The organism is Desulfovibrio biadhensis (genome assembly GCF_055388615.1).
The window spans coordinates 970887-1028557 of record NZ_AP042477.1 but is presented as its reverse complement, the minus strand read 5'-3'; the positions used below and the strand labels follow the sequence as shown (position 1 = coordinate 1028557).

The 57671-nt window shown below is 55.5% G+C and carries 46 protein-coding genes, 5 tRNA genes and 1 pseudogene (2 of these 52 cut by a window edge); 27 read left to right on the top strand and 25 right to left on the bottom strand.

Annotated features, from left to right (window positions below; all coding sequences use genetic code 11):
• Together ACZ5EH_RS04580 and ACZ5EH_RS04575 are read left to right on the top strand one after the other, a co-directional pair.
• Positions 1–187: the 3' portion of an N-acetylneuraminate synthase family protein gene (locus tag ACZ5EH_RS04580; protein WP_464276952.1), read on the top strand. The gene continues 779 nt to the left of window position 1, outside the view; 187 of the gene's 966 nt are visible here — the last part of the coding sequence; its start codon lies beyond the left edge, outside the window; the stop codon is at positions 185–187.
• Between the two features lie 5 nt (positions 188–192).
• Complete coding sequence (locus ACZ5EH_RS04575) at positions 193–891, top strand: cytidylyltransferase domain-containing protein (RefSeq protein WP_464276951.1); 699 nt, start codon at positions 193–195, stop codon at positions 889–891.
• 16 nt (positions 892–907) lie between these two features.
• On the opposite strand, the gene ACZ5EH_RS04570 is transcribed toward ACZ5EH_RS04575, so the two are convergent.
• Together ACZ5EH_RS04570 and ACZ5EH_RS04565 are read right to left on the bottom strand one after the other, a co-directional pair.
• Positions 908–1813 carry an NAD-dependent epimerase/dehydratase family protein gene (locus ACZ5EH_RS04570; RefSeq protein WP_464276950.1) on the bottom strand — a complete coding sequence of 302 codons (906 nt, stop codon included), beginning with the start codon at positions 1811–1813 and terminating at the stop codon, positions 908–910.
• A gap of 3 nt (positions 1814–1816) precedes the next feature.
• On the bottom strand, positions 1817–2527 hold the full coding sequence (locus ACZ5EH_RS04565; protein WP_464276949.1) for a sugar phosphate nucleotidyltransferase: 711 nt from the start codon (positions 2525–2527) through the stop codon (positions 1817–1819).
• A 569-nt stretch (positions 2528–3096) separates the two neighbouring features.
• Here ACZ5EH_RS04565 and ACZ5EH_RS04560 point away from each other — a divergent pair.
• Positions 3097–4113, top strand: a complete 1017-nt coding sequence (locus ACZ5EH_RS04560; RefSeq protein ID WP_464276948.1) for an NAD-dependent epimerase/dehydratase family protein — start codon at positions 3097–3099, stop codon at positions 4111–4113.
• A 91-nt stretch (positions 4114–4204) separates the two neighbouring features.
• On the opposite strand, the gene ACZ5EH_RS04555 is transcribed toward ACZ5EH_RS04560, so the two are convergent.
• Positions 4205–6256 carry a glycosyltransferase gene (locus ACZ5EH_RS04555; RefSeq protein WP_464276947.1) on the bottom strand — a complete coding sequence of 684 codons (2052 nt, stop codon included), beginning with the start codon at positions 6254–6256 and terminating at the stop codon, positions 4205–4207.
• A 686-nt stretch (positions 6257–6942) separates the two neighbouring features.
• Between ACZ5EH_RS04555 and ACZ5EH_RS04550 the strand changes: the two genes are divergently transcribed.
• The 3 genes from ACZ5EH_RS04550 to ACZ5EH_RS04540 all read left to right on the top strand — a co-directional run bounded on the left by ACZ5EH_RS04550 (position 6943) and on the right by ACZ5EH_RS04540 (position 12070).
• Complete coding sequence (locus ACZ5EH_RS04550) at positions 6943–8085, top strand: SDR family NAD(P)-dependent oxidoreductase (protein WP_464276946.1); 1143 nt, start codon at positions 6943–6945, stop codon at positions 8083–8085.
• Positions 8086–8118: 33 nt separating this feature from the next.
• On the top strand, positions 8119–9300 hold the full coding sequence (locus tag ACZ5EH_RS04545; protein ID WP_464276945.1) for an NAD-dependent epimerase/dehydratase family protein: 1182 nt from the start codon (positions 8119–8121) through the stop codon (positions 9298–9300).
• A gap of 514 nt (positions 9301–9814) precedes the next feature.
• Positions 9815–12070 carry an N-acetylneuraminate synthase family protein gene (locus ACZ5EH_RS04540; RefSeq protein ID WP_464276944.1) on the top strand — a complete coding sequence of 752 codons (2256 nt, stop codon included), beginning with the start codon at positions 9815–9817 and terminating at the stop codon, positions 12068–12070.
• A 124-nt stretch (positions 12071–12194) separates the two neighbouring features.
• Here the strand turns inward: ACZ5EH_RS04540 and ACZ5EH_RS04535 are convergent, their stop codons facing one another.
• The 8 genes and pseudogenes from ACZ5EH_RS04535 to ACZ5EH_RS04500 form a co-directional block, all read right to left on the bottom strand.
• Complete coding sequence (locus ACZ5EH_RS04535; protein WP_464276943.1) at positions 12195–13229, bottom strand: glycosyltransferase family protein; 1035 nt, start codon at positions 13227–13229, stop codon at positions 12195–12197.
• Positions 13230–13286: 57 nt separating this feature from the next.
• Positions 13287–13958 (bottom strand): phosphocholine cytidylyltransferase family protein, encoded by a 672-nt coding sequence (locus ACZ5EH_RS04530; protein WP_464276942.1) that lies wholly within the window; start codon positions 13956–13958, stop codon positions 13287–13289.
• Entirely contained in the window at positions 13955–15190 is a 1236-nt protein-coding gene (locus ACZ5EH_RS04525; RefSeq protein ID WP_464276941.1) for a CDP-glycerol glycerophosphotransferase family protein, read from the bottom strand. Before ACZ5EH_RS04525 ends, ACZ5EH_RS04530 begins: the two co-directional genes overlap by 4 nt.
• A gap of 97 nt (positions 15191–15287) precedes the next feature.
• Positions 15288–18103, bottom strand: a pseudogene (locus tag ACZ5EH_RS04520) (FAD-binding and (Fe-S)-binding domain-containing protein).
• Between the two features lie 317 nt (positions 18104–18420).
• Positions 18421–19860 carry a carbon starvation CstA family protein gene (locus ACZ5EH_RS04515; protein WP_464276940.1) on the bottom strand — a complete coding sequence of 480 codons (1440 nt, stop codon included), beginning with the start codon at positions 19858–19860 and terminating at the stop codon, positions 18421–18423.
• Between the two features lie 108 nt (positions 19861–19968).
• On the bottom strand, positions 19969–21777 hold the full coding sequence (locus tag ACZ5EH_RS04510) for a LytS/YhcK type 5TM receptor domain-containing protein (protein ID WP_464276939.1): 1809 nt from the start codon (positions 21775–21777) through the stop codon (positions 19969–19971).
• 143 nt (positions 21778–21920) lie between these two features.
• Complete coding sequence (locus ACZ5EH_RS04505) at positions 21921–22739, bottom strand: LytR/AlgR family response regulator transcription factor (RefSeq protein WP_464276938.1); 819 nt, start codon at positions 22737–22739, stop codon at positions 21921–21923.
• 55 nt (positions 22740–22794) lie between these two features.
• Positions 22795–24330, bottom strand: coding sequence for a sigma-54 interaction domain-containing protein (locus tag ACZ5EH_RS04500; RefSeq protein WP_464276937.1), 1536 nt, complete (start codon positions 24328–24330; stop codon positions 22795–22797).
• A gap of 374 nt (positions 24331–24704) precedes the next feature.
• Here ACZ5EH_RS04500 and ACZ5EH_RS04495 point away from each other — a divergent pair.
• The 17 genes from ACZ5EH_RS04495 to ACZ5EH_RS04415 all read left to right on the top strand — a co-directional run bounded on the left by ACZ5EH_RS04495 (position 24705) and on the right by ACZ5EH_RS04415 (position 40819).
• Positions 24705–24780 (top strand) — tRNA-Thr (locus tag ACZ5EH_RS04495).
• Positions 24781–24786: 6 nt separating this feature from the next.
• A tRNA-Tyr gene (locus ACZ5EH_RS04490) sits at positions 24787–24872 on the top strand.
• Positions 24873–24929: 57 nt separating this feature from the next.
• A tRNA-Gly gene (locus ACZ5EH_RS04485) sits at positions 24930–25006 on the top strand.
• Between the two features lie 65 nt (positions 25007–25071).
• Positions 25072–25147: transfer RNA gene (locus ACZ5EH_RS04480), tRNA-Thr, on the top strand.
• A gap of 48 nt (positions 25148–25195) precedes the next feature.
• A complete protein-coding gene (gene tuf, locus ACZ5EH_RS04475; protein ID WP_464274527.1) occupies positions 25196–26389 on the top strand; it encodes an elongation factor Tu in 1194 nt (397 codons plus the stop codon).
• Positions 26390–26392: 3 nt separating this feature from the next.
• Positions 26393–26542, top strand: coding sequence for a 50S ribosomal protein L33 (gene rpmG, locus ACZ5EH_RS04470; protein ID WP_464276936.1), 150 nt, complete (start codon positions 26393–26395; stop codon positions 26540–26542).
• 24 nt (positions 26543–26566) lie between these two features.
• Positions 26567–26643, top strand: a tRNA-Trp gene (locus tag ACZ5EH_RS04465).
• 27 nt (positions 26644–26670) lie between these two features.
• Positions 26671–27060, top strand: a complete 390-nt coding sequence (gene secE, locus ACZ5EH_RS04460; protein WP_464276935.1) for a preprotein translocase subunit SecE — start codon at positions 26671–26673, stop codon at positions 27058–27060.
• A gap of 39 nt (positions 27061–27099) precedes the next feature.
• On the top strand, positions 27100–27651 hold the full coding sequence (gene nusG / locus ACZ5EH_RS04455; protein ID WP_464276934.1) for a transcription termination/antitermination protein NusG: 552 nt from the start codon (positions 27100–27102) through the stop codon (positions 27649–27651).
• A gap of 68 nt (positions 27652–27719) precedes the next feature.
• A complete protein-coding gene (gene rplK, locus ACZ5EH_RS04450; protein ID WP_464276933.1) occupies positions 27720–28145 on the top strand; it encodes a 50S ribosomal protein L11 in 426 nt (141 codons plus the stop codon).
• A gap of 15 nt (positions 28146–28160) precedes the next feature.
• The gene (gene rplA / locus ACZ5EH_RS04445; RefSeq protein ID WP_464276932.1) at positions 28161–28880 is read left to right on the top strand and encodes a 50S ribosomal protein L1; all 720 of its coding nucleotides are present in this window, start codon (positions 28161–28163) and stop codon (positions 28878–28880) included.
• Positions 28881–29059: 179 nt separating this feature from the next.
• On the top strand, positions 29060–29581 hold the full coding sequence (gene rplJ, locus ACZ5EH_RS04440) for a 50S ribosomal protein L10 (RefSeq protein ID WP_464276931.1): 522 nt from the start codon (positions 29060–29062) through the stop codon (positions 29579–29581).
• 38 nt (positions 29582–29619) lie between these two features.
• A complete protein-coding gene (gene rplL / locus ACZ5EH_RS04435; RefSeq protein WP_464276930.1) occupies positions 29620–30009 on the top strand; it encodes a 50S ribosomal protein L7/L12 in 390 nt (129 codons plus the stop codon).
• 602 nt (positions 30010–30611) lie between these two features.
• The gene (rpoB, locus tag ACZ5EH_RS04430) at positions 30612–34718 is read left to right on the top strand and encodes a DNA-directed RNA polymerase subunit beta (RefSeq protein ID WP_464276929.1); all 4107 of its coding nucleotides are present in this window, start codon (positions 30612–30614) and stop codon (positions 34716–34718) included.
• Between the two features lie 111 nt (positions 34719–34829).
• A complete protein-coding gene (rpoC, locus tag ACZ5EH_RS04425) occupies positions 34830–38984 on the top strand; it encodes a DNA-directed RNA polymerase subunit beta' (RefSeq protein WP_464276928.1) in 4155 nt (1384 codons plus the stop codon).
• Positions 38985–39171: 187 nt separating this feature from the next.
• Positions 39172–40407: an inorganic phosphate transporter gene (locus ACZ5EH_RS04420; protein WP_464276927.1), complete on the top strand. Its 1236-nt coding sequence runs from the start codon at positions 39172–39174 to the stop codon at positions 40405–40407.
• A gap of 145 nt (positions 40408–40552) precedes the next feature.
• Positions 40553–40819, top strand: a complete 267-nt coding sequence (locus ACZ5EH_RS04415) for a hypothetical protein (protein WP_464276926.1) — start codon at positions 40553–40555, stop codon at positions 40817–40819.
• Between the two features lie 90 nt (positions 40820–40909).
• On the opposite strand, the gene ACZ5EH_RS04410 is transcribed toward ACZ5EH_RS04415, so the two are convergent.
• On the bottom strand, positions 40910–41125 hold the full coding sequence (locus ACZ5EH_RS04410; RefSeq protein ID WP_464276925.1) for a hypothetical protein: 216 nt from the start codon (positions 41123–41125) through the stop codon (positions 40910–40912).
• Positions 41126–41244: 119 nt separating this feature from the next.
• A complete protein-coding gene (locus tag ACZ5EH_RS04405) occupies positions 41245–41757 on the bottom strand; it encodes a hypothetical protein (RefSeq protein ID WP_464276924.1) in 513 nt (170 codons plus the stop codon).
• A gap of 452 nt (positions 41758–42209) precedes the next feature.
• Between ACZ5EH_RS04405 and ACZ5EH_RS04400 the strand changes: the two genes are divergently transcribed.
• Genes ACZ5EH_RS04400 through mutY form a run of 4 tightly spaced genes read left to right on the top strand, consistent with a single transcriptional unit; the run spans position 42210 to position 46498 of the window.
• A complete protein-coding gene (locus ACZ5EH_RS04400; RefSeq protein WP_464276923.1) occupies positions 42210–43496 on the top strand; it encodes a Y-family DNA polymerase in 1287 nt (428 codons plus the stop codon).
• Positions 43497–43528: 32 nt separating this feature from the next.
• Entirely contained in the window at positions 43529–44413 is an 885-nt protein-coding gene (locus ACZ5EH_RS04395; protein ID WP_464276922.1) for a rhodanese-like domain-containing protein, read from the top strand.
• Positions 44410–45351 (top strand): DUF362 domain-containing protein, encoded by a 942-nt coding sequence (locus tag ACZ5EH_RS04390; RefSeq protein WP_464276921.1) that lies wholly within the window; start codon positions 44410–44412, stop codon positions 45349–45351. Before ACZ5EH_RS04395 ends, ACZ5EH_RS04390 begins: the two co-directional genes overlap by 4 nt.
• A gap of 7 nt (positions 45352–45358) precedes the next feature.
• Entirely contained in the window at positions 45359–46498 is a 1140-nt protein-coding gene (gene mutY, locus ACZ5EH_RS04385) for an A/G-specific adenine glycosylase (protein WP_464276920.1), read from the top strand.
• Between the two features lie 3 nt (positions 46499–46501).
• Here the strand turns inward: mutY and ACZ5EH_RS04380 are convergent, their stop codons facing one another.
• From ACZ5EH_RS04380 to ACZ5EH_RS04325, 12 genes are all read right to left on the bottom strand, one after another.
• Positions 46502–47401, bottom strand: coding sequence for a restriction endonuclease (locus ACZ5EH_RS04380; protein WP_464276919.1), 900 nt, complete (start codon positions 47399–47401; stop codon positions 46502–46504).
• 254 nt (positions 47402–47655) lie between these two features.
• The gene (locus tag ACZ5EH_RS04375) at positions 47656–47892 is read right to left on the bottom strand and encodes a thioredoxin family protein (RefSeq protein WP_464276918.1); all 237 of its coding nucleotides are present in this window, start codon (positions 47890–47892) and stop codon (positions 47656–47658) included.
• A 29-nt stretch (positions 47893–47921) separates the two neighbouring features.
• Entirely contained in the window at positions 47922–49034 is a 1113-nt protein-coding gene (locus tag ACZ5EH_RS04370) for a permease (RefSeq protein ID WP_464276917.1), read from the bottom strand.
• Positions 49035–49244: 210 nt separating this feature from the next.
• Positions 49245–49751, bottom strand: a complete 507-nt coding sequence (locus ACZ5EH_RS04365) for a hypothetical protein (RefSeq protein ID WP_464276916.1) — start codon at positions 49749–49751, stop codon at positions 49245–49247.
• Between the two features lie 26 nt (positions 49752–49777).
• The gene (gene leuB / locus ACZ5EH_RS04360) at positions 49778–50857 is read right to left on the bottom strand and encodes a 3-isopropylmalate dehydrogenase (protein WP_464276915.1); all 1080 of its coding nucleotides are present in this window, start codon (positions 50855–50857) and stop codon (positions 49778–49780) included.
• Positions 50858–50997: 140 nt separating this feature from the next.
• Positions 50998–51873: a damage-control phosphatase ARMT1 family protein gene (locus ACZ5EH_RS04355; protein ID WP_464276914.1), complete on the bottom strand. Its 876-nt coding sequence runs from the start codon at positions 51871–51873 to the stop codon at positions 50998–51000.
• 101 nt (positions 51874–51974) lie between these two features.
• Positions 51975–52709: a DUF6125 family protein gene (locus tag ACZ5EH_RS04350; protein WP_464276913.1), complete on the bottom strand. Its 735-nt coding sequence runs from the start codon at positions 52707–52709 to the stop codon at positions 51975–51977.
• Positions 52710–52796: 87 nt separating this feature from the next.
• Positions 52797–53015 (bottom strand): translation initiation factor IF-1, encoded by a 219-nt coding sequence (gene infA, locus ACZ5EH_RS04345; RefSeq protein WP_464276912.1) that lies wholly within the window; start codon positions 53013–53015, stop codon positions 52797–52799.
• A 346-nt stretch (positions 53016–53361) separates the two neighbouring features.
• Complete coding sequence (lgt, locus tag ACZ5EH_RS04340) at positions 53362–54189, bottom strand: prolipoprotein diacylglyceryl transferase (protein ID WP_464276911.1); 828 nt, start codon at positions 54187–54189, stop codon at positions 53362–53364.
• 9 nt (positions 54190–54198) lie between these two features.
• Positions 54199–54777: a glycerol-3-phosphate 1-O-acyltransferase PlsY gene (plsY, locus tag ACZ5EH_RS04335; protein WP_464276910.1), complete on the bottom strand. Its 579-nt coding sequence runs from the start codon at positions 54775–54777 to the stop codon at positions 54199–54201.
• 93 nt (positions 54778–54870) lie between these two features.
• Positions 54871–57015 (bottom strand): ribonuclease catalytic domain-containing protein, encoded by a 2145-nt coding sequence (locus ACZ5EH_RS04330; RefSeq protein WP_464276909.1) that lies wholly within the window; start codon positions 57013–57015, stop codon positions 54871–54873.
• A 102-nt stretch (positions 57016–57117) separates the two neighbouring features.
• A protein-coding gene (locus tag ACZ5EH_RS04325; RefSeq protein ID WP_464276908.1) for an IMP cyclohydrolase crosses the window boundary here: on the bottom strand, positions 57118–57671 show its 3' portion. It continues 724 nt past the right edge of the window; only the last 554 of its 1278 coding nucleotides appear in the window; its start codon lies beyond the right edge, outside the window; the stop codon is at positions 57118–57120.

Genomic DNA, 57671 nt, shown 5'->3' with positions numbered 1-57671 from the left:
CCGGCGTGGGCTTTACGCAGCCAGGGATTTGAAAGCCGGGGAAAAGCTGGGTGAGGCTGATTTTATCGCTTGCAGGCCTGTGAACGATTTCGGCCCCAGCGATATTGCCTCCCTGACTGGGCGCACCCTGAAAAAGCCTCTATCTCGTTTTGACGGGTTTACCGAAGAGGCCCTCGAACAGGAATAAGTTCTATGGAGCAGGTGCGTTATCTGGTTTCGGTACAGTGCCGTTTCGGGTCGAGCAGGCTTCCCGGCAAGGCGCTTTATCCCATAGCGGGCGTGCCGCTACTTCCGTTTTTGCTGCGTCGGCTCAAGGCCGGCTTGGCCGGTGATCCCTGCCGCATAGCCCTCTGTACGACATCATTGCCAGAGGACGACATAACCGCGGCCTGGGGAAAGAACGAAGGGGTGGCGGTGGTACGGGGGGCAAAGGACGATGTGCTTGCCAGGCATGTGCAAACACTGACCGCCTACCCTGCCTCCGTGCATGTGCGGGTAACGGCTGACAATCCTTTCACGTGCCCGGAGCTTGTAAAAGCGGTGGTCAGGCAGGTGTATGAAGAGGGGGCGGATTACGCCGAGTGCCGTGATTTCCCTTATGGCGCCGGAGCGGACGCCTTTTCTCAGACCACCATGCAGCGCCTGGATACGCTGGCTGTCACCCCCGCAGATAGAGAGCACATCAACAAGTATATTCTGGACAATTCGGAGGCATTCACGACGCAATACGTACAGGCCAAAGGGCGTCTGCAGCGCCCTGACCTTCGTGTCACAGTGGATACTCTGGAGGACTGGCGGCAAATGGACAAGCTGGCGAGCATTTTGGCCCAACACCAGGATGCTCCGCCCTGGGAAAGGAGCCTGGAGGCGGCTATTGCCGCGATGTCTTGAATGTGTGGGGGTAGCGTCAGGAAAGTTCACCGCTAGCGTACATGCTCGCCACACCGTCGCTGACGCTTTGCGTGAAGCTGTACTCAGGGGCGCTGCCTGACAAGAGAACCATTTTTTTCACAGAGCCCACGCTGCGCAGAGCACCAGGGCGGTTTGCGGGTTTTTCCACAAAGGCGGCGTCTACCCCCAATGCCTGGGCGACGGCATAAAAGGTGTCTTTCACCGTGGTTTCCCTGCCCGTGCAGATATTCACCACCTGACCGCTGCTGTCCGGATTGCGAGCTATTCGCCAGACCTGCAGCGCCACATCCCGCACGTCTATGAAATCCCGCGTCGCCTCAGGCGTCATCAGCTCCAGTATCTGCCTGCCGGTGCGGTTTTTTACAGCGTGTAGGCGTAGCACCAGATCGTGCAACAACATGCGCGGGGGCATGCCCGGGCCGATGATGTTGAAAGGCCTGACAACCACGGTGCGCACACCTTGCCTGTAATAGTCCATGGCGAGCCTGGTCTGGGCCAGTTTGCTTTTGCCGTATGTGCTTAAAGGCGAACAGGCTCGGGTTTCGACAACAGGCAATTCCGCCCCGTCCACTTCTCCATACTCTGCAGCGGATCCGAAAAGCACCACGGGGCAATTCAGCTTGTTTTCAAGCACCCCTTGCAGCAGGGAAGCCGCGTAGGAGACGTTGATGCGTTCGAGTACATCCGGAGGGCTTGAAAAGGACGCGCCGGCAAGGTGGAGTACAATGTCCGGGCGTGCAGCAGCAAGGACGGAGCCGATTTCGCTGGGGGCGTGGATGGTGTGCGTTGCGTCGGTTCGATACCCCAGAGATACCGTCTCCACTGAGGCTTGCTCCTGTGAAATAAGGGCGCGAAGGGTGCGGCCGACAAATCCACCACCGCCTGTCAGCAACACACGCATTGGTTATCCGAGAAAATCGGCTTGCTTGGACTCAAACACGTTGTTTGCAGTTTCGTAGTCCTCGATGCGCCCTATATCCAGCCAGTAGGATTGGTCACGGCGGCAACATACCTTGTGCCCTGCACTGGCCATACGCAACATAAGGTCGGGGATGTCCAGGTATTCATTCTTTTTAACCTGGCTCGCAACGGCGTCGCGGTTGAATACGTTTATACCCATGCTGACATCAAAGCCGATGGTGGGTTTTTCTTCATATTCCACCAGTTCGTTGGTGTCCGTAGCGTGAATCACGCCATAATCAATATGGATTTCACGACGATGGACGCTGATGGTAGCCGCGCATTTGTTATCCACATGGTACTTGTACAGATCGCGGTAATTGAGCGTCGTCAGGATATCGCCGTTCATGACCAGGAAATTTTCTTCGAGTCTGTCGAGGACCATGGAAATGGGACCGGCAGTGCCCAACTCCTTTTGTTCAAGGGAGTAGTGGATATTCATGCCATAGTCGTCTTGAGGGCCCAGAACGATATCGAACAAATGGTGCAGGTAGTTTACGGCCAGGATAATGTCCGTGACGCCTGCCTTCTTGAGCTGCTTGAGGATTATGCTGAGGATGGGCATGTCCCCTACCGGCATGAGCGGTTTGGGGATGACCGCCGTGTATGGTCTGAGCCGGGTGCCTTTGCCGCCTGCTAATACGAGTGCTTGCATGATTACCCCACGTGCGTTGCTGTGTAGGCTTTGCCAGGCCCGATGCTTTCCCGCAATAATTGACCATGAGCGCAATGTTAAAAGTTGTGTGTGACCTCACCATTATGATTGACGCGCAACAGCATTGCCAGAGCCACAAGCGCTGAACCCCGTTTTCGAGTTCCTGTTCCCCGATTGTTGTCCGGGATCATTAACCTATCCGGCCAGGATTCGTCCAGGGGCGGCTAAGAAAATGCAATGCGCCATGGATTTGTGTCCTGCCTTGTAGGCTGTGGGCCAGTGCTTTCAGCTCTCAGTGAAAGCCTCATCGGTAGAAAGGGCGTGAGCTTAATGGAAAGATATAAGAAATTAGCAAATTTTGATACTTAAGTAACATGTACGAAAACGTGGCAGACAGCTCCCTGCAGATTGATGCCGCCTGACTGGGTTTCATGGGGAAAATATTTGCTGGAGTGGAGCAACACAGTCGGTGAACTGTAATGGTCTGGTGTAATTATGGTAGAGGTGGTATTGATTCGTGCCATAAAATGTTGTGAGCGCGAACCGACAAGTCAAAGGATATTCGGGCTATGGAAAAGCGAAAATGGTTTATAACAGGTGGCTGCGGGTTCATCGGAACGACCCTTATAGCCTACCTGAATGAGCACTGCTTGGCGGAAGCGGTCCGTGTGTTCGACAACCTTTCCACAGGCAATCGCGAAGACCTGAACAAGGTAGCGCCGGATGTCCGTAACGTACAAGGGGAATCGGCCTGGAGGGTCTCTGCGGCGGCTGGCCCCCTTGCAGTAGATTTGGTCCCTGGTGATATCCGTGACGCAGATGCGGTAAAGCAAGCCATGCAGGGGGCCGACGTGGTGGTGCATCTGGCGGCGAACACAGGGGTGCAGCCATCAATAGCAGACCCCATGGCCGACATGGAAAGCAACGTCATGGGTACTCTTAATGTGTTGGAAGCTGCCCGGCTACACGGGGTGGAGCGTTTCTTGTTCGCCTCATCAGGCGCGCCCATCGGCAATGCCAAACCACCCTTGACCGAAGAAGCCGTCTGCCGCCCTATTTCTCCTTACGGCGCAAGCAAGTTGGCCGGAGAAGCGTACTGCTCGGCGTATCATAGCAGCTTTGGTATAAACACCATTGCGCTGCGGTTCTCCAACGTGTACGGGCCTTTGTCCGGCAAAAAGGGCAGCCTTGTCGCCAAATTTATTAACAACGCCTATGAGGGCAAACCCTGGATAGTGAATGGAGACGGTCACCAGACCCGGGATTTCATCTACTCGCAGGATCTGGTCCGCGCTATGGTCGCGACGCTGGATATAAAAGAGGGGGGCGAAGTTTTTCAAATCGCCACCGGTGTGGAAACAAGTGTCTTGGATATTGCCCGGTTGCTTGCGGAAGTGATGGAAGAGGAAATGCAGTTTTCTCCCGCAGTGGAATTCGGCCCTCCACTGTCTGGAGACGTAATGCGCAATTATGCTGACATATCCAAGGCCCGACGGATGCTTGGCTGGCAACCGGAAATGGATTTGAAAACAGGGCTGCGCGAGACGGTGCGCTGGTTCGCCAGGACGAGGGGGATGCCGGGGTAAACGGCAGGCTGCTCTAACTGCTTAAAGACGCTGCCAGAGTGTCATTTTCAGGAAAAAGCTGGAGGATGATTCTCCAGTACCTTCACATTGTTCACCCGTTTTTTTGTGCAAAGGCAGTATGTTGCTCTGCTGATCTGCGGACGCCGTACAGTTCGTCCCTTATTTTTCTGTAGTCACCTTCAGGTGTGGCATCCCATCGGCTGGGCTTTTCGGGAATGGGATAATTGCTCTTGATTGCAGCAAGTTCTTCCAAAAACAATTCCCTGTCGTGCAAGACGCCGGCGATCCGTTTAATATTGTCCATGTTTAGAAACCACTTGGGCAAACGGAACGTCTTGGATTCAATGTAGGCCATGTGCCGCATCTTTTTGGGTAAATCCATGCGATACCACCATGGATGCAATGAACAGATCTCTTCCTTACTGGGAATGTTGGAAATGTTGTTCATGCCAGGTCGACGCAGGGCGTGGCGATAAAAAAACAAAGGTTCAGCGGTCGTTTTCGATATCCACCCCTGTTCGGCCATTGCCAACCACGATTCTGCATCTTCACGGTTGGTGAGGTCTTCCCTGTAATTTCCGACTGCCTGCAGCGCCTCACGTCTTATCATTGAGCCATTTGGCGCAGGGCAGGTATGCAATGCATGGATGAAGTCGTATTCCTTACTCCACGCTATATGATTGCTGCCGCCGAAAACCACTGTCTTTGGGGTTACCCAGCCCACGCGGTCATGTTTGGCAAGCAATTCAACCCCAATGGCGAAATAATTCGGGGCCAGCAAATCATCGGAATCCAGACAGACGAGATAAGTGCCGCTGGTCTCAGCAACTCCTCGGTTGCGGGTTGCGCCTTTGCCTCGATTTTCATGGCTTACGAGTCGGATACGCGGGTCATTGATTGTCGCGAGCAGCCTTTGCGCCACTTCAAATGAATCATCACTCGAACCGTCGTTGATGATCAGCATTTCCCAATGCGGATAGCTTTGGGCCCTAACCGATGCAACGGTTTCAGTCAGATAGTGCCCCTGGTTGTAAAGTGGCGTATAAACGCTGACAACGGGTGCTTCTGCTTCGGCAGTGATTCGCGTTGCCGCTGCAACAGCATTGGAAGCGGAGCGGTCGTTCAGTAGCAACCATTTATACAGTCGCGTAATGTCTAGTTGCTCGCTGGCAAGGGTAATGATCGTTCCCAAAGTTTCTCTAGCATTGTCAAACTGCCCGAAACGCAGTGTCAGCAGCGCGTATGCAAACGTAGAATGCACTAACTCCTGGGGCGAGTAGTCATTGTTGTTTTGCAAAGAGCGTAGCTGTTCCATGGCTACTTTGGCGTGCCTGTTCATTTCCTGGGACTGTACCGCGCGTGAAAAGCCTGGGAGTTCGCCTGCAATCATACGTTCCAAGGCGGCGTCAAACACACGATTTTCTTCATCCAGGGCCTTCTGCTCCAGAATGTGGCGGGTGTTCTTGTCCGGAAAAAGTTGCAAAGACGAGAGGTTGGCCAGACTCGGATCAAAAGCGAAAAGCGGATGCTGGCAGGCGATTCTGATAAGAAAATCATTGAGCATGGTGAAGTTGAGGCTCGCCTCGAACATCCCCAGGCGTTCGTGCAGTTCAGCGTTCCACGTCACGACGGCAAAAGGTGTCGGTTTGCGCAGCAGAAGCGCAAGGAGGTCGAAAGATTGGTTTTGATCTGTGACCCTCGCGAGCAGTCCGCTGTCTTCTGGCTGGGGCACAAACATCGCTGCAGCCGGGTTTGTGTTTATCTTGTGCAATATTTTCTGCAGGGCGCCAGGTTTGAGATAAGCGCGGCAGTCTATGTAAACGATGTGTTCGCCCTGGGCCTGCTGCAAGGCAGTGTTGAGCAATGCACCCCCCTTCGCAGCAGAATCCATGGGGCCACGTTTCAGACGGGGGTTTTCTGCAAACAACTCCGTCAGGGAGTCGGCTGTTCTTTGATCAAGTCCGTCAAAATCAAATGCTCCGGCAAGAATGACTTCAATTGACGCCGTTTCTGTCCCGGCTGCGTCCAATTCCTTGAGCAGTGAAGACAGGCGTCGGAAGCTGAAGCGCCCCCCAAAGGGGGTGAATAAGATCACGCTGTAAGAGGTGATGCCATCTTTCAGGGTGGTGGACTCCTGGCTCATGAAAATCCTCATAGGATATTATAATCTTGCGCGTATTAGAACAATATTCCACTTGGGCCGTGCTGTTTGCGTATCTTTGGACCGTGTGGCGGATACGATTCAATATTTAGCAAATATCGGGCCATGGACCAGCCAGAGGGGCATTAACACTGGGAGTTGCACTGCGCTGGGCAAGATACAGTCCGAGCGCCCCACATCTCCGTCAACATGATGACAGCGTAAGAGGGTGTAAACATGTGCCAGGTGTGTTTGTTCATTGGCGAACCATCAAAACTCGCCAGCGAGTAGCTCTTGCGTGGTCGGTCCTGGGTAACACCCCGCGGTCTGATAAGATTCAGTAAAGAAGTGTGAACCAGAAGACGGTCTTCAGTTAGAAAGGTCAGTGATCCTGAATGAGTATGCTCGCCATGTAGCAAAAAATCTTCGGGCATGTCCCGGTTTTGAACGAGAAAATGCCTTTTTCGCGACTCGCTCCCCAAGTATTCTCCTCTCGCTGAGGAAAGCAGCACAGGCAGGCACTTTGGTTGCAAATATCTAGGATGCAGGTCTGGAGAAGGAATTATTTGCCGCAAGACGGCAAATTCCATGGTTGGGGCCCCTATGCTTGGATTGTCACTATTCTTGCATAAAGTACGTCAAGAGTGCTGTCACCAAGAGCACGGAACTAACGTAGAAGGAGCACAATCATGAAACAGACCTTTTTTTCAGGTAAAAGAATCCTTGTCACAGGCGCCTGCGGCACCATCGGCAGGGAGCTGGTGCGGCAATTACTTGACGACTATGACATCGCGGAACTGATAGGCATCGATAATAACGAGAGCGAACTTTTTTTCATGCAGCAAGATTTCGCGGCCTATGAACACAGCCATTTTTTGCTCACTGACATTCGCGATTGCAAGCGTCTGGCCGACCTTTTCCAGGATATCGACATTGTGTTCCATGTTGCAGCTTTCAAACACGTTCCACTTTGCGAGCATTCGCCCTTCGAGGCAGTGCAGACGAACATCATGGGTGTGCAAAACGTTATCCATGCTGCAAAGAAGGCCAACGTGGGCATCACCATCTTCACCAGCTCGGATAAAGCCGTCAATCCCACCAATGTCATGGGCACGTCCAAACTCATGGGCGAGAGGCTTATGACTGCGGCCAACAGCAACCAGTACAAAGGCGATTCCGTGTTCGCCTCCACGCGGTTCGGCAACGTCCTGGGCTCTCGCGGTTCGGTGATTCCTGTTTTCCGTGAACAGATCAAAAACGGCGGCCCCATCACCCTGACATCTTCAGACATGACCCGGTTCATCATGTCCATCCACGAGGCTGTGCTCCTGGTTATCAATTCTGCCTCCATGGCATGCGGCGGGGAAGTGTTCGTCACCAAAATGCCTGTCATTGCCATCAAGGATTTGGCGGAAGTCATGATCGAGGAGTTGGCGCCGGTGTATGGGCATGACCCGAAGGACATCCCCATTCAGCTCATTGGCAGTCGTCCGGGCGAAAAATACTATGAAGAGCTGATGACGGACGAGGAAGTGCGGCGGACTGTGGAGCTTGAAAAATACTTCGTGGTCAAGCCTGCGTTTACCTCTTACTATCGCTATATCGAGTACCGCTATGACGAAACGGTTACCAGCACTGTGGATAAAGCCTATAATTCAGCCAATGAACTGGTATTGAGCAAGGACGAACTGCGCAAGTTTCTTTATGACAATGACCTTATAGGCGCACATGTTCCGCAAGTGGAGAAGCACACGCCAGCCAAATTGCGGCCATGCAACCAGGTTTACCGTGACCCCTACATTCCGGTTCTGGGAGCCCTCAGACAGTCTTGATTTTGAAGCCAGCAAGACAGGAGACGTGAAGCAATGCGCATATTGATCCTCGGTGCTGACGGCTATCTCGGCTGGCCCACGGCCATGCATTTTTCGGCTTTAGGGCACGATGTGGTGGTTGTGGACAATTATTTCCGCCGCAATGCCTGCACGGAATTGGACGTGGGCATGCTCTACCCCTTGCCCACACTTCCGCGCCGTGCTGCCGTCTGGGAACAGCTCACAGGCCACCGGATAGCGGTTGCCATTGGGGACCTGGCCGACCCGGTGTTTCTCCGTTCCCTGTTCAATGGGACTGCCACCTGCCAATACGGGAAGATCGAATGGAGCGCCCCTGCCGATGCAATAATTCATTATGCGGAGCAACCTTCGGCGCCGTATTCACTGCTGGATCATGAACGGGCAAATCTCACGCTGACGAACAATCTGCTTGTCACAAACAACCTGATGTTCGCTGTGCGGGATTTTGCACCGCAAGCCCATATCGTGAAGCTGGGGACCATGGGTGAATACGGTACGCCCAACATCGATATCGAAGAGGGCTGGCTCGATGTGGAACACAAGGGGCGAAAGCAGACCTTTCTCTTTCCCAGACAAGCCAGTTCAATCTACCATACGTCCAAGATCATGGACACGGATCTGCTCTGGTTCGGCGTGCGCACCTGGAACCTGCGGGTCACGGACCTCATGCAGGGGCCGGTCTACGGCATACACACGGACCAGACCCAGCTTGATGAGCGGCTCAGCACTATTTTCAATTACGACGAGATTTTCGGCACGGTGCTCAACCGTTTCATTGTCCAGGCCATAGTTGGGTATCCGCTCACTGTGTATGGCAAAGGCGGACAGACAAGAGGGTACCTCAACCTGAAAGATACCCTGCAGTGTGTCCAGAAATCAGTGGAAAATCCGCCAGAGCCGGGCCGGCTGGCCATCTACAACCAGATCATGGAAACCTTCTCTGTCAACGACCTCGCCCTTAAGGTTGAAGCTGTCGGCAAAGGTCTTGGGTACAATGTGGAGGTGCAGCATCTGGAGAATCCACGCAAAGAAGCTGAAGATCACTATTACAACCCTACGCATCAAAGTCTGCTGCAGATGGGGGTTGAGCCCCATTATTTGAGCGACGATGCTCTGGCGGCCATGTTCGAAGCTGTGGCCAAATACAAGGATGCCATCAGAACAGACGTTATTTTTCGCGGGGTGCGCTGGTGATGACTGGATTTGATAAGAACTGTTGAAGAGCGTTTCCAGTGCTTGTTGTTCGATTCTTCGAGAGGCGTTAACCGTATTATCGGGAGTGAAGATGGACGTCTTTTGAACATGAAAAGGCGTTATCTTTTATTCCTTGGGCCGCCTTCTCCCTTGCAGCAGCACGTTCAGAATCGAGTCGCTCTTTTCATACCGTGGCGTGCCGCATCCTTTCTGGTCAAGGGGTCACACTTTTTGGACCACCCTATTCAGGTACAATAAGATTGCAAACGGGTAGGGGTTGTTATTATGGCTATCGAAATGAACACGCCAGAACACAGCTTTGCTTATGAGAATGGTTCCTGTTTAAGTCCAGCTCCTCGACGGCTCCCGATTATAAGTACACAGTCTGTAGTGGTTGGTATTTCCAATGGCGCTTTTTTTTGTGAAAAGGGAGCGTGCAGGGGGGAGCTGCTAGACTGTTTTCCCATGTATATTGTATTGTGATTAAAAAGAAATCTTCAAGAGAACATTCGATATGATCATCCCGAAAGATGTGCGCAAGTTCATAGTCCACCGCCAAACCAGTATGCGTGACTCGTTGGCCAAGCTACGCAGGGAAAACACTAAAATTATTTTTGCCGTGGACGAAGAAAACAGAATCGAAGGGCTGCTGACTTTGGGTGACATGCTGCGTTGGGTATTATCCCAGGAAGTGGTGGATCTGAATGTTCCCATTTGCAATGTCGCCAACAAGAATTTCCTTTATGTCCATGCAGGGCAGGAAAAAAGCGAGCTGCCGCTAATTTTAGCCAAGAAGGACATCCATACCGTCCCTATCGTCGATGGGCAGATGAAGCTGCTAGCCGTCGCGTGCACCGGTGATTTGGACATCGTCATTGGCGATCACCTTATCAACGATAGCTCCCCTGCGTTCTTGATCGCAGAGATAGGTAACAACCACAACGGCAGCTACGAACTGGCCCGGTTGCTCATCGACGAGGCTGCACGAGCAGGGGCGGATTGCGCAAAATTCCAGTTGCGCGACATGAAGTCCCTTTACTGTAATAATGGCAACTGCAACGACCCTACCGCCGATCTCGGCACCCAGTATACTTTGGATATCCTGACCAAGTACCAGCTCAAGACCGACGATATGCTACGGCTTTTCGACTATTGCCGCGTCAAAGGGCTTGAGCCGCTCTGCACGCCCTGGGACGAAGCAAGCGTCGAAGTCCTGGAAAAATATGGCATGTCTGCATTCAAGGTCGCCTCTCCGGACCTGACAAACCACGATCTGCTGCGAAAAATCGCTGCAACGCACAGGCCCATGCTGTGTTCCACCGGCATGTCCACGGAACCCGAAATCAAAGACGGCATCCGGGTTCTCAAAGAAGAAGGGGGGCAATTTGTTTTGCTCCATTGCAACTCCACATACCCTACGCCGCTCAAGGATGTGAACCTGCGCTACATGACCAGGCTTCGCGAGCTGGGCAATTGTCCCATAGGCTATTCCGGCCACGAACGAGGGTATGTTGTGCCTGTGGCGGCCATATCACTGGGTGCAAAGGTTATCGAGAAGCACTTCACCCTTGACCGCAACATGGAAGGCAATGATCACAAGGTGAGTCTGTTGCCGGACGAATTTGCTGCAATGGTAACCGCCATACGGAACGTGGAGGAGGCCATGGGCGGCGACCCCGTTGGAGGCAGGGAAATTTCCCAGGGCGAACTGATCAACAGGGAGAACCTGGCAAAAAGTCTTGTCGTGCGTCGTAATATCAGCAAAGGCGAGGTCATCACTGAAGACATGATAGCTATCCGCAGCCCGGGAAAAGGGCTCCCCCCCTACAGCAAATCAAAACTTGTGGGCTCCAATGCCAGGCGAGACATGCAGGCCAACGACTTTTTCTATCTCTCCGACTTGGAAGTTGGCGCTCCCAAAGCAAGAGACTACAACTTCTCCTTTTCCTGGGGAGTCCCTGTCCGTTTTCATGACTGGAAAAAACTTTCGCATCGCTCAAACATGAACCTGGTGGAGTTCCACCTGAGCTATAAAGACATCGAACTATGTGTTGGCGACTATTTCGATGTAAGTTCAGACTTGAATTTTATCGTGCATAGCCCCGAGCTGTTCGCCGGTGACCACATTCTGGACTTATGCTCTCCAGACGAAGCCTACAGAGAACACTCCATAAAAGAGTTGCAGCGTGTCATCGGCCTCACACTGGAGATGAACAAGTTTTTTCCGAAAACCGTCCGGCCAAGAATCATCACAAATATAGGCGGGTTCTCCGATAACAGCTTTGTCGATGTGAAGCGCAGGCAGCAGATGTTGGATAATTTCATAAGAAGTTTCGAGCAGTTGCGGTCGGATGATTATGAGATACTTCCGCAGACGATGCCCCCCTTCCCATGGCACTTTGGAGGGCAGCGTTTTCACAATGTCCTTGTAAAAGCACAGGAAATCGCCACCCTCTGCAAAAGGGAAGGGTTGAACATTTGCCTGGATGTTTCCCATTCCCAGTTGGCATGCAATTATTTTAAATCATTCATGAGTGAGTTCGTATCCACGGTTGCGCCCTATACTTCTCACATGCACCTGGCCGATGCCGATGGACTCGATGGTGAAGGACTGCAAATCGGAGAAGGATCGGTCGATTTTTACCAAATATCCAGCATACTCCGGTCAAAGGCTTCTGACGCCAGCTTTATTCCCGAAATATGGCAGGGGCACAAGAATGATGGTGAAGGCTTTTGGCAAGCTCTGGAAAGGCTGGAATGCTATTTCTAGGAGCCTAATATTTAGGAGTTTTTTTGCAGGGCGAGAAAGTGCACGACCATAGGGGTTTACCGTTTTGGCCGAGCAGGGCGCTTGCTCTATGCACCTTTTATCCAGACACTTCGCCCTCTGGCGTTCATACGGCTGGCGCCATCTTTGGCTGGACGCACGCCAATAACACTTCCAGACGCTCCTGAGCTTTTTTGTCCGTGATGATCTCGCAGGTTGTTTCAGTGATTTCCCTGGCGCTATGGTGTTGCCCCAGGCGAAGCGCCAGAAGCGAGTAAGCAAAAACACTCTGCACGAGGGCGTTTTCCGAGCAGGACCCACCGTTTTGCAATGTGCGTAGCAGTGTCATGGCCGTTTTGGCCTGTTGGGTCATTTGCCGGGCGAGGGTGCCGGACGGGTAAGCCGGCAGTTCGTTTTCCAGAAAATACCGTATGCCTGCTGCGACGATATGTTTCCCCTCGGCCTGCATGGCCGTCTCATGGGCGGAACGTGTCTCCTTGTCCATGAACAGACGGGATGCCGGCAGGCTTCCCAGTTCCGGGTTCACGGTCAGCACAGGGGCCTGAAGCGCAATGCGGAACAGAAACTCCGGCAGCATCCAGTAGTGCAGACTGGTATCGAAGCTGCCGATGCGTTGTTGCAGTTCCTTGCGCCACACAACCAGTCCTGGCAGAGCCGGGGCGCGCATCAACAGTGCAAGATGCCCGAAGTCGGGGCCTGCCGCCGTACTGTGCTCCAACTGGGCGCTATCTTCCGGTCTTGGCGTATAGGCGGCCAGGGCAGAGGTCTTGGTCAGGCTGCGCAGCACCATGAAAAGGGCTCCGGCTTTAACGTGGGCCCTGCTGTCCATGAAGGCGATTGTTTCCCCTCGGGCCAGGGCCGTTGCTGCATTGAGAAGTTCACCCCCCGACTGGTCAAGGGCTGTGGCGCCCACCTGCAGCCTCGGGTGTTGTGTTTGCAAGGTGGCAAGCATTTCCGCCGCGCGTTCGTCCAGATTTTCGCTGTCGAATGCCCCGCACAGCAGAACTTCCACGTCGGAGGCGGCAATTCCTGCCTTATCGATTTCATCCAGCAGGGCGGCCAGGCGGCGATGGCTGAAGCGTCCGCCACGGGGAACGAAAAAGAGGATGGACGTGGTTATCTTGTTTTGGGTTCCTTGCATGTTTCCTCTCCGAATCTGCGGCATAGAAATATGTGCTCTGAATCTTGTTGTTTTGGTTTAGCCTGCAAACATCTGTTGGGCCTGCTGCCAGTCTTCGGGAAAATCGACCTCGATGCAGCGATGGTCGCTGATGTCCAGGGGCTTGAAGGGCACCTTGTCGCGGATCATGTATTCCAGGCCGCGTTCGAAGTAATCCTGATCCTCGCAGCGTTCCAGGGCGCGTACAAGCGCGGGCACGTGGGCGGCCTGAACCTTGTTCACACCGACGGCTTCGCCTTCGCCCCCTTCTATGGTTTTGGAGATGGCGGCAATGTCGCCGGATTCATCTGTGCGGTACTTTACTTCTTCGGCGCCGCAGTTTTTGCGGTCCACGGCCAACACGTTATGCGGCATATCCATAACGCCGCGGATGACGCCGGGGTCGAAGATCACGTCGCCATTGGCCCAGAGCACGTCGTCATCCATGTCTTCTATGGCGCAAAGCAGGCTTTTGGAGGTGTTTGTGATGTAGAAGAGCGGGTTGTAGCGAAAGAAGACATTGGGATGCTGCTCCATTATCAACGTCTTTTTGAACCCCACCACCACGGTTATCTCCCGCAGACCCAGCTCGCGAAAAAGCCTTATCTGGCGGCCCATGATGGTTTCTCCGGTGGGCAGAATGGAAAGCGCCTTGGGAAAAGGGCGCCCCAACCTGCTGCCTACGCCTGCGGCAAGGATTACTGCTTTCATGCCGTCGCCCTCCTGGCATTGGCGGATGTTGTCGCGTGTTGGATGTCCATGTGCATAAATTGTTGCAAAATGTATTCATTGACCCTGACGCCAGCTTTGGAATCGTGGTGTGTGAAGCTCTTGTCCAGAAGCGCCCTGCGTTCTTCCTTGTGCTGGTCATCGCCCGAAAGGACGGCTGCAAGCGTTTTATACAGGGCTTCTTCGTCTGCCACGCGGGGGCCGGGGGTCACCGTGTCCATGTCCAACATCAGTTCGCGGTTTATGCTGGTGTATTCCTGGTGATCGTACTGGAAATAAACGATGGGGCGGTCGAGCAGCAGGTAATCAAAATATACAGAGGAGTAATCGGTCACCAGTGCGTCAGCCATATGCAGCAAGGGGTAGGCGTCTGTACTGGAAGGACAGATGTGCAGATTCGGCAGATTGCTTTTGATTCTGGATTCCAGGTAGGGGTGGAATTTACTGATGAAAAGCACGTTATGCTCTTCGCCGAACTGTTGCAGCCGTGCCGGGGAAAGGGCCTTGACGCTGAACGGGTCGCCCCCGTTATCCCGGAAGGTCGGCATGTAGAAAGCGACGCGTCCTCCGTTTTTGCGGTGGTTGCGCATCAGGCCGTAGAGCTTGGTGTCCACGTTGATCATGTCGAATTTGTCCGGGGCGCGCAGCATGATGTCGTTGCGCGGGTACCCCAGTTCAGGGAAATCATCAGCCCGAAAAGCCCGGGCAAAGGCGTGCTCGGTAAAATAGGGCGAGGTGGAGAGCACCGCGTCGTACCCTGAATAGTTTTCCTTCAGGCTGGCAGCTTTTTCAGGGGTCATGTTGACGGCAGATTCTGCCTCGGGAAAGCCGATGCTTTTCAGGGGAATGCCGTGCCAGAGCTGCATCACCCGTGCTTCCGACAAAAGAAGGTGCACGGGACTGCGGGCGCGCCACCAGAAGTCGTCGCAAACAGCTACGCTGGCCGAGGCGCATATTCTGATGGCATCGCTTTCAGGAAAGAGCAGGGCCGGCAAACCTTGCTGCTGTAGCGCGTAATGTTGTCTTGGGTCGTGGGTGAGAAAATAGCAGTCCAGTTGCGGAAAGTGGCGCACACAGTCAAGAAAAGCGTACTTGACGTTATCAATGAGTGCACCACCGACGCGACCTAAAAAGATGACGCGGTTAGGCATCTTGGAGACGCGCTGGCCCATCTCGGCCAACATGTGCATGAGTTTTGGCGTAAGTACAGACATGAAGTCCACTCCCGGCTGCATCGTGTTTGGGTGTCGCCCTCTTGACGGCGACACCCGATTTACGATGCAATATGCAAAAAGCAGACCAGGGGCAGAATCAGGCCTTGGGCCAGCTTGCCTCGTCGAGCAGGAACAGGATATTCTTGTAAGGAATCTTGCCGAAGCGGGAGAGCCCGATTTCACAGGTGCGCGAGGTGGAGTACCCCGTGGTGCAGCCATCGAGCTGCTCCTCCAGGGACGCCAGGGCGGAGCCGTTCAGCTCCGGGTAGTTGAAGCCGCGGTCACCGGCAAAGCCACAGCAGAATATATCCTCTGGCACAACCACTTCCCGGGCGCATTTGCGGACCAGGGCTTCCATGGGTTCTGCCAGCCCCATCTTGCGCGAGGTGCAGGTCACGTGCAGCGCCACCCGTCTGTTCACGGGGGTGAACTCCAGCTTGTCTGCCAGGTGCTGCAGGGTGAATTCAATGGGCTCGAAAAGCTTCAGATTCTCCATGTGTTCGCGCATGCGGTACAGGCAGGGGCTGGTATCGCAAAGGATGGGAAGCTCACCGCCCCGGCTCGCTTCGCGCAGCGTCTTTTCCAACTCCCGCAGCTTGGCGTCGCCTTGCTCTGCAAATCCCTTTGATTCCCATGGTTGGCCGCAACAAAGCTTTGTCATATTCGCAGGGTAGATGACGTCGTATCCCGCCTTGGCCAGCAGACTCAGAGTTCTATCGTGGATGGCGGTCTTGTCGGGGTCATGTTTTTCCGGTCCCATGTGTCTGGCCACGCAGCTGGGGAAGTAACAACCTTCTCCCCCTTGCAGATTGGGGAACGCCGCGAAGCAGAAGCCGTTCTGGGCATGGAGGTGTTCCAGCGCGGGATGTGCTTGCCGGAAATCTTGTGCAGCCCGTCAGCTACGGTGTCCATGGCCTTGTCGCCCAGCACGTCGTGCGCTGCCGCCGCAACGAGCAGCGCGCCGGAGACCGTATGCACTGTCAGCCCCATATTGCCGGCTGTAAAGGATGCCAGGGCGTTTTCGAACCGCCCGTGCCCCCATGCGCGGTAGTGCTTGATGAATTTGCCCGTATCGATACGCACAGGACAGCGCAGGGCGCACAGCCCGTCTGCAGCGCAGGTGGCTTCGCCATCATAATCGTAGCTTTCATGGAAGGCCTGCTGTGTTTCGGCGGCCTCGCCATCCTGCTTGAGCCGTGAGATTTCTCGATAGGCCACAATGCGTTGCCGCGGCGTCAGGGTCAATGAGCGCGAAGGGCAGGTCGGTTCACAGAAGCCGCATTCGATACAGCGATCAATGTCCTCATAGGCCATGGGCAAGGGCTTCAGGTCCTTGAGGTGCGCTTTGGGGTCGTCGTTGATGATGACGCCGGGGTTGAGCAGGCCGTGTGGGTCGAAAAGGTCTTTGATTTCGCGCATCAGGGCGAAGGCCTCGCGCCCCCATTCCAATTCCACGAAATGGGCCATGTTGCGGCCCGTACCGTGCTCGGCCTTAAGGGAGCCTTGGTACTTGTTGGCCACCATGTCGGTGACATCTTCCATAAAGGCTTCGTAGCGGTCGATTTCCGACTGCACATTGAAGTCCTGGGTAAAGACGAAGTGCAGGTTGCCTTCCAGAGCATGGCCAAAAATGATGGCGTTGGTGTACCCATGTTTCTGGAACAGGGCCTGCAGGTCCAGGGCGCCGTCGGCAAGGGATTCGATGGGAAAGGCCACGTCTTCGATGATGACCGTGGTGCCGGCTCTGCGCACGGCGCCGACAGCTGGGAACAGCCCTTTGCGTACGTTCCAGAGCTTGCCGAATTCCGCAGGCACGGATGTGAACTGATGGGGTTCAAGGGGCTCTATGTCTGCGATGGTCTTTTTGACATGCTCGATTTTTTTGTCCAGCTCGTCAGCCGTTTCGGCGCGCACTTCAACCAGCAGCGCAGTGGCTTCGGGACCCAGTTCCGCCAGCCCCGCAGGCATCCCGGGCTGATCCTCCACAGAGGCAAGGGAGGCGCGGTCCATGAGTTCGGCGGCGGATACTGCCCCGCCGCGTAAGGCGGTGGCGGCTTCGCAGGCAGAACGGATGTCGGGAAAGCGCATCAGTGAGGACGCCTTGTGGGCGTGCTCCACAACCGTATTGTAGACGACCTTGGAGATGAAGGCCAAGGTCCCTTCGCTGCCCACCAGCAGGTGTTGCAAAATGTCAAAGGGATCTTCGAAATCAACAATGGCGTTCAGGCTGTAGCCGGTCGTGTTTTTGATCTTGAATTTGTGGCGGATGCGGTTCGCCAGGGTTTCGTCGGCCAGAACATTGGCGCGCATGGTGGCGAGCCCGTCCAGGATGTGGGCGTGGGTTCTGGCAAAGGCGTCGCGGCTGGCCTGACTGGATGTATCCAGAGGCGTGCCGTCCACCATCACAAGACGCATGGAAGAAAGGGTCTTGTAGGAGTTTTCCGCCACCCCGCAGCACATGCCGGAGGCATTGTTGGCAACGATGCCGCCAATCTTGCAGGTATCGATACTGGCCGGGTCAGGGCCGATCTTTTTGCCATGGGGCGCCAGCAACTTGTTGGCATGGCTGCCGATTATGCCCGGTTCCAGCTCAATCTTGCTGGCATTGTCGAATATCTTGTAGTGACGCCACCCGTCTCCGAGACGCACCAGGATGGAATCGCTGATCGCCTGGCCGGAAAGGCTCGTTCCGGCCGCCCTGAAGGTGACGGGAACTCTGTGGGCGTTGACGACATTGAGGATGTGCACGACTTCGTCTTCACACTCTGAATCGATGACGATTTTCGGAATGAGACGGTAAAAGCTGGCGTCGGTGCCGTAGGCCAGCGTACGCAATGGGTCGGTATACACCCTTTCCTCGGGCAGGAATTCCAATAATTTTCTGTAAATGGCGTCATAAGGCGCAGCAAGCATCAATCGCTCCTTTGGTATCGGGGTAGAATTCTCAAGTTACTGAGCATACCCCAATATTACCATAAACGGCAAGCAGCGGTGAAATTATTTCAATAGCGCACGACACCGTAGGTTACGGGAAATCCCGAGTGCCAAAGGCTGGAAAAGACAGGAAAGTTCAGTCTCTGGGGGAGATGGCGCACAGAAAAGAGTGCGCATTATAATTTTATAAGAGAACAGGGTCCCATTTTGGGGCAGGTGCATATGTACATGGGCATGCAAAAAAAGCGGGAGGCCGAAGCCTCCCGCCGTATACAGCATGTGTGCAATGTGTCGCGTTATTTCAAATCTGGGGTGCAGCAGGTCTGGGGGTTGGTTCCCTTGACCTTGTTGGCGTAGATCAGGAACGCGATTAGGGCGACAACAGCCGAAACCACACCTATTATGTTGGAGAGTTGAGCCGGGAGGTTGAAACCGATGGACGCCTGCAGGATGAATGAAACGTCCACTGCTGTCATGAAGGCGGCAGGGATGGAGGTAATCCAGTGGAACTTGCCGACCTGGGCCAGGTAGATGGCTGCAGACCACAGCACCAGCATGGACAGAGTCTGGTTGCTCCAGCCAAAGTAGCGCCAGATGATGGTGAAGTTCTGGGTGGAGATCAGGAAGGCAACGATGAACAGCGGGATGGCCAGCATCAGGCGCTTGGCTGCAGTGCCCTGATCCATCTTGAAGGTTTCGGCCAGAATCAGGCGGGTGGAGCGGAACGCCGTGTCACCAGAGGTGATGGGCAGCACCACGACGCCCAGAATGGCGAGAATGCCGCCGACAGGGCCGAGCAGGGTGCGGCAAACCTGGTCAACAACCATGGAAGGCGAACCGGCCTTGATGACTTCGGCCAGAGCCATGGGCGTGTCGTAAAAGGACAGACCGGCGGAGGCCCAGACCAGGGCGATGATGCCTTCAACAATCATGGCGCCGTAGAACACCAGGCGGCCCTTGGACTCACAGGCTATGCAGCGCGCCATGAGCGGGGACTGTGTGGAGTGGAAACCACTGATGGCGCCACAGGACAGGGTGATGAACAGCAGCGGCCAGATGGGCGCGTCATTGGGGTTGGTGTTGACGGTGAAGTCCAGGTTGGGCAGTACCGTAAAATCGGCAAAGGCCATACCGCCCAGAACGCCAAAGGTCATGAACAGAAGCAGGGCGCCGAAAATGGGGTAGAAGCGGCCGATGATCTTGTCGATGGGCAGGATGGTGGCCAGGAAGTAGTACAGGAAAATGCACCCAACGAGGAGTTGTACGTTCAGACCGGTTATCTGCCCCAGAAGCTTTGCAGGGCCGAGAACAAAGACAACACCGACCAGCACGAGCAGCAACACGGAAAACACGCGCATGATGTGGCGTGCCGGCATGCCCATGAATTCGCCAACCACTTCAGGGATGGAAGCGCCCTTGTAGCGGATGGAAAGCATGCCGCTGAAGTAGTCATGCACCGCACCGGCAAAGATGGAGCCGATGACGATCCAGAGCAGGGCGGCAGGACCGTAGAGGGCGCCGAGAATCGGGCCGAATACAGGGCCAAGACCGGCGATATCCAGAAGCTGGATGAAAAAGACTTTCCATGTGGGCATTTCCATGTAGTCCACACCGTCGGTCATGGTTTTGGCCGGGGTGGGGCGACATGTGTCGCAACCGAAAATCTTGTCCACGAGGGTGCCGTACGTGAGATATCCCACGACGAGCAGGCCGATACAAATCAGCAGGTAAACCATTTCGCACTCCTTGCACACTCAGTTTGCGGAGCGGCATACGCTACCGGAATCCCCATTCCGGTCCGAAAGGTCCCCTGCTGCGCGTTTCCCTTGCGCTGACGGGGGACCTTAACCTGCGGCGATGCCCCTGGCGCCCGATGTGACAGGCAAAGACGATGCGGCTTCCGCAGCCGCAGCCTCAGACTGTTCCATCTGCCTTGGGATACGCAGGGTGACGCGTGTGCCTGCTCCAGGTTGACTGTCTATCCTCAATCCATGCTCGGCGCCGAAAAGACGCACGAGACGTTCATGGCAATTGCGCAGCCCGATCCTGTCACTGCTCCATCCTGTTCTGGAAACAGTGGCGCTGTTATCAGAGAAATCCTCCAGAACCTCGGTAATCCGCTCCTCAGGCATGCCGACACCGTCGTCGGCCACCTGGATAACCAGTTCTTCGCCCTCTACTTTTGCGGAGATGCGTACCGTACCGCCCCCTTCCTTGGCGCAAATGCCATGGCGTACGGCGTTTTCCACCAGTGGCTGCACCATAAGTGGCGGGATCTGCCAGGAAGCAGCGGCCGGGGGCACTTCCCGTTTTACGGTGATGCGCTCCTCGAATCGTGCCTTTTCGATGGCCAGGTAGGCATCCACCTGCTCCAACTCGTCGGCAAAGGCGATGGCCTCGCGGCTGTTGTCCAGGTTTTTGCGCATGTACTGGGCCAGGTCCTGCAACAAGTGGCGGGCCTTATCCGGCTGTGTGCGGCAAAATGAAGCAATGGCGCCGAGGGAATTGAACAGAAAGTGAGGATTGATCTGGGCTTGCAGCCGTCTGATTTCGGCTGTTGCCAAAAGTCGTGAACGCGTTTCAATCTCTTCGAGTTCAAGCTGTGTTGAAAAGAGCTCGGCCAGCCCCTTGGCCAGTTCGAACATCACATCATTGAGAGGGTGGGTTTCCACCCCATAGAATTTGAGCGCGCCTATCACTTCGCCCCCTTTGAGCAACGGCGCTATGATCGAGGCATTAAAGGGGCATTTTGGGTCGGCGCAGCCGATACCGTTGCGCGAATGAATGAAGGCGGGGCGCCCCTGTTCGATAGCCTTGCGGGTGGCCTTGGTAATCAGGCGTTGTCCGGGCTTGTGGTGGTCCGCTCCTGCGCCGACATGGGCCAGCACATGCGTCTTGCTGGTCAAGGCGACGCCTGCCACGTCTATTTCTGAAAGGATGATGGTGGCTGTGCGTTCGGCTGTTTCGCAGTTCAAGCCCGAGCGCAGGTGGGCCAGTGTCCGGTTGGCGATGGACAGTATCTTGTGCGCATAGTTGGAGTCGCGCACCTCGTGAAAGCGGTTGTGCGCGCCGATGATGGAGACGAATAAGCCGGCGCCCAGAGCGTTGAGCAGAATCATGGGCAGCGCGATGATCTGCACCAGGACGAGGGCTTCGTCCAAAGGGCGCGCCATTGCCAGAATCAGCACCATGTGCAGTGTCTCACCCACCACAGCCAGAATGGCTGCAGGTTTCCAACCCAGAGCCCTGGCGCCGAGTTTTCTGTGCAGGATGCCGGCGGCAATGCCTTCCAGAATGGTCGCCATGGCGCAAGGGGCTGCGGAAAATCCGCCAATGTCGATGAGAAAGCGATGTCCGCCGGCAATGAAGCCGGCGCCTGCCCCGACAAAAGGACCGCCCAACAGGCCGGCGGTGATGACGCTCATGGCGCGCAGGTTGGCGTATGAGTGCAGGACCTGATCGCCCCCGTAGGTCCCCATGATGCCGAATGTGCCAAAAATCAAAGCCAGGAGTATCTGGTTGGATGGGCTATGGACCATCAACCCGATACGCCGCATGGGGCGTAGCGTGAACAGCACAAACGCGGCCGCCAGCATCAGGGCCACGTGCTGTGTCAACGTCGGCAGGAGCATGGAAATTTCTTCGATGTTCATGGTTGCATCCAGAATACGGTGATTGGTTAATTAGACAATGGCCTCAGGAGTGAAACGTCACATTCACGTGACGAAGGATCATTTTTTGGGGGTGAATTGTAACACGTCGATTTACAACAAGGAGGGGCGTGCTGCTGCGTCAGCTAAAGCCCCAGCCGGGCCTTGAGTTCGCGGGCTTTTGCACGGCTGACAGGCACTTCACTGTGTTCTTCATCATCCATAACCATGAGATACCTTCCGTTTTCCCAGGTGGAAATCTCACGGACATGTTCAAGGTTGACAAGTTTGCCACGGTGCGCCCGGAAAAAAGAGATGCCCTGCAGGCGCGTTTCCAGACTGTCGAGGGTTGCCCCGCATTGGGCCTGGTAGTTCGCTGTCTGGGTATGCACCACCACGCGTTTTTGCCCAGCGCTGCACAGCACCACTTCCTCTGGCTTAAGCAGCAATAGGCGCCCCTGATGCTCTACGGGGACGCGCAGGGTGGCGCATGCGCATGTGCCGCCAGAACCGCCAAACGATGCAGCGATCCGGGTCAGTTCCTCGCGTAAGGATGCTGCGTGGGTTTTTTGCGTTTGCCGCAAAAGGGCGCGTGCGCGCTCCACGCTCTGGGCAATACGCTCGTCGGAAAAAGGTTTCAGCACATAATCGACCGCGCATTCTTCAAAGGCGCGCACGGCGTGGAAGTCATGGGCCGTGGCCATTACGACAAGAGGCGGCGATGCCATGGCTGCCAACTGCCCGGTTACGAAGAACCCGTCCTGCCCGGGCATGTTGATGTCCAGAAAGACCACATCCGGCGACTGCTCGTGGATGACCTGCAATGCCGCCTTGGCGGTGGAGGCAAGGGCTATGACCTCGACATCATCTATATTGGAAAGAATGTAGGCAAGTTCGTCGCGCGCGGGAGGTTCGTCATCCACCACAAGGCAGCGTATGGGGCGCGGGGTGTGTGTATCATTCATTGGGCAAGTCTCCCGGCATATAAAAAAAAGAAAATTCCAGCAATCAAGGCGCAGGCTATTTCCTTATACCCAGCTTCCGCATGCGTGAATCAAATGTTGAGCGATTGACGCCCGCCATGGTGGCGGCCTTGCTCACGTTCCAGCGTGTATGTTCCATGAGCGCCAACACATAAGAACGTTCCAGGGATTCCCAGGTATGGGACGCCAAGTCGAGGGGCAACGCCCCCTCCTCACAATGGGGTGGTACAGCGTCGGGAGCAATTCGTGCTTCTTCCTGGACGGCGGCGTCATCCATCAGCCTCCCTTGGAGGTCCTCTTCGTCGATGCTGCCCCCCTCGGTTGTGGTCAGCAAAAGTTTGACGCTGTTTTCCATCTCGCGGATGTTGCCGCGCCAGGGGTAATGGCTCAGACGCGACATGGCCGCCTGCGTAAGGGCTGGTGGCGTAATGCCAAGGTTGCGTGACTCGCGCGCCAGAAAATAGCGCAACAGCAAGGGAATATCCTCCCGGCGCTCCCGCAAGGGGGGGAGTCGCAACGGCAGCACGTTTAACCTATAATATAGGTCTTCGCGAAAAGAGCCTTCCCGGATGCACTGGGGCAGGTCCTTGTTGGTAGCGGACAAAATCCGCACATTGACCTTCACGCTTTCATTGGCGCCCAGGGGTTTTATTTCCTGGTCCTGCAACACGCGCAGGATGCGAGCTTGCAGCGCAACGGGCATGTCGCCGATCTCATCCAAAAAGACGACGCCACCGTCTGCCGCTTCAAAAAGACCGCATTTGTCCTTGGTGGCGCCGGTGAAGGCGCCCTTTTTGTAACCGAAAAGTTCGCTCTCCAGCAGCGTTTCGGGAATGGCGCTGCAGTTCTGTGCAAAAAAAGGCTTTTTCGCCCGCGGGGAGAGACGGTGTATCTCCCTGGCAAAGAGTTCCTTGCCGGTACCGCTTTCGCCAGTGATCAAAACGGGGAAATCTGTGCGCGCGTAATCTTGCGCAAGGGTCAGCGCAGTCTGTAAGGACTGGCTGCGGCCGATGATGGTTCCCTCATGGAGGGCGCCGTCCAAAGCATGCTGCAATGCGATGTTTTCGCGTTGTTGTACCGTGAAATCGAGTGAATTGGACAGGGCTATGGAGCCAATGGCCACGTGTCCCTCAAGGAGGGCGAGGTAGTCCGGATCAAGGTTGAGCTTGTCGCCAGCAGCGGATGTATCGATGATTTCCACCGCGCCATATACGCTGCCATCGCGCAAAAGCATGGGGAACGAAAGAATAAGGGTGGATTTTTTCTCCACCATGTCTTCCACCGCAGCGTAATGGCGGGAGTCCTTGCCCGGTTCGGCAATAGTCATTGCGCCGTTTTCTATGACCCACCCCACGACGCTTGTCTGATCTTTTGAAATGCACATGCCCAGAACGCGGTCGCTCTGCGGGCCAATGGCCTCCACACATTCATATTGATTGCCGGAAAGTACCCACAAAGAGCCGCGCTCAACGTTTTGCAACGCCAGCAAACATTTCAGGAACAACCTTTGCAGTCTTGCGGGATCGCGTTCCTCAAATAAGGCTTTGTAAAATTCGAGTTGGCTATGGGCCATGGAGGGTGCTCGCAGTTTGCGTCCTCTCGGTCGCCTTTAATGCGCTGTTGCGCTGTGACAAGTGGAGTAAGGGCAGGAAATACCTGAAATGCGATGCTGTGGCAACGTGGGACATTGGTGGAAGCTGCACTGCGGAGAAAACCGTGACTGGAAAAAAAGAGGACATTGATCAGAAAAAAAACTGGACAAGCAGATGTGGAATATATAAGAGGGTCGTTTGCGCGAGTTGAAAATACCGCGCTCGGCTGGCACTGGCGCTTTCCGCATTTGTTGGAAAAAGAGTCGGTGAAAAAAAGATGCCAGCGGGAGCGGAAAGTGTTATTTTCGCCTTGACAACGGACGAAGGTGCGTATAACTAGGCGATTTCCGTTTTTGCTGGCGTAGCTCAATTGGTAGAGCAGCTGACTTGTAATCAGCAGGTTGCGGGTTCAAGTCCCATCGCCAGCTCCACAAGGCGGAGGGGTTCCCGAGTGGCCAAAGGGAACAGACTGTAAATCTGTCGGCGTAAGCCTTCGGAGGTTCAAATCCTCCCCCCTCCACCATTTTTTTGGTAGCCAGGCTGTAGGAGACGGTGTCATTGAACTACGGCTGTGCAGTGTGCGGGAATAGCTCAATTGGCTAGAGCATCAGCCTTCCAAGCTGAGGGTTGCGGGTTCGAGTCCCGTTTCCCGCTCCAAGAGCTCCCCGCTCTCGCAGTCCTGAACCAAAGGTATCCCCTCTTTACAGTCATAGAAGGATAAAGCCCACGTAGCTCAGTCGGTAGAGCACTTCCTTGGTAAGGAAGAGGTCACCGGTTCAAATCCGGTCGTGGGCTCCAGAATTTCAAACCTCGAGCTCATTACCATCCACAGGGGGTAATCAGACCATGGGTAAGGCAAAATTTGAGCGCAGCAAGCCGCATGTAAACATCGGCACCGTTGGGCACATTGACCACGGAAAGACCACCCTCACCGCGGCCGTCACCAAGATGATGTCCATGAAGGGCGGCGGAAGCTATGTGGCCTTTGACGAGATCGACAAGGCTCCTGAAGAAAAAGAGCGCGGCATCACCATCGCCACCGCTCACGTGGAATACCAGACCGACAAGCGTCACTACGCCCACGTCGACTGCCCTGGCCACGCCGACTACATTAAAAACATGATCACCGGTGCTGCCCAGATGGACGGCGGCATCCTGGTCGTTGCCGCAACTGACGGCCCCATGCCCCAGACCCGTGAGCACATCCTGCTCGCCCGTCAGGTTGGCGTGCCCAGCTTGGTTGTCTTCCTGAACAAGGTTGACCTGGTTGACGATCCCGAACTGCTCGAGCTGGTTGAGCTCGAAGTTCGCGAGCTGCTGACCAAGTACGGCTTCGAAGGCGACGACATCCCCGTGATTCAGGGTTCCGCTCTGAAGGCTCTGGAAGCCGACAGCGTGGACAGCGAAGACGCCAAGCCGATCTTCGAGCTGATGGACGCTTGTGACTCCTGGATTCCTGAGCCCGAGCGCGACATCGACAAGCCCTTCCTGATGCCCATCGAGGACGTTTTCTCCATCTCCGGCCGCGGTACCGTTGTTACCGGTCGTGTGGAGCGCGGTATCATCAAGGTTGGTGAGGAAGTCGAGATCGTGGGCATGAAGGACACGACCAAGACCACCTGCACCGGTGTTGAAATGTTCCGCAAGATCCTCGATCAGGGGCAGGCTGGTGACAACGTCGGGGTGCTGCTGCGCGGTGTAAAGCGTGAGGATGTTGAGCGCGGTCAGGTTCTGGCGGCTCCCAAGTCCATCACCCCGCACAGGAAGTTCAAGGCCGAGGTGTACGTGCTCTCCAAGGAAGAGGGCGGCCGTCACACCCCGTTCTTCACGGGTTACCGTCCCCAGTTCTACTTCCGCACCACTGACGTCACCGGCGTCATCGGCCTGGAAGAGGGCGTGGAAATGGTCATGCCCGGCGACAACGCCACCTTCACGGTGGAGATGATCGCGCCCATCGCTATGGAAACTGGTCTGCGCTTCGCCATCCGCGAAGGCGGCCGTACCGTTGGCGCCGGCGTGGTCTCGGAAATTCTGGAGTAAACGATGCGTATCAATATTCAGCTCGCATGCACCGAGTGTAAGCGGCGCAACTACGTGACCACGAAAAACAAGAAGAACACCACTGGTCGTCTTGAAATGCAGAAGTACTGTCCTTGGGACAAGAAGCACACCTTGCATCGCGAGACCAAATAGCACCAGGGGATTCTATACAAGCGCAGGCCAGTAGCTCTAACGGCTAGAGCGCCGGTCTCCAAAACCGGATGTTGGGGGTTCGAATCCCTCCTGGCCTGCCAAACATTTTTTCAGTAAAGATTAAGTCTATGGCCAAGAACAATGCCAAGGCAGATGCCGAAGCCCGTACTGAGGGCAAGGACGTAGCTGGAAAGGCTGCGGACAAGGAGCGGAAAAGCGCCAAGGGCAAGGCTGTAGATGCCAAGAAAGGCGCCGGCTCCAAGCCTCAGGGCGAGGGTAAGGGAACAGCCAGGAAAGGGGCTTCCCAGGAAAAGAAATCCGAAGGCAATGGCAAAATAGCCCAGCTGAGGGATTTCTTTGAAGAATCCAAAGCCGAACTCAAGAAAGTCACATGGCCCTCGCGCAAGGAGACCATTGCCACCAGCATCGCTGTTATTGTGCTGACCATTGTCATGTCCGTCTACCTGGGCATTGTCGATTTAGGGCTTTCCAAGATCGTCGAATTCATCCTTTCCTAAGCCCGAATGCGCGATGCGCAGCGCAAGCGTGAGGCCGTCATGAGTGAAGAGATTTCCCCCCACAAGCTACGGTGGTATATTCTCCACGTGTTTTCTGGTTTTGAACACCGTGTGGAAAAGACCATCCGTGAGATGATCCGTACCGGACAAGCCAAGGACCTCATCGAAGAGGTTGTTGTGCCGACGGAAAAGGTCATTGAGTTGGTAAAAGGGGCCAAAAAGACCTCTACGCGCAAGTTCTATCCCGGATACGTGATGATCAAGATGGCCATGAACGATGAGGCTTGGCATCTTGTACAGTCCATTCCACGAGTCACGGGATTTGTTGGGGGGCGCAACCGCCCCACACCGATGCGCGATAGCGAGGCGGAGCGTATCCTGAACATGATGGAACAGCGTCAGGAGCAGCCCCGTCCCAAATTCCATTTTGAACGTGGCGACGAAGTCCGCGTCATCGATGGCCCGTTTGGGGGCTTCAATGGTGTCGTGGACGACGTGAATTACGATAAAGGCAAGCTGCGGGTGGAAGTGTCCATCTTCGGTCGGCAAACACCCGTTGAACTGGACTTCGTCCAGGTTACCAAAGGGTGACCCGACCCGCACGAGGCAGAACGTAAACGCATCAGGCGCCTAGAGCGCCATGCCGTAAGGAGTGCACCGTGGCCAAGAAAGTACTGGCAAAGATCAAGTTGCAAATCCCCGCGGGGGCGGCCAACCCCTCCCCGCCCGTGGGTCCCGCTTTGGGACAGCACGGCCTGAACATCATGGAATTCTGCAAGGCGTTCAACGCCAAGACCCAGGATCAGAAAGGGATGATCATCCCTGTCGAGATCACGGTTTTTGCAGACAGAACCTTCACCTTCATAACCAAGACGCCGCCGGCAGCAATTCTGCTGTTGAAGGCTGCTAAGGTTGACAAAGGGTCCCCCGAGCCGAACCGTAACAAGGTTGGCAGTGTGACCATGGCACAGGTGAAGGAGATCGCCGAGACCAAAATGGAGGATCTCACGGCGAAGAACATCGAGGCCGCCATGCAGACTATCATGGGTACTGCGCGGAGCATGGGCCTGGAAGTCAAACAGTAAGGCGGGGAAGCAGTTATGCCGAAGTATGGTAAAAAATATCGCAAAGCGATCGAAGGATTCGACCAGGCCGAGCGCCTTCCCGTTGAAGATGGCGTCAAGCTGGCCCTGCAGGCCGCTTTCGCCAAGTTTGACGAGACTGTCGACGTGGCCATGAACCTGGGTGTGGAACCCAAATACTCCGATCAGATGGTTCGCGGCGCCGTGACCCTGCCCCATGGGCTTGGTAAGGAAGTCCGCGTTGCTGTTTTCTGTCAGGGCGACAAGCAGGCCGAAGCCAAAGAGGCTGGCGCTGATTTCGTCGGTGGTGAAGATCTGGTTGAAGAAGTCAAGAATGGTTTTCTTGATTTTGACAAGGCCATCGCCACTCCTGACATGATGGCTAAAGTTGGTCAGATCGGCCGTGTACTGGGCCCTCGTGGTCTGATGCCCAACGCCAAGACCGGCACGGTCACTTTTGACCTGGCTTCTGCCATTGCCGAGACAAAGGCTGGTCGTGTGGAGTTCAAAGTCGACAAGGCCGGGGTTCTGCATGCACCTCTGGGCAAGGTTTCCTTTGGTCCGGATAAGATTCTCGATAACTTGCGCGCACTGGTAGACACCGTTATCCGGCTGAAGCCTGCTTCCGCCAAGGGAACGTACCTGCGCAGCATGGCCGTAGCCACGACCATGGGCCCTGGTGTCAAAATCGACACCACGAGCGTTCGCAAGTTTTTGGAAAACACTACTGGCGCTTAGCATTTTAGCAATACCTACCTCGCCTGTGCGCACAATGCGCATTGGCGTGATATAGGCGGCAATGGAAGAAAAGAGTCGAAGACAGCAGGCGGTTGTGATATACAACCTTAATCTCCTGCCGAGACTTCGCTTTGGCTCCTTTCTTCTCCCTTGCAACCCTAAGGTGAAGGAGTGACACCGTGAATAAGACGGAAAAAACCGCATTCGTCGATGCACTGCGTACCCGTGCTGAAGACGCAAGCATTGCGGTGGTCACCGACTTCAAGGGCTTGAAGGTAGAAGAAATGACCCAGCTCAGAGTTAAACTGCGCGATGCTGGTGTAGAATATCAGGTCGTGAAGAACACTCTGGCGCGGATCGCTTTTACCGACGGACGGCATGATGTTCTCAAGGATAAGATGAAAGAGAACTGTGCCGTAGCCTTTGGGGCGGATGACCCCGTGGCTGCTGCCAAGGCATTGGTAGCGTACGCCAAGGAAAACAAAAAGTTCCACGTACGTTTTGGCAGCCTTGAAGGCAAGTACCTGGAAGAGGCCGGACTGCAAGACCTGTCCAAACTGCCGAGCCGTGAGGAACTGCTTGCAAAGGCCTTGGGCACCATGAATGCCGTGCCCACCAACTTCGTGTGCTTGTTCGCGAATATTATGCGCAACTTCCTGTATGCGCTGAACGCGATCAAGGACCAGAAAGAATCCGCGTAACCTAAAAAAACCAAAGCGAATCTCAAGGAGACATAGCCATGGCCGACATCACCAAAGAACAAGTGGTAGAGTTTATTTCCAATATGACCGTCCTCGAGCTGGCCGAATTCATCAAGGAGCTCGAAGATAAGTTCGGTGTTTCCGCAGCTGCTCCTGTTGCTGCTGTTGCTGCTGCTCCCGCTGGTGGCGGTGAAGCTGCTGCTGAAGAAGAGGAAAAGACCGAATTCGACGTAGTCCTGAAGTCCGCTGGCGGCAACAAGATCGCCGTCATCAAGGTTGTGCGCGCTCTGACCGGTCTGGGCCTGAAAGAAGCCAAGGCCAAGGTTGACGAAGCACCGCAGGCTATCAAGGAAGCTGTGAACAAGGAAGAAGCCGAAGAAGCCAAGAAGCAGCTCGAAGAGGCTGGCGCTGAAGTCGAGGTAAAATAGCAGCTTGGCTGCAAGCTCATAACGGGCGCGGCCGTTTGGCCGCGCCCTTGAAATGCGTTCCGACGCAAGGGGGAGTGGTGCCTCCCCTTGCGATTTCTTCATTGTGAGAGAGCGATATTGAATATTTCTCTGGGGGCAGCGTGCGCAGGCAGTTACTGTAGCACGCAACAGAACGGGACGACAAAGTATATGCAACGTATATCTGTTGCTGCTGATACGTTGTCCTCTGTCGCTCGCACAATGCAGACGTTTGCGAGTCCGGTGACGATTGTGACAATTGCTTTGAAGAACGCAAAGGTAATGACAAAGTTTTGGTCAAGGGTGCGTGCATCCTTCTCCTTGACTTTTATCTCTACACTCATTGCCTTCTTCGGCTTATCACCGCGTTTTGAAGTTATTTACGCAACTCTTCAAGCCAACGCAAGCCAACGTTTCTGCATACGCTTTCTCGCTCTTCACTCGCCTGCCACGCATCTAGCCGCAGTGGCAACCGCCCTTAGGGGCACTCACAGCAGTCTGAGAGTACAGGATACGCGGATTCTCTCCGCATAGACCCGGCGGCCTGCACAAGGCCGTTGAACCGCATTGACGCAGAGGAGCCTATGGCCCAGCTCACCAAGCACTTCGGCAAAGTGGAAAACATCGTTCCCATTCCGCATCTGCTGGATCTTCAGGTGGAGTCCTACCAGCAGTTCCTGCAGATGGACGTCGAGGAACGCCGCACTGACATCGGCCTCGAAGCCGTCTTCAGATCCGTGTTTCCCATCGAAGATTTCAACAAGACCGCCAGTCTCGAGTACGTAAGCTACGAGATAGGCGAGCCCGAGTACGACATTCCCGAGTGCATGTCCAAAGGCCTCACCTATGAAGCCCGTCTCAGGATCAAGGTGCGCCTCGTCGTATGGGATGTCGACGAGGAAGGCCAAAACCGCACCATTCACGATATCAAGGAACAGGACAAAGTCTATTTCGGTACGCTTCCGCTGATGACCGAAAAGGGCACCTTTGTCATCAATGGCACCGAGCGTGTCATTGTAAACCAGTTGCAGCGCTCGCCCGGCATTATTTTCGAGCACGATTCCGGCAAGACTCACTCTAGCCGCAAGGTGCTCTACTCGTGCCGCATTATTCCCATGCGCGGCTCCTGGCTGGATTTCGACTACGATCATAAGGACATCCTCTACGTGCGCATTGACCGGCGCCGGAAGATGCCTGCCACGATCCTGTTTAAGGCCATGGGAATGACCAAGGCCGAAATCCTCAATTACTTCTATGATGTCGAGCATTTTGCCTTGGATAAGGATCGCGTCTTCTGGAAACTGTCGCGCGATTTTTACCGCAAGGAAACTGCCTACGCAGATATCAAGGGTAAGGACGACAAGGTTATCGTTCAGGCCGGCAAGCCCATCAACAAGCGCCACTGGCGTATGTTTTTCGAAAACGGCCTGGACCAGATCGAGGTCTCTCCCGCCGTGCTCGACGGGCTTTACCTGGCCAACGACATGGTTGATCCCAACACGGGTGAGCTCATTGCAGAAGCCGGCGCCGAAGTCGGCGGCGCGCTGCTCGAGCAATTGCAGGACGCAGGTGTCAAAGACATCCCTGTGCTGCATACTCGCGGTTCTGAAGTGTCCGCTTCCATGCGCGACACCCTGATGCTGGACAAGACGCAGGATCAGGAGCAGGCCCAGATCGAGATCTACCGCAGGTTGCGCCCCTCTTCACCGCCCACCGGTGAAATCGCCGCCACCTTCTTTGAGAATCTGTTCCGCAACGCGGATTACTACGACCTCTCCCCTGTGGGGCGCTATAAGCTCAACAGCCGCCTGGATGTCGACGTACCTCTGGATCAGCGCACGCTGACCGACGATGATATCCTCAAGGCCATCAAGCAGTTGAGCAAGCTTAAAGACAGCCATGGCCCCCCGGATGATATCGACCATTTGGGCAACCGCCGTGTACGCCCCGTTGGTGAACTGGTGGAAAACCAGTACCGCATTGGTCTGGTGCGCATGGAGCGCGCCATTAAAGAGCGCATGAGCCTGCAGGAAGTTTCCACGCTGATGCCCTACGACTTGATCAACTTCAAGCCTGTGGTGGCTGTGCTCAAGGAGTTCTTTGGCACATCGCAGCTTTCGCAGTTCATGGACCAGACCAACCCGCTGTCTGAAGTCACGCATAAGCGCAGACTTTCGGCTCTGGGCCCCGGCGGTCTTACCCGCGAACGCGCAGGCTTCGAAGTCCGCGACGTTCACGTCAGCCACTACGGTCGTATCTGCCCGATTGAAACGCCGGAAGGTCCGAACATCGGCCTTATCGTTTCGCTGACCACTTTTGCAAAGGTCAACGATTTCGGCTTCATCGAGACGCCGTACCGGGTTGTCAGAGACTCCCAGGTGACCAATGAAGTCATCCACCTGGATGCCTCTCGCGAAAACAAACATGTCATCGCCCAGGCCAACGCGCCTCTGGACGAAGATAACAAGTTCATAAATAAGTTGGTGACCACACGTGTCAGGGGCGATGTTCTCATGCTGCCCCGCGAAGAAGTCACGCTCATGGACATCTCGCCATCGCAGATGGTGTCTGTTTCCGCAGCGTTGATTCCCTTCCTTGAACACGATGACGCCAACCGCGCACTTATGGGTTCGAACATGCAGCGTCAGGCAGTGCCCTTGCTGCGTTGTGAAGCTCCCATTGTTGGTACGGGTATGGAAGGGCGTCTGGCGCAAGACTCCGGAAGCTGCTTGCTGGCGGAAGGAGATGGCGTTGTCAGCTTTGTCGACGCAGACATGGTCGTTGTCCGTTATGACGACGTGACCAAGCACCCCAAAACCGGTGGTGTGCGCGCCTACGAACTGCAAAAGTACCACAAGTCCAACCAAAACTCCTGTTTTGGTCAGCAGCCCCGCGTGGTTGTTGAGCAAAGGGTCAACAAGGGCGATGTGCTGGCCGACGGCCCCGGTATTCGCGGGGGCGAGCTGGCCCTGGGTAAAAACCTGCTGGTCGCCTTTATGCCCTGGTGTGGTTTCAACTTTGAGGACTCCATCCTCATCTCCGAGCGCGTGGTGAAAGAGGACGTCTTCACTTCTGTGCATATTGAGGAGTTCGAAGTTGTTGCCCGCGACACCAAGCTTGGACCCGAGGAAGTGACCCGCGATATCCCCAACGTCAGCGAAGATATGCTGCGCAACCTGGATGAAAGCGGCATCATCCGCATCGGCGCCAACGTAAAGGCCGAAGATATCCTGGTTGGTAAGATTACGCCGAAGGGCGAATCGCAGCTGACTCCGGAAGAGAAACTGCTGCGTGCGATCTTTGGCGACAAGGCGCGTGACGTGAAAAACACGTCGCTCAAAGTGCCGCCGGGAATCGAAGGCACGGTTATCGATGTAAAGGTCTTCAACCGCCCCAAAGGCGAAAAGGACGAACGCACCAAGTCCATTGAAGACTGGGAACTTGGCCGCCTGGACCGCAAAGAGACCCTGCACCGCGACGCGCTTACCACGCGCACCCGCGAACAGGCCTGGGTCCTGGTCGAGAACAAGCAGCTTGTGGTGAACGTGCCCGGCAAGAAGAAGGGCGAAGTACTGGCCGAAGCCGGCCACATACTCACCTGGGAAGTCTTCGAGGCCCTGCCCCTGAGGAAGTTGGTGAACCTCTTCAAGAGCAAGGAAACCAACGAAGAAGTCCAGCAGCTGCTGGAGCGCTATCAGGCGCAGGTCAAGTTCATTGAAGAGATGTACAACATCAAGCGTGGCAAGGTCACTGAAGGTGACGACCTGCCTCCTGGTGTGACCAAGATGGTCAAGGTGTACGTTGCCGTGAAGCGCAAGCTCTCGGTGGGTGACAAAATGGCCGGTCGCCATGGTAACAAGGGTGTTGTCTCCTGCATTTTGCCGGAAGAGGACATGCCTTTCTTTGCCGACGGCACACCGGTGGACATTGTGCTGAACCCCCTGGGCGTGCCTTCTCGTATGAACATTGGTCAGATCATGGAGACTCACCTCGGGTGGGGTGCTCGTGAACTGGGTAAGCAGCTCGCAGACGCTGCAACCAATGGCACTATGATGGCGGAAGTGCGCAAAGAGGTAAAAGAGGTCTTCAACTCCAAGGAAATCGATGAATTGGTCGACAGCCTGGAAGATGACGATCTCAAGGATTCCCTGAAGGGACTGTCCAAGGGTATCCTTACCAAGACCCCCGTCTTTGACGGCGCGCAGGAATCCGAGATCTGGGATTGGCTTGTGAAAGCCGGTCTGCCCGACGACGGTAAGTCCGTCCTCTTTGACGGACGTACTGGTGAAGCCTTCCACAACAGGGTCACAGTGGGCGTGATGTACATGCTCAAGCTGCACCACCTGGTCGATGAGAAGATTCACGCGCGTTCAACCGGCCCCTACTCTCTGGTCACGCAGCAGCCTCTGGGCGGTAAGGCCCAATTCGGCGGTCAGCGACTCGGTGAGATGGAAGTCTGGGCGCTGGAAGCCTACGGCGCTGCGCACCTGTTGCAGGAGTTCCTCACGGTCAAGTCGGACGACGTTACCGGTCGTGTGAAGATGTACGAAAAGATAGTGAAAGGCGACAACTTCCTCGAAGCAGGGCTCCCAGAGTCCTTCAACGTTCTGGTCAAGGAACTTATGTCCCTGAGCCTGGATGTGACGCTCATCGAGGAAGAAAAGAAACGCGCCAAGCGTGGCGCAGCCTAACGCACAACAGCGAACAGCTGCGGTGTGTCCGGCATATAGCATTGAAGCATCCCAACGGGGCGGGCGAGATTGCCCGCCCCGCAACCCGACAACTATGCGGGGTGAGAGCGTATGACGCTTGACGATCTCTTCTCTTTTCGCGGGGCCAGCGCCACGAGCGTGACCAGCAAGTCCTTGAAAGCGATTAAGATATCTATCGCCGCTCCGGAGAAGATCCGTGAGTGGTCTTTCGGCGAAGTGAAAAAGCCGGAAACCATCAACTACCGCACCTTCAAGCCCGAACGCGACGGCCTTTTCTGCGCCAAGATTTTCGGGCCTGTGAAGGATTACGAATGTAACTGCGGTAAATATAAACGTATGAAGCACCGCGGCATCGTATGTGAAAAATGCGGTGTCGAAGTCATTGCCTCCAAGGTGCGCCGCGAGCGCATGGGGCATATTGAGCTCGCCGCCCCGGTCGCCCACATCTGGTTCCTGAAGACGCTGCCCTCCAAGATCGGCACGCTTCTGGACATGACCATGGCGGACCTGGAAAAGGTGCTCTACTTTGATTCCTACGTGGTTCTTGATCCGGGCGAGACCACCCTGCAAAAGATGCAGGTCATCTCTGAGGATCAGTACCTCCAGGTCATCGACCACTACGGTGAGGACGTTGTCACTGTAGGTATGGGCGCCGAGGCCGTTCGTTCGCTGCTCGAAGAGCTGCATCTTGAAGAGCTCAAGGTTCAGTTGCGCGAAGAATCCCAGGCCACGCGCTCCCAGACCAAGAAAAAGAAACTGACCAAGCGCCTCAAGGTCATCGAGGCGTTTCTCGAGTCCGGCAACAGGCCGGAATGGATGATCCTTGAGGTCATTCCGGTTATTCCGCCCGAGCTGCGCCCTTTGGTGCCTTTGGATGGCGGCCGTTTTGCCACATCCGACCTGAACGACCTGTATCGCCGGGTCATCAACCGCAACAACCGTCTGAAGCGGCTCCTCGAGCTTGGCGCACCGGATATCATCATCCGCAACGAAAAGCGCATGCTTCAGGAATCGGTTGACGCACTCTTTGATAACGGTCGTCGTGGCCGCGCCATCACCGGTACAAGCGGCAGGCCGTTGAAGTCGCTTTCCGACATGATCAAAGGCAAGCAGGGGCGTTTTCGTCAGAACCTGCTCGGCAAGCGCGTCGACTACTCCGGCCGTTCGGTCATTGTTGTCGGCCCCAAGCTGAAGCTGCACCAGTGCGGTCTGCCCAAGAAGATGGCTCTCGAGCTCTTCAAGCCCTTCATCTATTCCAAGCTTGAAGAAAGAGACCTGGCTTCCACCATCAAGAGCGCAAAGAAAATGGTGGAGCGGGAAGAATTGGTGGTCTGGGACATCCTCGAAGAGGTTGTCCGCGAATACCCCATTCTGCTGAACCGTGCTCCTACCTTGCACAGACTTGGTATCCAGGCCTTTGAGCCAACCCTGGTTGAAGGCAAGGCCATTCAGCTCCACCCCTTGGTTTGCGCGGCGTACAACGCTGACTTTGACGGTGACCAGATGGCGGTGCACGTGCCCCTGTCCGTAGAAGCCCAGGTGGAATGCCGCGTGCTCATGATGAGCACCAACAACATTCTCTCCCCGGCGAACGGTTCCCCTGTCATCGTGCCTTCCCAGGATATCGTCCTCGGGTTGTATTACATGACGGTTGAGCGCTCCTTCATGATAGGTGAAGGCAAGGTGTTCACCGCGCCGTGGGAAGTCATCGCCGCCTACGACGCCAAATGCCTGTCGCTGCATGCGCGCATCAAGGTGCGTATGGACGGTGAGGTCGTGGAAACCACGGCTGGTCGTGTTCTTGTTGGGCAGCTGCTGCCCAAAGAGGTCCCGTTCTCCTTCGTGAACCGGGTCATGACCAAGAAGACCATTGCTGGTCTGGTGAGCGAGGCATACCGCCGCGCCGGCACCAAGGCCACGGTCATTCTTTGCGACAAGCTGAAGGACCTTGGGTACGAGTTCGCAACCCAGGCCGGTGTGACCATCGGCGTCAAGGACCTGCAGATTCCTTCCACCAAGCCGCGGCTGCTGGACAATGCCCAGGCTGAAGTGGATGACATTGAAAACCAGTACCGCGAGGGTATCATCACCCGGACGGAAAAATACAACAAGGTCGTCGACGTCTGGACAAAGGTCACCCACAACGTGTCTCAGGACATGATGCGTGAGATCTCCCAGGACATCCTTGAAGACCCCAAGACCGGAAACAAGGAAAGCAACCTGAGCTTCAACTCCATCTTCATGATGTCGAACTCGGGTTCTCGTGGTAACACCGACCAGATGCGCCAGCTTGCTGGTATGCGCGGTCTGATGGCCAAACCTTCGGGTGAAATCATCGAAACACCGATTACCTCGAGCTTCCGCGAAGGTCTTTCCGTGTTGCAGTACTTTACATCCACACACGGCGCACGAAAGGGTCTGGCCGATACCGCACTGAAGACGGCGAACTCGGGATACCTGACCCGCCGCCTTGTTGACGTTGTACAGGACGTGATCATCTCCGAGATCGATTGCGGCACTGTCGACGGCTTGGAAATCTCGCACCTGATCAAGGCCGGTGATGTTAAAGCCCGCCTTTCCGAACGCGCTTTGGGGCGTGTGACCCTCTTCCCGGTCTACGATCCTGAGACGGGTGAAGAAATGGCGCCCTCAAATGCCTTGATCGGTGAAGAACTCGCCAAGGCCCTGGATGACAGGGGCGTCAGCTCCATCACTATCCGTTCTGCGCTGACCTGCCAGAGCCGCTACGGCGTGTGCGCCATGTGCTACGGTCGCGACCTGGCCAGAGGGCACACCGTGAACATCGGTGAGACCGTCGGCATCATTGCGGCCCAGTCCATCGGTGAGCCGGGAACGCAGCTGACAATGCGTACATTCCACATCGGTGGTACGGCGTCCAAGGAAGTCGAGCGTTCCTCCATCGTGGTCCAGCACTCCGGCCGCGTGGTCATGAGCCGCGTTAAAATGGTGCAGAACCAGGAAGGCCACTTCCTGGTCATGGGCAAGAGCGGTCAGGTCAGCGTTGTGGACGAACAGGGACGCGAACGTGAAAAATACGTGCTGCCCACGGGTGCAAAGCTGCTGGTCAAGGCCGAGCAGCAGGTCGCCAAGGGCGAGCTCATCGCTGAGTGGGACCCCTTCAACGAGCCTTTTGTCTCTGACGTCGATGGTGTCGTTAAATTCACCGACATCGTTGAAGGCAAGACCTACCAGGAGAAGGTGGACGAAACTACGTCGCGCGCAACGCAGACGATCATCGAGTACCGTACCACCAACTTCAAGCCCTCCATCTCCATTGTAGATGACAAGGGCAAGCCCAAAGCGCGGCCAAACTCTACGGTTCCGGCCGTGTTCCAGCTGCCTGTGGGCGCCTTGCTCATGGTTCGTGACGGACAGGAAGTGAATGCTGGTGACATCATCGCCCGTAAGCCTCGTGAAACATCCAAGACCAAAGACATCGTTGGTGGTCTGCCGCGTGTTGCCGAGCTCTTCGAAGTCCGCAAGCCCAAGGACCTGGCCGTTGTTTCTGAAATCGACGGTGTGGTTTCCTTTGGCGCTGAGACCAAGGGCAAGCGCAAGATCGTGGTTACCCCTGAAGTCGGCGACTCCAAAGAGTATCTGATTCCCAAGGGCAAGCACATCACTGTCCACGACGGTGACTTTGTGGCTTCTGGCGAAGCTCTCACAGAGGGCTACCCCGAACTGCACGACATCCTGAAGATCAAAGGTGAAAAGCACCTCGCCAACTACCTTGTTGAAGAAATTCAGGACGTTTACCGCTTCCAGGGCGTTAATATCAATGACAAGCACATTGAGATCATCGTTCGCCAGATGCTCAAGAAGGTCAGCATCCTTGATCCGGGCGATACCACCTTCCTCGTTGGGGAGCAGGTGGACAAGCCCCGCTTCATGGACGAGAACAACCGCGCTCTCGCCGAGGGAATCAGGCCTGCCGTGGCCGAACCCATGGTTCTGGGTATCACCCAGGCCTCGTTGAGCACGGATTCCTTCATCTCCGCGGCCAGCTTCCAGGAGACCACCAAGGTCCTCACAGAAGCTTCGCTGCTGGGTAAAGAAGACCATCTGCGCGGTCTCAAGGAAAACGTCATTGTTGGTCGCCTGATCCCGGCTGGTACCGGTTTCCGCAGATATGTGGACGCCGAAATCGAGGTCCCGGATCAGCCCGAAAAGCCCGACAAATTCCTCGAAGAACTCGAGGACAATCCGCTGCTCATCGGGCAGTAGAAGCAGCACGCCATAAAAACACACCCCCGCTCCGGCTCAGGCCAGGGCGGGGGTTTTTCATTTTATATGGATCGCAACGTGGAGGGCGCACTAAACCTGACAAGTAATCCTTACGCGTACGCCTCAGGCTCGTAACACCAAGGCTGCTAGAGAAAAGAACCCACAAATCTACAGCCAGGATAATGTTATGGGTTTCTTTGATGTCTTCTTCTATCTCTCCATTGTGGGCGGTTTTCTCATGGCCTTCTCTTTGGGCGCAAACGATGCGGCAAACTCCATGGCTTCTGCAGTGGGGGCAAAGGCCATCACCGTCGCCCAGGCCATCTGTATCGCAGGAGCAATGAACTTTATTGGCGCAGTCTTTTTGGGCGAGCATGTCGTCTCCACCATCAGCACGGGCATTCTTGGCAATGGAGTTGCGGCTGATCCCAAAATTCTGACCATTGCCATGTTCTCCACACTGCTTACTTCAGGATGCTGGGTGCTGCTCTCCACGCTGACTGGCTTTCCGGTTTCAAGCACCCACGCTATCATTGGCGGTCTCATGGGCATCGGGCTTGTTATCGGTGGCGCAGACGCCGTGCAATGGTCCACATTGATCAACATTTTCCTATCTTGGATTTTGAGCCCAATTCTTGGCGGCATCGTCGCTCTGGTCGTTTATAAACTCATCTGGTCCACACTGATTCAAAAAACGGCGGACAAAAAAGCCATTCTCAGGTGGTGTCCTGTCTGGATGGGACTTGTTGCGGGCATAATCGCCACCTTTGTGGTCTTTGAGACGACAGCCAGCAAGTATTTCGCCAATAACTGGATATACATCGTCCTGACAATTCTTTTCGCCATGCTCTACCTTTGGGAAATGGGCAAAGGGCTTATCAAGGAATATCTGGAAACTCTGGAAAGCTGTAACCATGCTGTGGAAGGTATTTTTAAACGTTTGCAGGTGTTTACTTCTGCGTATGTTTCCCTTGCCCATGGCGCGAATGATGTGGCCAACGCGTTTGGCCCGGTAATCGCCATCTATCTGATTGCCAAGCATCACCATCTGCCTGCCTCGGCCCCAGTTCCCACGTTTCTATTAGTATTAGGGGGCGTTGGCATTGCAGTAGGCATAGCCGCATTGGGAAAGCGGGTCATCCTGACCGTTGGTGAGAAGATCACCAAGCTGAACAATACGCGCGGTTTTTCCGTGGATTTCTCCATAGCGACAACCGTCCTGGCCTGCTCACATCTGGGATTGCCGGTATCCTCCACTACGGTCGCCGTCGGTGCGGTAACAGGCGTTGGCATAGTGCAGGGAAAGAAAAATGTGAATTACCTCGTGCTTGGAAAGATAGTGCTGATGTGGGTGATAACAGTCCCCGTAGCGGGCGTGACAGGGGCGCTGTTCTTCTGGATTCTAGAGAAAATAATATTGTAAAAGACGTTGGCGCAGTATGAGTACCAAAATAACAGACGTTTAAGAGTTGAATCTCGGATAGGTAAAAGTATGCCGCATACCGGAATGTACTACTTCGGCGTTGCGTCAATCTTTCTGGGAAGGCACTGCAGCATCAGGAGATAGTATGGCCGATGATATCCTGCCCATAAAACTGGAAGGAACAATTCTGGAGAAACTGTCTGCCTTGAGCCAGAAGCTTGGGTGGAATCAGCATCTTATCGTTGCCAAGGCCATTGAGCTTATGTGGCAGGAAGAAGAAAACGGAGGCTATGAAGGAAGGGCGGAAAACACCCTGAATGGCGATCCGGATAGGGTCCGTGAGCTTGAAGACAAGATTGCAAAGCTTGAATCTATCCTCAAAAAGCACGGCGTGGAAATAGATTCAGACTAGGCGCAAGCGCCAGGACCGCCAGACAGAGCAGCATACGGCAGTGGGGCAACGCCGGATTGCAGGCGAATATGGCAATGGCGGATACGCCCTTTAATATACGTACTTTTCTTCGTCCTTGCTTTCCACGTAGTTCAGCAGATCATCCATGAAGATGTCGTAGCGCTCGTTGCGCAGCACAGCGTGAAAGGCGCGCACAAAGCTGCGTTTGGCAAATTGTTTGTCCTTGATGAAGCCAAGTTCAGCCAGTTCATGCACGTGCTTGTGCACCAGTTCCTTGATTTCCTTGTCGCTCATGGGCTCGGACATGTCCTGCTCCTTTGTCTGCGTTTTTTCAGTATGATAACGGTCTGCTGTACAGAAAAAGGCGAGGGAGAAGCCATCGTCCAAATGGTTTCCCCCTCGTAGTGTCTGTATGCAAAAAAGCCTTATTCGAAATGGACTTCCCGGATGGCAAGACCATTGATGCCGCCAAACTGCATGGTGTCGGTAGCAGGGTCGAGGTATTTCACCTGAATCCAGCTGTCGTTGGCAAGGGCGTCGCCAATGGATTGCTCGACCTGGCCTTTCAGGCTTTGCCCGTCTTTCATGATAACGACGATGTCGTTCAAAGCCATTTTCCCCGGTACCTTGCTCAATTGTTCATAATTGAGCTGCAGCTTGATGGTGCTGATGTCGCGTACGGGGGTTTGCTTGGCAATACCATCTTGCGACCACATCAGATAGCCAGGTTTGCGGGTGTTTTTTTCATAACGTACCTCGCGGTAGGCTACGAAAGGTGTCATGGTCGTTTCGCCATCGGCCCTGGCATGGATCACATAGCCGGGCAGGTCAATCCAGAGCAGGTCCTTGTAGCCGCCCAATCCGAATGCGCTGTAAGCGCCGACCAGAAGCAAACAGGTCGTGAGCAGAAGCGCGCGTCGAAGAGTGGTCAATCGCATCCCGAGCCTCCCGTGACGTTGGAATCAGATTCTGAAAAAAGACATTCTTTTCAGAGTATACAACAGGGGCAGTCAAAAAGGAAGCCGCGGGGCGCAGATGAAGCGGCTTCGCGGCTCCTGGCAGGGCACTGCAACGTTGCATCCATTTTTATAAAAAATAATTAATAATATTGGTTAGTTATGTGTCGTGCGCCGCGATGGGATCGTATTTTTGGCACGGCATGGTCAAAGACGTTGGATATGGCGAGGTTGCAAGCCGTCTTGCGGGCATGCCCTCCATGGGATATGTTGTGTAAAGCGGTATGTTGCGAACATCTCGCTTCTTTTGTGGCATCCCACCGAGGTTTTGCCCGCGCTGTGGCCGTTCTTTTTCCTGCGAACGACAAAATGTTACCCATTTGCCCCTTGGATAGAATTCTGGAACCTGCCGGCTTTTGCCGCAAGGAGATTTTGTGAGCGTTTTTGCCCTGGCCGATTGCAACAATTTTTACGTTTCCTGCGAGCGGGTCTTTAATCCGGTATTGCAGGGCAACCCCGTTGTCGTGCTCTCCAACAATGACGGGTGCGTTATTGCACGCTCCAATGAGGCCAAGGCCCTGGGCATCGCCATGGGCGAACCTGCCTTCAAACGCGAGGCCTGGTTCAAGAAACAAGGTGTGGCTGTCTACTCCTCCAACTACGCGCTTTACGGCGACATGTCGGCCCGCGTCATGCGCACCCTGTCGCGCTACACGCCGGAAATCGAGATATATTCCATTGACGAAGCGTTTCTCGAACTTTCGGGTATGCAGCCGCTGGCGATGTCTTTGGATGCCTACGCCCGCGAAATGCGCGGCATTGTGAAGCAGTGGACCGGGGTGCCGATTTCCATAGGCATCGCCCCAACAAAGACATTGGCGAAGATCGCCAACCGTCTGGCCAAAAAGTCTCCGGAATCTTGCGGCGTGCTGGACCTGTGCGAACGTATGGAAGACAGCGCCTACATGGATGCCTTGCTCGAAAATATCGCGACCAGTGACGTGTGGGGTGTTGGACGTCGGTACGCCAAAATGCTGGCGGGCCTCGGCGTGCACAATGCCCGACAGTTGCGGGATATGCCGGACCATGCCGTACGGCAACGCATGACCGTGGGCGGACTGCACACGGTTTTGGAACTCAGGGGGCGCTCTTGCATTCCTTTGGAAGAGGCGCCGCCACCCAAAAAAGCAATCGTCAGTTCACGGTCCTTCGGGCGCCCTGTGCGTTCTCTGGTGGAAATGCGCGAGGCAGTGTCCGCCTACGTTTCCCGCGCTTGCGAGAAGCTTAGAAACCAGCAGGGGGTGGCCTCGCACCTTACGGTCTTCATTATGACAAACCCCCATAAAAAAGGGCCGCAGCATTCCGAATCCTTTACCGCCAGAATGCAGGTGCCGGGCGACCACACTCCGGACTGGATCGCCCTGGCGCAGCAGTGCCTGGAGCGCATCTACAAGCCGGGATTTGTGTACAAGAAGGCCGGGATCATGCTTACCGGCATTGAGAACAGGAACGGCCGCCAGTTGAGTTTGCTGGAGGACCCCCCGCAGCAACAGGGGCGCCGCCAGGCCTTGATGCAGACCCTGGACCGCGTCAATCAAAAATGGGGGCGCAGTACGCTGCAATATGCCGCAGCCGGCCTGGGCCGCCCCTGGACCATGCGCCAATTGCGCAAATCGGCGCGGTTCACCACCAGTTGGCACGAATTGCCGGTTGTACGCTGACGCCGAAAGCTGCAAGAAACGAGGAGACTGCCATGAGTGATAACCACGGCTATGAAAATCTCGACGCCAAAGGCCTGGAGAAAATGCTGGCCAGCAAAGGGCTGGATGCATTCTCCCTGGTGGATGTGCGCCAGCCCGAGGAATACAAGGGCGGGCATATTCCCGGCGCCAGACTGCTTCCCCTGGGGGACGTGGAGGGGGAACTGGAGAGGCTTGAGCCGGAAAACGGCAAGGACGTTGTCTTTTATTGCGCAGGCGGCAAGCGCTCGGCCATGGCTGCCCGACTTGCCGTAAACAGCGGACGCTTCACGGGGCGCATTTTTTCTCTGGATGGCGGTTTTGGCGGCTGGCAGGGGATGGCCCTGCCGGATTTCCCCAATGTGGCCCTTTTTTCCGAAGCGGATTCCCTGCAGGACAAGCTATTGCGCGCCATGGAGCAGGAAAAGGGCGCCATGCGCCTGTACCAGAGCGTGCTGGAAGCAGCCACAGGCAAGATAATCTGCTCGCTGATGCACGAACTGGCCAGCTTTGAAGAAGGGCACGCCCGCGTTGTGTATACTCACCTGAAGCGCGCCTGGCAGAAGGACACGCCTTTGGATGATTTCGAGACCCTCTTTGACTCGCTGCGGGGGGACGTCCTCGAAGGCGGGCGCAGCCTCGATGATCTGGACCCATGGATAGAGGACGCCAGAAGCGGATCCTGTATCAACCTTGCCGAACTTGCGATGGAGTTGGAAATGAGCGCCCTGGACCTGTACGAGAACCTCGCCCTGCAACAGGATGATCCTGAGGCCCGAAAGGTATTTGAATCCCTGGCAAACCAGGAATTGGGGCATGCGCGTCTGCTCATGAAACATCTGGATGATTTCATGCAGCCCTTGGACGCATCTGAAACGGGCGGGGCAACATCGGCGTGAATGGTTCTTCTCTTGCCGTGGCCATGGCCCTTTGCCAGGGGTATGAAGCCGCGTCAGTACACGACGCGGTTTTTTCCTGCCTGGAGGCGGCAGATATTACAGTCGGGCGGGGCAGCCGGGTGCTGGTCAAGCCCAACCTGCTCAAGGCCACGTCCGACGGACTCCCATGTACCCACCCCGCAATTGTGCGCGCCGCGTGCCTGTGGCTATTGGAGCAGGGCGCGCTCCCTTTTGTAGCCGATTCTCCTGGATTCGGCTCCGGCGTTTCCGTTGCCCGTCGTATCGGCCTGGTGCAAGCCCTGACCGATCTGGACGTGCCTGTCATGGACTTGAACAGGCCCGTGCGCCGTTCGTTGCCTTTCGGTCATACTGTTGGCATCTCCCGTCTGGCATTGGAGGCCGATATGATCGTGAACGTCGCCAAGCTCAAAGCCCATTGTCAGATGCGAGTGACAGGCGCGGTGAAGAATCTGTTCGGCTGCGTAACGGGCACGCGTAAGGCCGTGGCGCATACCATGCACGGAGATGTGGATGGCCCTAAAGGGCCTCGGTTTGAAAGTCTGATTGTGGAATTGGCAGAGATACTGCCCCCTACAGTGGCGCTGATGGACGGCGTGACGGCCATGCATGTGCAGGGGCCTTCTGGTGGTGAGCCCTTTACTCTTGGGATGTTGGCTGCTGCAGCTTCTTCCGTAGCCCTGGATACCGCCGTGTACACCCTTTTGGGGGTGGAGCCCGCCGCCGTGCCCCTTTGGAGCGAGGTCCGCCGCCGAAGCCTGCCAGGGGCGTATGCCAAAGACCTGACCTTTCCGCTGCTTGCCCCGCAGGATTTCAATGCAACGGGCTTTATTCTGCCGCAGCGCTTGCAGCCTATGACGTTTCATCCCGGCCGACTTTGCATCAGCGCCATGCGTCGCGCCTGGGCGCGTATCAAATGAGGAGCATATGTCTGAAGATGCATTTATGAAGTTGCCATCCCCGGAATATACGGGGGAGTTGCAAAGCCGCTTGCTTGCTTGGTTCGAGAAGAACAAGCGCCCCTTGCCCTGGCGTGAAACGTACGCCCCTTATGCGGTTTGGATTTCGGAAATCATGTTGCAGCAGACCCAGATGGAGCGGGGGGTGGATTATTTCAAACGCTGGATGCTGCGCTTTCCGGATATGGCGGCGCTGGCAACCGCTTCCGAAGAGGAAGTGCTGAAACTTTGGGAAGGCCTGGGCTACTACTCCCGCGCACGCAACCTGCACAAGGCCGCCCAAATGCTGCACGAGCAGGGCGCGCCCTTGCCTGATACCGTGGACGGGCTGCGCGCCCTGCCCGGTGTGGGGCCGTATACGGCTGCGGCCATTGCCAGTCTGGCCTTCAACCGCGATGAACCTGTCATAGACGCCAACGTTGAGCGCGTATTTGCGCGTATTTTTGATCTTGATGCACCAGTGAAGGAAAAAGCCACCCGGGCTTATATCGAGCGGGCAGCGCGGGCGCTTTTGCCTTCTGGCAAGGCGCGCGACTTCAATCAGGCGCTTATGGAGTTCGGTGCTTTGGTCTGTAGCAAGCGCCCCCGTTGTGCTGGGTGCGTGCTGTCGGACATGTGCGAAAGCCATCACCTGGGCATTGCGAATGAACGCCCGGTGCCGGCAGCGGCCAAAGCCATCATTCCGCTGGAGGTCGCCACAGGATTTCTTGCGCATAACGGTCGTGTGCTTATACAGAAACGGCTTTTAGTGGGCGCCTGGCCTGGGCTTTGGGAATTACCGGGGGGGCGCATTGAACCTGGAGAAACGCCCGAGCAGGCTATTGTTCGGGAATATATGGAAGAAACCGGACTTGCTGTGCGCATCCAGGGCAAACTGGGGGTGGTGCGCCATGGCTATACCACCTATCGGGTGGCGCTGCACTGCTTTGCCTTGCGACTGGAAGGGTATTCAGGAGATGCGCCTCCGGAGGCAGCGCTTCTGGCCGCCACGGAAAACTGCTGGGCTCTGCGGCACGAACTGGCCCGCTATGCCTTTCCTGCCGGCCATCGCAAGCTGCTGGACCGCCTTGAGGCCGAGCCCATGCTTATGGAACTGGCGTTGGGGTGAGGATTATTCAATAAAATAATCCGAATCTAGCTTTTTTATCGTGTAGGTTTGGGATATTGAAACTCCGATATTACACTCGATCATCAATTCTGTTAGCTTCTTACCGTCAATTAAGACGAGACGGGAGTCAATTGATTGAGCATATTCCACAGCATCTTTTGTGAAGCCTGAGGTGGTAATGAAAATGCCCTTTTTGGCTCTCTTTCCTAATAAGGCGCCTGAAAATTTTTGGATTTCAGGCCTACCCACAACGCACTCCCACCGTTTGGCCTGTACATAAATCACATCCAGCCCAAGCCTATCTTCATTTATTATACCGTCAATACCTCCGTCTGCACCCTGCTGGGTCAGAGTACCTGCTTCTTTACGTGAACCGCCGTAACCCATCTCCAGAAGCAGATCTATAACCAGTTGTTCAAAGAACCGTGGAGAGCAGGATTTTATTTGCTCCAATAAACTGAGGCGCAGGTCTTGCGCAATTTTTTCGTGGCCGAGTTCAATGAGCTCTTCTGGAGTTTGATTTTCATTGTTCGTCTCTGGTGAGGTCGATGGGATGGCTTTACCTTCCCTGAAAGCCTGGAATTCAGGGTATCTAAGTAGGTATGTGATAGTGAGCTTATCAGGGGCGTTTTCCAATTCCTCAATGCCTCTAGGAGTAATGGCATAGAGCCCCCTGCCTGGTGATTGTATAAGGCCGGCTTTTTTTAAATGTGATTTTGCCCAAGCCACTCTATTCACATATATTCTTTGTTTTCCGCTAGGAAGCAATTCCGCTTTTTCTTGTTCAGTAAGCCTGAAATATTGCTCCATAGCTTCTAGAATTTCTTGATTGGAATGTTCTTTATTATCGCCTAAATATTGAAGCAATGGGAGCATGAGCGATTGAAAATCTGGAATAGGCATAATTAGTATCCTTGTTTAACTAACGAAACCCGCATGAAAGATTAAGTATTGCTGCTCACAAGGAAAAGAGCAAGCTGCTGGACCGCCTTGAGGCCGAGCCCATGCTTATGGAACTGGCGTTGGGGTGAGCTTGCTCCCGGGAAGGGAATTTTTTTTGACACAGCAGGTCATTGCTACTGTCAGGCTGTTCAGGAGTGGGGAAGAGGTTTCTTCCCCACAACAGGCAGAAAGCGCCATCGTATGTAAGCCAAGGCTCAGCCTTGCAGCCATTCCAGAATTTCTTTTTTTGAGGGCACCCGCCCTACAGCCAGAACTTTGCCGTCCAGCGCCAGGGCAGGGGTGCTGAACACGCCCATGGCCGCGATATCCTTGAACTCAGTGATTTTGACCACTTCGCCCTCTGTTCCGGATTCCTGCAGAGCTGCTTTAGCCAATGACTCAAGTTCGTTGCACTTTTTGCAGCCGGGACCCATTACTTGCAACGTTTTCATGGTGTTATTCCTCTCAAGTGTTTGATGCGCTAAATAACGGCGTTGAACATATACCCCACCAGCAGGATGCCGCTTGCGACAACGGCTATGAATACGGCTATCAATCGTGGTTTGAGCACCTTGCGCAGAATGACCATCTCAGGGAAAGACAGCGCGATGACGCTCATCATGAAGGCCAGCGCGGTGCCAAGGGCTGCGCCTTTGGCGAGAAGCGCGTCTACAATTGGAATGACGCCGGCCGCATTGGTATACATGGGGATGCCGATTATCACGGAAAGGGGCACGCTCCACCATGCGCCTTCTCCCATTATGCCAGCCAGGTAGCCTTCAGGCACATAGCCATGGATGCCGGCGCCCACTGCGATGCCGATGACGACGTACAGCCAGACCTTGCCCACGATGTCTTTTACTGCATCAAGACCGAAACGGAGACGGGCGCTCCAGTCCATGGCGGGTTCGATGGCGGCTTCGCCCGCACGTATGGTGCGTACCCATTCCTCCACGTGGTTTTCCAAGCCAAGGCGTTTGCGCCCCAGCACCCAGCCGGCCACAATGGCCACGGCAACACCGGTGGCAAAGTAGAGCGCGGCCACCTTCCACCCCAGCAGGCCATACAACATGACCAGGGCGATTTCATTCACCATGGGGGCGGAGATGAGAAAAGAAAAGGTCACGCCAAGGGGGATGCCGGCCGTCATGAATCCAATGAAAAGAGGGACTGCGGAACAGGAGCAAAATGGCGTGACCACGCCCAATAATGCGGCCAGCACATTGCCCATTGATTCACGCTTGCCGGCCAGCATGCGGCGGGTCCACTCCACTGTGACGAAAGAACGGAGCACGCCAACACCAAAAACTACCAATACAAGCAACATCAAGACCTTGGGCGTATCGTAGACAAAAAACTGCACCGCCTGCCCCAGATGGCTGTCAGGCGACAGGCCGATGGCAGTAAAACTTAACCATTCGGAAAAGGGCAGCAGGCTTTTGTACACCAGATACCAGAGGCCAAGCGCCACTATGCCAATGCCTATGGTGCGCAGCCACCAGACACGCCTGCTGCCTTGTGTAGCCGCTTTGTTCTGCTGCGACGGGGTCTGCATGCAGTCGCATTGCCCGTCAATGGGTGTAAGGGGCTTCATGGAAGGCCTCCTTGTTTTGCAATGAAAATTTGCGTGTATTTTTCTATTTGGCAAAAAAGCCAAATACGCTTTAAGGGAAGTATGCAATGCGTTCGGGATTGTCAAGGTCCTTACGGGAAGAAGGGGCGAAGCACCCCAACTGACTTAGAAAAAAGAAAACCCGGAAACGCTAAGACGTTTCCGGGCTGTATAGTCGGTTATCGGCTACCGTCAGTTTCTGGATATTTCCAGGACCGGGCCCTGCTCACCTTGGCGTGCGGTAACGAAAATGCGGTCGCACATGCCATCGTCAATGGCAACGCCTTCTGCGCCATGGGCCGTCAGGCCAAAGTTCTCGGCAAACGCAGCGTCCACGGGGAACGCCTCCAGAGATACATCCTGGCCGCAAAGGGCGTTTTGGCCGTTCCCTTCTACAGGGAAGGTCGCCATTATGTAGGCCGGGCCATCAGCTGTCGCATAGGTCACTGTCAGATTAAAGGTCGGCCCGGTGTCTGGATTGTCCAGGTCCACCCAGCCAAGAACATACTCTTTGCCAGGGCCGGACAGCATATTTGCTTGCAGGGCGACCTGCTTGCTGTGCTGCAATGCAAACTTCCAATCTGTCCAAAGGGCGGCAAAGGCATCGTCTTGAGTAACGTCTTTTTCTGCAGCAGCCTGACTCACAGGCAATGCCAGGGCCAACACGAGGGCAAAGGCAAGCAAAGCAGTACGCAACATATCCTTACTCCTGTGGTGCCTGCTGGTTAGATGCGCTCGGCAACCAGGTCGCCCATTTTCTGGCAACCAACCAGGGTTTTGCCCGGAGTCAGTATATCCCCGGTGCGATACCCCTCTTCGAGCACTTTGCTCACTGCCTTTTCAATGGTCGATGCTTCATCGTTCATGGAAAAGGAGTGGCGCAGCATCATGGCGACGGAAAGGATGGTCGCCAGTGGGTTGGCTTTGTCCTGCCCTGCAATGTCCGGTGCGGAACCATGAATCGGCTCATACAGGCCGGGGCGGTCGTCGCCAAGGGAGGCCGAAGGCAGCATGCCGATGGAACCCGTGATGACGCTGGCCTCATCAGAAAGGATGTCCCCAAAGAGGTTGGACGTCACGATAACGTCGAACTGAGACGGGTCACGCACAAGCTGCATGGCGGCGTTGTCCACGTACATGTGGGAAAGTTCCACATCCGGGTATTGCTTGGCGGTTTCTTCCACCACCTGGCGCCACAGTTGCGAAACGTCCAGCACGTTGGCCTTGTCTACGGAGCACAGCTTGCCTTTGCGCTTTTGGGCGGCTTCAAAGGCCACACGGGCGATGCGCCGGATTTCGCTTTCGGAATAAACCATGGTGTTCAGAGCGAAACGTTCGTCACCACGGGTTTCAAAGCCGCGGGGCTCACCAAAGTAGATGCCTCCCGTCAGCTCGCGCACCACCATGATGTCGATGCCGCGCTCCACAATGTCCGGCCGCAGGAAGCAGGCGTGGGACAACTGCGGAAACAAAAACGCAGGGCGCAGGTTGGCAAACAGCCGAAGCGCCTTGCGGATGCCGAGCAGTCCTTTTTCGGGGCGGATGGAAGGGTCGATCTTGTCCCATTTCGGGCCACCGACAGCGCCCAGCAGTACGGCGTCGGCATCGCGACATTTGTCTATGGTTTCCTCAGGCAGGGGGACGCCGGTTTCGTCGATGGCGCGTCCTCCAATGAGGGCCTCGGCAAAGAAAAATTCATGTTCGAATTTTGCGGCGACACGCTCCAGGGCCTTCATGGCCTGGGGCACGATTTCAGGGCCAATGCCGTCGCCTGGCAACAGGCACAGGCTGATACGCGTTCCCATGATCCTCTCTCGTATGCGGTTTAAAAGGTTGTGTCGATGCAGGCGGTGTTCCGCCTTGTACCTTGTTTGTGCACTGTTCCTGCCAACTTTGCAAGCCCATGAACGCTTGATGGCAGCGGCATGCAAGGCCTGCTGGCTGGTTAACGCTGTATGAAGACAGAGCTTCCCGATGGCAGGTCAAGTTTGCGGCAAACCACGGAACATTTGGCCTTGAAAGCAAAGAAGATACCGGGCCAATTACCCTCCAGGGCTTCGAAATTGCCCTGCCCCTTGCTCAATATCACATCGGCCGCGCGCATTTCATCCAGAAATTCTGGTGTGCAGCGGGAAAGAACCGTGCCTGGCGCATCAGAGCCGGAAGTGATCAACCGGCAGAGGCTATCCATGCCGAAAAGCCTGGCGTCTTCCTCTGTCGCGTCATTCAGAATTGGGCGGCCACGGACTGCATAAGTCACCCTGCACTCCCTGGCGGTCAACTGGCGCACCAGCAAAGTGTCCAGTCCGATTTCGCCTGCATTGTCGCCCAGAATCAGAACTTCCGCTCCGGGAGAGCACGCCGCCAGAAAGTCATCGAAGGCAGCGCCTCTGAGGGCGGGATCAGCATCGCGCTCCGAGCCCTTTTCGGAGGAGAGCGCCTGCTCCCAATCGAAGACTTCTGCCACGCCAGAGTCGATGAAGTTGCCGATGATACTGACGGCAAGGGCTGCCCGGAACGGGTCAGGATGATCAGCCACCATTTTTTCCAGAAGGGGCAACAAAGCGACTACCTTGGCGTTGGCGTCGCGCTTTTCTTCCAGATAAGGATCTTCGCACCCTGTTATGCCCGCGGCAATGTCATACATTTCCCTGGCCAAAGCAGGGGGCGGTCCCGCAAAATCTTCGTCGGTCAGTTCGCCCAACCTGCGGGCAAAAGCCTGCACTACGCGGCGTTGTATGTGTGGATCAGAAGTGACTTTTCTGGATGCCCGCAAGCCCTGGTGCATGAAGCAGGCAATGCAGGCGACGTCCATGTGCATGGTTTCTCCTCGTCGCTAGGTTCCTAATGAAAAAGAATGGGAATCGCCCTTCGTCCGGCAGTGCATGTAAGAAAGGCGCAACAGATAAAGTTCTTGCTGCATCAGATAGAGAAGCGCCAGGCGCAATACCAATCGTCCGGGTGGGGGTCTGGCGGACAAGCAATACAATCGGTACGGATAAGGGGTGAAAAAGCACTCGCGAAAGTGGCGTATTCAACGCAGCCGCCTGACTTGCAGGGATAATCCTCGAGCCCCTTGCGTTTGCGGGCAACTTGAACGCGGCACTCTTTCATGCGGAAAACAAAGGAATCCTGTGTGCGCTCCACCACTTCCTGCACGTTGATTCGCGCGTACAGCCGGTGCGCCAGCGCTGTTTCAAGTTGAGAAAGGGCTTCCTGGGGAGAGGCAGGGGGGGTAAACTGCAGTATTTCGCGAATATGTGATGCTTCCAGGGGAGAAAAACGGTTCCAACAGGTATCATTTATACGCTTGGCGTCATGCATGCCTGCCGGGGCGTGCGCTTCGGCGGCCTGGAACCATACACCGTCCAGGGCGAGCCAGTTCATGGAAACAGCTTGCAGCAGCGACTCCAGTTGCTCCTGTTCCATGTTCAAAAGCGGTTGGGGCAGCCCTTCTTCGAGAGTAAATCCCAAGGTCTTGGATAGCCTGCGCAATAAAATGTCGCGGAAACGGGCGCTGGCGTCACGCTCCATGTTCAGAGCGGTTTCAAAACCGACTTGGTGCACCGATTCAGCATACCATAAGCCGTAATGGGCCGCGCTGCGGAACAAGGCGTCCATGATGGCTTTGACCAGCGCTGTTTTATCCTGCTGCATAAATAGGCTCCAAAAAAGGGCGCACCTCCGCTACCCTAAGAAAACAGACCAGGAGGAAACATCGTGGCAGCGATCGCGGAAGCAGCGCTATTTCATGCGGTAGGTAATGCGACCACGGGTCAGATCGTAGGGTGAAAGCTCAACCTTGACCTTGTCGCCCGGAAGAATGCGGATGTAATACTTGCGCATTTTGCCAGAAATGTGCGCAAGCACATTGTGCCCGTTCTCCAGATCAACCTTGAACATGGCGTTGGGCAAAGCTTCCTGCACTACGCCGTCTACTTCAATGGCTTCCTCTTTGGGCATGCGTCCTCCTGCCGCAATGCCGCGGCATGCGTCGTTTGGAAAACACCAGGGGCCTGAACGTCTCCAAAAGCTCTCAGACCCTACGCTACGTGTTCCTGCGTTCTTATACTCCCGTGCGGAACAAACACCCCAATTGCATGGGCAAGGGGTGTTGTCAAGATGACCTAAAGCAGTAAAGGGAAAAATACTGTTTTATTCTACCCAGTAGCAGAGCCTGCCCTCTGTATCGTTGGCTGGAACGCGTATGTACAGCAGCTCCCCAAGGGAGACTTGGCCAGGTAGAAAGGGAAAAATGCCCCGGGTTCGCTCCCTCTCGCTGTTTCAAAAAGCAGAATGAAAGGGCGGGTCACGTCGCAACGTTTTGGTTTTGGTCGCCCCTTGTGTAGGCGCGTACTAAAAATGCAGCACCGACAAGGACCATGGGCAGGGAAAGGATTTGCCCCATGCTGAGCCAGCCAAAAGCAATGAAGCCAAGTTGCGGATCTGGCTGGCGGGCAAATTCCACTACGAAGCGGAATGCGCCGTAAAGGAAGAGGAAAAGACCGATCACGGCCAGTCTTGGCCTGGGTTTGGCGGAAAATATCCAGAGCACGATGAACAGAATCAGGCCTTCCAGCAAGGCTTCGTACAATTGCGACGGGTGGCGCGGCATGTTGCCTGCGCTGTTACCGGGAAACACCATTCCCCATGGCAAATCGGTGGGGCGCCCCCATAATTCGCCATTTATGAAATTGCCCATCCGCCCGAAGAAAAGCCCCGGAGGCGCCAGCGGCGCTACGAAATCAGCAACTTCAGCAACGGATTTGCCGTGTTTGCGCATGAAAAACCAGGCGGAGCCCACCAACCCCAGCAAACCGCCATGGAAGGACATGCCTCCCTGCCAGATTTTGAATATCTGCAAAGGATTGCTGGCGAAATACTCGAAATCGTAAAACAGGGTGTACCCCAGGCGGGCGCCAACAATCAGGCCGACAACGCAGTAGGTGATGAGGTCGTCCACCTCTTCAGTCCGCCAGACTGGTTTGGGCGCGCCCGGCAATGCAGAGCGTTTGGCGCGCCAGCGCCCCAGCAACCAGGCGGTGATGAAGCCGAAAAGGTACATCAGGCCGTACCAGCGTACATGCAGGGGGCCGATGGAAAAAGCGATGGGATCGAATTCAGGATAGGGGAGCATGGATGTTCGCTATTTTTTACGCCAGTGGTTTTCCTCACCCCTGGCCAGCCGGAGAATGTTCTCCTTGTGACGCCAGAAGATGAGCAGCATGATGGCCAGGGCAAGCAGCGCCCATACCGGTTTGCTCACAAGGATGAAAAGAAACAGGGAAAGGCTCAGGCTGAGCGAAGCAACAGACATGTAGCCTGTGATGAACAACATGGCCAGCAGCACCAGTACGGCCAGAATGATTTGTGTCCAGGCGATTGGCAAAAACACGCCGATGGTGGTGGCGACGGCCTTGCCGCCCTTGAATTTGAGAAATAGCGGATAGCAGTGGCCGAACACGGCGGCAAAGGCCGTGAGGCTCACAATATAATGGGGGGCGTGCGCATCCACTGCCAGAGCCACAGGCAGCAAGCCCTTGATGAGGTCCAAAGCCAGGGTGAGCACGCCGACGGAAAAGCCGCAAGTGCGGCCGACGTTGGTCGCGCCTAGATTGCCGCTTCCCGAATCGCGCGGGTCCTGGCCGCTTATCCAGCGCCCAGCCAGCAGACCAAAGGGGATGGACCCGAAGATATAGGCCAGAATTACGAACACAGCGTACATAAGCACTCCTTGCACCATCGGTGTTGCGTTGACAAGTTGCCAGCCAGCTTCCAGGGGAAAGTCCAGTACAAAGGCGAGTGCCCTCTCACAGTGCTAATTTTCCCCGCCCTCCATCATCGCAGCTTCCAGGGACTCGTCGCTTTCGTCTTCTTCGGCCTCTATGACATGCACTTCATTATGGAGCGGGGCGATTTTTCCCAGGCGAATCATATAGCGTTGCCCCGGAAAGACCTTGTCTCCAAACAAAGAGCGCGGCCCGCGCACGAACATTTGCTCTCTGGGCATGGAAAGCATCAAAAAGTGCGGTCCTTCATCAACAACCACAGCAGGATACAATGTTTCGCGGGGTTGCTGGCGCAAGTACAACAATTTCCAATACCGCGGCCGGAACCGCTGAATGCGGCTGGCGGCCTCCAGGCGCGCATTGAGTAGCGGCAGCATGTCTACGAAACGGGATTTATCATAGAGCGGCTCCCCGTTTTCCAAAAAGTGCTGCAACTGTAGCATATTCAAAAAGTCAGGATAGCGTCTGAGCGGTGACGACACAGGGCTGTAGGCCGGTACGCCCAGACTGGCATGGGGGCGGGGGTCAGGTTCCAAAATCGCGCTGGAAAGAGAGCGCACAACCTTGTGAATATCTTCGGGCGCACTCCAGACCCCTGCTCCCTCCTTGGAAATTGCAATGTCCTGGGTCCGGTGCAAAAGGGCTATCCCACGTTCTTTGGCCCATGCAGAGGCGGCGCTGTTGGCCAAGATCATCAATTCGCTGACCAAAAGTTGCGAAGCGGGGGTTTCCGCTTTTGGCTCCAACAGTACGCGGACGTTGTCCCCTTCTCCTTCGAGCACTATGTCTGGGTCCTGGCGTTCAATGACCACGGCCCCTTGCTGCACGCGGCGGGCGCGCAGTTTTTCAGCCAGCTCCGCACCCAGGGCCAGCATGCGCCCCTGTGGTGTGCAGCCTTCTTGCTCCTGGCGGCAGGCGGTGATGGCTTCTTCTGCCAGAACATAACTCGTGTTGGACGCCACCTGCACCCAGGTGTTCAGCATGTCGCAGGAGAGCAGCTTGCCGTCAGCGTCCAGAGCGATATCCATAATCAAGGCAGGTCGCGCCACACCCTCCAGCAGGCTGTACAGTTCCGTGCCCAGGGTCTCAGGCAACATGTGGCTGTCGCCTTCAGGCAGGTAAATGCTGGTGGCTCGTCGAGCGACCTCCTGCCCCAACGTGGAGTCGGTCTCCCACCCCAAAGCGGGGCGGGCCAGGGCAAGACGCAGGCTGTAGCCGCCGTCTTCACCTTGTTCGAGATAAAAAGCGTCGTCGATATCACGGGTGGTGGCGGAGTCCACGCTGACAAAGGGGGTGGCCTCAGGCTCCTGGCGCAGGGACATCACGCGTTGGCGCAAAGCCTCTATGTCGTTTTCGTGCGCAGCGCTCCAGGCATCGCCCGGAGCGTAGCCCGCCTGGTCGTAATGATAGTTGTGGTGCGAAGGCACAATGCCCCAGGCTTGGGCAAGCTGTAATTCCAGGTGGGGTACTTCAGGGAGTCCTTTGCGTACGAGCTTCCAGATTTGCTCGCTTTCCTGGTCGTCCGGTTCGGCTATGCGCTGCAGCAGCAGGTCGCGCAACTGGTGCTCCAGTTCGTCTTCCAGGACAACGAGTTCGGGCCCCCCCTCTTGGTTGCGGGTCTGCCATAACCGCTCAAAAAATTCGCGACCTGCACCGCTCAGGCGTTCGCGCTCCTCGGTCTGACGCTGCGCTTCCAACTTGGCCTGCACTTTTTCTTCGGAAAAAACTATGAAGTCAGGCGGTTGGTATTTGAAATGGGTCTTGCAGCCAAGCAATGCGCGGCCCATGGCGGCCAGATGTTCAGGGTCGGCAGCGGTTTCCTTTTCCCATACAAGCTCGGCCAACCATTCCAGCTTGGCCTGCTCCACTTCGCCCTGGGCAAGCTCCCAGATATCCATGGGGTTTATCTGCTCCGCCAGTGCATCGCGTTTGCTCTGGTGCGTTGCCAGCGCTTCCAGTATCTGCTCGCGGGTGTGTTCGCCAGCATAATGGGGGCCGGTCCAGGCCATAATTCGGGCCACAGGCAGTTTGGCTTCGCGTCGGGTTATGGTCAGCAGCCTGAGGCGTCCGCTTTGTTCTTCCAGAACCCATGCGGGTTGCGGCTTGTCGCCGTGCATGAATTCCACCACGCACCCTGGATGCAGGCAGGCGGAAAAAGAGTGCTTGATGGTCATGCCGTGAAGTCGCTCCCGAAAACAGGTTAATATTCAGAAAAATTTGAAAGGGGAGGGGAGAGCACGCTGCAATCGGCTCCCCCCGCAATCCCTATAAAAAAACTAATGCCGGAACGAGCGTTGCCCTGTGAAGACCATGGCAACCTGCGGCGTGGCTTCGTTTACGGCCTGGATGACTTCCGTATCGCGGATGGAGCCACCCGGCTGGGCAATGGCGGTCACGCCCTGTTCCATGGCGACGTCTACGCCGTCACGGAAGGGGAAGAAGCCATCGGAAACCAGGACCGAACCGGCAAGGCCGGCCTTGTCGGCCTCGGTCTGCTTTTTAGCCTTTTCCAGCAGCGCCTGCATGGCTTCATCGCCCTCTTTGGCCTTTGCTTCCACCTCGTAGAGGGATATGCCCTTTTCTTCAAACACAATGCGGTCGGCGTACTTGGTGTAGGCCTTGTGGATGGCCAGTTCCACGCATCCAACGCGGTCCTGCTCACCAGTGCCGATGGCGGTGGTTGCGCCGTCTTTGACAAAAATGACGGAATTGGACGTGACGCCGGATTCCACGGCCCAGGCAAAGAGCAGGTCTTCCGCCTCAGCTGCGGAAGGCGCTCTGGCGGCTACACTGACGCCGTCCTTCTCCGCCGTGGCGGGTATGAAGTCGC

Excerpts from the sequence above, each read along its gene's own strand:
- ACZ5EH_RS04575 (WP_464276951.1), top strand. The coding sequence starts at position 193 with ATGGAGCAGGTGCGTTATCTGGTTTCGGTACAGTGCCGTTTCGGGTCG.
- ACZ5EH_RS04570 (WP_464276950.1), bottom strand. The coding sequence starts at position 1,813 with ATGCGTGTGTTGCTGACAGGCGGTGGTGGATTTGTCGGCCGCACCCTT.
- ACZ5EH_RS04565 (WP_464276949.1), bottom strand. The coding sequence starts at position 2,527 with ATGCAAGCACTCGTATTAGCAGGCGGCAAAGGCACCCGGCTCAGACCA.
- ACZ5EH_RS04560 (WP_464276948.1), top strand. The coding sequence starts at position 3,097 with ATGGAAAAGCGAAAATGGTTTATAACAGGTGGCTGCGGGTTCATCGGA.
- ACZ5EH_RS04555 (WP_464276947.1), bottom strand. The coding sequence starts at position 6,256 with ATGAGCCAGGAGTCCACCACCCTGAAAGATGGCATCACCTCTTACAGC.
- ACZ5EH_RS04550 (WP_464276946.1), top strand. The coding sequence starts at position 6,943 with ATGAAACAGACCTTTTTTTCAGGTAAAAGAATCCTTGTCACAGGCGCC.
- ACZ5EH_RS04545 (WP_464276945.1), top strand. The coding sequence starts at position 8,119 with ATGCGCATATTGATCCTCGGTGCTGACGGCTATCTCGGCTGGCCCACG.
- ACZ5EH_RS04540 (WP_464276944.1), top strand. The coding sequence starts at position 9,815 with ATGATCATCCCGAAAGATGTGCGCAAGTTCATAGTCCACCGCCAAACC.
- ACZ5EH_RS04535 (WP_464276943.1), bottom strand. The coding sequence starts at position 13,229 with ATGCAAGGAACCCAAAACAAGATAACCACGTCCATCCTCTTTTTCGTT.
- ACZ5EH_RS04530 (WP_464276942.1), bottom strand. The coding sequence starts at position 13,958 with ATGAAAGCAGTAATCCTTGCCGCAGGCGTAGGCAGCAGGTTGGGGCGC.
- ACZ5EH_RS04525 (WP_464276941.1), bottom strand. The coding sequence starts at position 15,190 with ATGTCTGTACTTACGCCAAAACTCATGCACATGTTGGCCGAGATGGGC.
- ACZ5EH_RS04515 (WP_464276940.1), bottom strand. The coding sequence starts at position 19,860 with ATGGTTTACCTGCTGATTTGTATCGGCCTGCTCGTCGTGGGATATCTC.
- ACZ5EH_RS04510 (WP_464276939.1), bottom strand. The coding sequence starts at position 21,777 with ATGAACATCGAAGAAATTTCCATGCTCCTGCCGACGTTGACACAGCAC.
- ACZ5EH_RS04505 (WP_464276938.1), bottom strand. The coding sequence starts at position 22,739 with ATGAATGATACACACACCCCGCGCCCCATACGCTGCCTTGTGGTGGAT.
- ACZ5EH_RS04500 (WP_464276937.1), bottom strand. The coding sequence starts at position 24,330 with ATGGCCCATAGCCAACTCGAATTTTACAAAGCCTTATTTGAGGAACGC.
- tuf (WP_464274527.1), top strand. The coding sequence starts at position 25,196 with ATGGGTAAGGCAAAATTTGAGCGCAGCAAGCCGCATGTAAACATCGGC.
- rpmG (WP_464276936.1), top strand. The coding sequence starts at position 26,393 with ATGCGTATCAATATTCAGCTCGCATGCACCGAGTGTAAGCGGCGCAAC.
- secE (WP_464276935.1), top strand. The coding sequence starts at position 26,671 with ATGGCCAAGAACAATGCCAAGGCAGATGCCGAAGCCCGTACTGAGGGC.
- nusG (WP_464276934.1), top strand. The coding sequence starts at position 27,100 with ATGAGTGAAGAGATTTCCCCCCACAAGCTACGGTGGTATATTCTCCAC.
- rplA (WP_464276932.1), top strand. The coding sequence starts at position 28,161 with ATGCCGAAGTATGGTAAAAAATATCGCAAAGCGATCGAAGGATTCGAC.
- rplL (WP_464276930.1), top strand. The coding sequence starts at position 29,620 with ATGGCCGACATCACCAAAGAACAAGTGGTAGAGTTTATTTCCAATATG.
- rpoB (WP_464276929.1), top strand. The coding sequence starts at position 30,612 with ATGGCCCAGCTCACCAAGCACTTCGGCAAAGTGGAAAACATCGTTCCC.
- rpoC (WP_464276928.1), top strand. The coding sequence starts at position 34,830 with ATGACGCTTGACGATCTCTTCTCTTTTCGCGGGGCCAGCGCCACGAGC.
- ACZ5EH_RS04420 (WP_464276927.1), top strand. The coding sequence starts at position 39,172 with ATGGGTTTCTTTGATGTCTTCTTCTATCTCTCCATTGTGGGCGGTTTT.
- ACZ5EH_RS04415 (WP_464276926.1), top strand. The coding sequence starts at position 40,553 with ATGGCCGATGATATCCTGCCCATAAAACTGGAAGGAACAATTCTGGAG.
- ACZ5EH_RS04410 (WP_464276925.1), bottom strand. The coding sequence starts at position 41,125 with ATGTCCGAGCCCATGAGCGACAAGGAAATCAAGGAACTGGTGCACAAG.
- ACZ5EH_RS04405 (WP_464276924.1), bottom strand. The coding sequence starts at position 41,757 with ATGCGATTGACCACTCTTCGACGCGCGCTTCTGCTCACGACCTGTTTG.
- ACZ5EH_RS04395 (WP_464276922.1), top strand. The coding sequence starts at position 43,529 with ATGAGTGATAACCACGGCTATGAAAATCTCGACGCCAAAGGCCTGGAG.
- mutY (WP_464276920.1), top strand. The coding sequence starts at position 45,359 with ATGTCTGAAGATGCATTTATGAAGTTGCCATCCCCGGAATATACGGGG.
- ACZ5EH_RS04380 (WP_464276919.1), bottom strand. The coding sequence starts at position 47,401 with ATGCCTATTCCAGATTTTCAATCGCTCATGCTCCCATTGCTTCAATAT.
- ACZ5EH_RS04375 (WP_464276918.1), bottom strand. The coding sequence starts at position 47,892 with ATGAAAACGTTGCAAGTAATGGGTCCCGGCTGCAAAAAGTGCAACGAA.
- ACZ5EH_RS04370 (WP_464276917.1), bottom strand. The coding sequence starts at position 49,034 with ATGAAGCCCCTTACACCCATTGACGGGCAATGCGACTGCATGCAGACC.
- ACZ5EH_RS04365 (WP_464276916.1), bottom strand. The coding sequence starts at position 49,751 with ATGTTGCGTACTGCTTTGCTTGCCTTTGCCCTCGTGTTGGCCCTGGCA.
- leuB (WP_464276915.1), bottom strand. The coding sequence starts at position 50,857 with ATGGGAACGCGTATCAGCCTGTGCCTGTTGCCAGGCGACGGCATTGGC.
- ACZ5EH_RS04355 (WP_464276914.1), bottom strand. The coding sequence starts at position 51,873 with ATGCACATGGACGTCGCCTGCATTGCCTGCTTCATGCACCAGGGCTTG.
- ACZ5EH_RS04350 (WP_464276913.1), bottom strand. The coding sequence starts at position 52,709 with ATGCAGCAGGATAAAACAGCGCTGGTCAAAGCCATCATGGACGCCTTG.
- infA (WP_464276912.1), bottom strand. The coding sequence starts at position 53,015 with ATGCCCAAAGAGGAAGCCATTGAAGTAGACGGCGTAGTGCAGGAAGCT.
- lgt (WP_464276911.1), bottom strand. The coding sequence starts at position 54,189 with ATGCTCCCCTATCCTGAATTCGATCCCATCGCTTTTTCCATCGGCCCC.
- plsY (WP_464276910.1), bottom strand. The coding sequence starts at position 54,777 with ATGTACGCTGTGTTCGTAATTCTGGCCTATATCTTCGGGTCCATCCCC.
- ACZ5EH_RS04330 (WP_464276909.1), bottom strand. The coding sequence starts at position 57,015 with ATGACCATCAAGCACTCTTTTTCCGCCTGCCTGCATCCAGGGTGCGTG.